At 40.6% G+C, this 57,671-nt stretch carries 58 protein-coding genes and 1 pseudogene (2 of these 59 cut by a window edge); 33 read left to right on the top strand and 26 right to left on the bottom strand.

The annotated features are described in order from the left end of the window. The 6 genes from oapA to E4T92_RS04725 all read left to right on the top strand — a co-directional run. On the top strand, positions 1 to 1,260 hold the 3' portion of the coding sequence (gene oapA / locus E4T92_RS04750) for an opacity-associated protein OapA (RefSeq protein ID WP_135093647.1). It extends 60 nt beyond the left edge of the window; only the last 1,260 of its 1,320 coding nucleotides appear in the window; its start codon lies beyond the left edge, outside the window; its stop codon occupies positions 1,258 to 1,260. Between the two features lie 48 nt (positions 1,261 to 1,308). Further along, the gene (locus tag E4T92_RS04745) at positions 1,309 to 1,713 is read left to right on the top strand and encodes an MliC family protein (protein ID WP_077542536.1); all 405 of its coding nucleotides are present in this window, start codon (positions 1,309 to 1,311) and stop codon (positions 1,711 to 1,713) included. Between the two features lie 3 nt (positions 1,714 to 1,716). Continuing rightward, positions 1,717 to 2,427 carry a DNA repair protein RecO gene (recO, locus tag E4T92_RS04740; RefSeq protein ID WP_135093646.1) on the top strand — a complete coding sequence of 237 codons (711 nt, stop codon included), beginning with the start codon at positions 1,717 to 1,719 and terminating at the stop codon, positions 2,425 to 2,427. Continuing rightward, on the top strand, positions 2,427 to 3,743 hold the full coding sequence (gene rlmD, locus E4T92_RS04735) for a 23S rRNA (uracil(1939)-C(5))-methyltransferase RlmD (RefSeq protein WP_135093645.1): 1,317 nt from the start codon (positions 2,427 to 2,429) through the stop codon (positions 3,741 to 3,743). The genes recO and rlmD overlap by 1 nt, the downstream gene beginning before the upstream one ends. A gap of 79 nt (positions 3,744 to 3,822) precedes the next feature. After that, the gene (gene relA, locus E4T92_RS04730; protein WP_077542533.1) at positions 3,823 to 6,054 is read left to right on the top strand and encodes a GTP diphosphokinase; all 2,232 of its coding nucleotides are present in this window, start codon (positions 3,823 to 3,825) and stop codon (positions 6,052 to 6,054) included. An 8-nt stretch (positions 6,055 to 6,062) separates the two neighbouring features. Then, a complete protein-coding gene (locus E4T92_RS04725; protein WP_077542532.1) occupies positions 6,063 to 6,419 on the top strand; it encodes a diacylglycerol kinase in 357 nt (118 codons plus the stop codon). 90 nt (positions 6,420 to 6,509) lie between these two features. Here the strand turns inward: E4T92_RS04725 and rraA are convergent, their stop codons facing one another. Then, positions 6,510 to 7,010 carry a ribonuclease E activity regulator RraA gene (gene rraA, locus E4T92_RS04720; protein ID WP_135093644.1) on the bottom strand — a complete coding sequence of 167 codons (501 nt, stop codon included), beginning with the start codon at positions 7,008 to 7,010 and terminating at the stop codon, positions 6,510 to 6,512. Positions 7,011 to 7,056: 46 nt separating this feature from the next. Then, positions 7,057 to 7,968 (bottom strand): 1,4-dihydroxy-2-naphthoate polyprenyltransferase, encoded by a 912-nt coding sequence (locus tag E4T92_RS04715; RefSeq protein WP_135093643.1) that lies wholly within the window; start codon positions 7,966 to 7,968, stop codon positions 7,057 to 7,059. A 61-nt stretch (positions 7,969 to 8,029) separates the two neighbouring features. Between E4T92_RS04715 and tsaA the strand changes: the two genes are divergently transcribed. Next, positions 8,030 to 8,773 (top strand): tRNA (N6-threonylcarbamoyladenosine(37)-N6)-methyltransferase TrmO, encoded by a 744-nt coding sequence (gene tsaA / locus E4T92_RS04710; RefSeq protein ID WP_135093642.1) that lies wholly within the window; start codon positions 8,030 to 8,032, stop codon positions 8,771 to 8,773. 192 nt (positions 8,774 to 8,965) lie between these two features. Here tsaA and rpoD read toward each other — a convergent pair whose 3' ends face one another. The 3 genes from rpoD to rpsU form a co-directional block, all read right to left on the bottom strand. Further along, the gene (gene rpoD, locus E4T92_RS04705) at positions 8,966 to 10,852 is read right to left on the bottom strand and encodes an RNA polymerase sigma factor RpoD (RefSeq protein ID WP_135093641.1); all 1,887 of its coding nucleotides are present in this window, start codon (positions 10,850 to 10,852) and stop codon (positions 8,966 to 8,968) included. Between the two features lie 67 nt (positions 10,853 to 10,919). Continuing rightward, positions 10,920 to 12,704: a DNA primase gene (gene dnaG / locus E4T92_RS04700; RefSeq protein ID WP_135093640.1), complete on the bottom strand. Its 1,785-nt coding sequence runs from the start codon at positions 12,702 to 12,704 to the stop codon at positions 10,920 to 10,922. Positions 12,705 to 12,829: 125 nt separating this feature from the next. After that, positions 12,830 to 13,045, bottom strand: a complete 216-nt coding sequence (gene rpsU / locus E4T92_RS04695) for a 30S ribosomal protein S21 (RefSeq protein ID WP_018356521.1) — start codon at positions 13,043 to 13,045, stop codon at positions 12,830 to 12,832. Between the two features lie 217 nt (positions 13,046 to 13,262). On the opposite strand from rpsU, the gene tsaD reads away from it, so the two are divergent. From tsaD to E4T92_RS04675, 4 genes are read left to right on the top strand one after another with little or no spacing between them, the layout of a single operon-like run. After that, complete coding sequence (gene tsaD, locus E4T92_RS04690) at positions 13,263 to 14,291, top strand: tRNA (adenosine(37)-N6)-threonylcarbamoyltransferase complex transferase subunit TsaD (RefSeq protein WP_135093639.1); 1,029 nt, start codon at positions 13,263 to 13,265, stop codon at positions 14,289 to 14,291. 10 nt (positions 14,292 to 14,301) lie between these two features. Beyond that, a complete protein-coding gene (locus E4T92_RS04685) occupies positions 14,302 to 14,535 on the top strand; it encodes a hypothetical protein (RefSeq protein WP_135093638.1) in 234 nt (77 codons plus the stop codon). Then, positions 14,535 to 15,116 (top strand): thymidine kinase, encoded by a 582-nt coding sequence (locus E4T92_RS04680; protein WP_135093637.1) that lies wholly within the window; start codon positions 14,535 to 14,537, stop codon positions 15,114 to 15,116. The genes E4T92_RS04685 and E4T92_RS04680 overlap by 1 nt, the downstream gene beginning before the upstream one ends. A gap of 57 nt (positions 15,117 to 15,173) precedes the next feature. Further along, positions 15,174 to 16,394, top strand: coding sequence for an aromatic amino acid transport family protein (locus E4T92_RS04675; protein WP_135093636.1), 1,221 nt, complete (start codon positions 15,174 to 15,176; stop codon positions 16,392 to 16,394). Between the two features lie 130 nt (positions 16,395 to 16,524). On the opposite strand, the gene E4T92_RS04670 is transcribed toward E4T92_RS04675, so the two are convergent. Both E4T92_RS04670 and proC read right to left on the bottom strand, forming a co-directional pair. Then, on the bottom strand, positions 16,525 to 17,688 hold the full coding sequence (locus E4T92_RS04670; protein ID WP_135093635.1) for a 3-phenylpropionate MFS transporter: 1,164 nt from the start codon (positions 17,686 to 17,688) through the stop codon (positions 16,525 to 16,527). Beyond that, complete coding sequence (gene proC / locus E4T92_RS04665) at positions 17,688 to 18,503, bottom strand: pyrroline-5-carboxylate reductase (protein WP_135093708.1); 816 nt, start codon at positions 18,501 to 18,503, stop codon at positions 17,688 to 17,690. Before proC ends, E4T92_RS04670 begins: the two co-directional genes overlap by 1 nt. 67 nt (positions 18,504 to 18,570) lie before the next feature. Between proC and rdgC the strand changes: the two genes are divergently transcribed. The 3 genes from rdgC to E4T92_RS04650 all read left to right on the top strand — a co-directional run bounded on the left by rdgC (position 18,571) and on the right by E4T92_RS04650 (position 21,113). Continuing rightward, positions 18,571 to 19,479: a recombination-associated protein RdgC gene (gene rdgC, locus E4T92_RS04660; protein ID WP_135093634.1), complete on the top strand. Its 909-nt coding sequence runs from the start codon at positions 18,571 to 18,573 to the stop codon at positions 19,477 to 19,479. 81 nt (positions 19,480 to 19,560) lie between these two features. Further along, positions 19,561 to 20,631, top strand: coding sequence for an MFS transporter (locus tag E4T92_RS04655; RefSeq protein ID WP_135093633.1), 1,071 nt, complete (start codon positions 19,561 to 19,563; stop codon positions 20,629 to 20,631). Positions 20,632 to 20,636: 5 nt separating this feature from the next. Next, positions 20,637 to 21,113 carry a hypothetical protein gene (locus tag E4T92_RS04650; protein WP_077542518.1) on the top strand — a complete coding sequence of 159 codons (477 nt, stop codon included), beginning with the start codon at positions 20,637 to 20,639 and terminating at the stop codon, positions 21,111 to 21,113. A 173-nt stretch (positions 21,114 to 21,286) separates the two neighbouring features. Here E4T92_RS04650 and E4T92_RS04645 read toward each other — a convergent pair whose 3' ends face one another. Then, positions 21,287 to 21,991, bottom strand: a complete 705-nt coding sequence (locus E4T92_RS04645; protein WP_135093632.1) for a 7-cyano-7-deazaguanine/7-aminomethyl-7-deazaguanine transporter — start codon at positions 21,989 to 21,991, stop codon at positions 21,287 to 21,289. Between the two features lie 250 nt (positions 21,992 to 22,241). Between E4T92_RS04645 and gorA the strand changes: the two genes are divergently transcribed. Then, on the top strand, positions 22,242 to 23,615 hold the full coding sequence (gene gorA, locus E4T92_RS04640) for a glutathione-disulfide reductase (RefSeq protein WP_135093631.1): 1,374 nt from the start codon (positions 22,242 to 22,244) through the stop codon (positions 23,613 to 23,615). A gap of 215 nt (positions 23,616 to 23,830) precedes the next feature. On the opposite strand, the gene E4T92_RS04635 is transcribed toward gorA, so the two are convergent. The 4 genes from E4T92_RS04635 to malQ are packed head-to-tail and all read right to left on the bottom strand — an operon-like array spanning position 23,831 to position 30,082. Continuing rightward, positions 23,831 to 25,495, bottom strand: a complete 1,665-nt coding sequence (locus E4T92_RS04635) for a PTS transporter subunit IIBC (RefSeq protein WP_135093630.1) — start codon at positions 25,493 to 25,495, stop codon at positions 23,831 to 23,833. Between the two features lie 10 nt (positions 25,496 to 25,505). Then, positions 25,506 to 26,297: an endonuclease/exonuclease/phosphatase family protein gene (locus E4T92_RS04630; RefSeq protein ID WP_135093629.1), complete on the bottom strand. Its 792-nt coding sequence runs from the start codon at positions 26,295 to 26,297 to the stop codon at positions 25,506 to 25,508. Positions 26,298 to 26,307: 10 nt separating this feature from the next. Beyond that, positions 26,308 to 28,575: a glycogen/starch/alpha-glucan family phosphorylase gene (gene glgP / locus E4T92_RS04625; RefSeq protein ID WP_228063552.1), complete on the bottom strand. Its 2,268-nt coding sequence runs from the start codon at positions 28,573 to 28,575 to the stop codon at positions 26,308 to 26,310. Further along, positions 28,568 to 30,082, bottom strand: a complete 1,515-nt coding sequence (gene malQ, locus E4T92_RS04620; protein ID WP_135093628.1) for a 4-alpha-glucanotransferase — start codon at positions 30,080 to 30,082, stop codon at positions 28,568 to 28,570. Before malQ ends, glgP begins: the two co-directional genes overlap by 8 nt. 196 nt (positions 30,083 to 30,278) lie before the next feature. Between malQ and E4T92_RS04615 the strand changes: the two genes are divergently transcribed. After that, a complete protein-coding gene (locus E4T92_RS04615) occupies positions 30,279 to 30,989 on the top strand; it encodes a UTRA domain-containing protein (RefSeq protein WP_135093627.1) in 711 nt (236 codons plus the stop codon). Between the two features lie 131 nt (positions 30,990 to 31,120). Beyond that, a complete protein-coding gene (metJ, locus tag E4T92_RS04610; protein ID WP_077542511.1) occupies positions 31,121 to 31,438 on the top strand; it encodes a met regulon transcriptional regulator MetJ in 318 nt (105 codons plus the stop codon). Here metJ and cueR read toward each other — a convergent pair. Further along, positions 31,435 to 31,827: a Cu(I)-responsive transcriptional regulator gene (gene cueR / locus E4T92_RS04605; protein WP_135093626.1), complete on the bottom strand. Its 393-nt coding sequence runs from the start codon at positions 31,825 to 31,827 to the stop codon at positions 31,435 to 31,437. The two genes, metJ and cueR, sit on opposite strands and share 4 nt — an antisense overlap. An 84-nt stretch (positions 31,828 to 31,911) precedes the next feature. On the opposite strand from cueR, the gene E4T92_RS04600 reads away from it, so the two are divergent. Continuing rightward, on the top strand, positions 31,912 to 32,118 hold the full coding sequence (locus tag E4T92_RS04600) for a heavy-metal-associated domain-containing protein (protein ID WP_135093625.1): 207 nt from the start codon (positions 31,912 to 31,914) through the stop codon (positions 32,116 to 32,118). Then, positions 32,105 to 34,270 carry a heavy metal translocating P-type ATPase gene (locus E4T92_RS04595; RefSeq protein WP_135093624.1) on the top strand — a complete coding sequence of 722 codons (2,166 nt, stop codon included), beginning with the start codon at positions 32,105 to 32,107 and terminating at the stop codon, positions 34,268 to 34,270. The genes E4T92_RS04600 and E4T92_RS04595 overlap by 14 nt, the downstream gene beginning before the upstream one ends. Positions 34,271 to 34,447: 177 nt before the next feature. Here E4T92_RS04595 and murQ read toward each other — a convergent pair whose 3' ends face one another. From murQ to E4T92_RS04575, 4 genes are all read right to left on the bottom strand, one after another. Further along, a complete protein-coding gene (gene murQ / locus E4T92_RS04590; protein ID WP_135093623.1) occupies positions 34,448 to 35,371 on the bottom strand; it encodes an N-acetylmuramic acid 6-phosphate etherase in 924 nt (307 codons plus the stop codon). An 84-nt stretch (positions 35,372 to 35,455) separates the two neighbouring features. Further along, positions 35,456 to 36,580, bottom strand: coding sequence for an anhydro-N-acetylmuramic acid kinase (locus E4T92_RS04585; protein WP_135093622.1), 1,125 nt, complete (start codon positions 36,578 to 36,580; stop codon positions 35,456 to 35,458). Position 36,581: 1 nt separating this feature from the next. Then, entirely contained in the window at positions 36,582 to 37,421 is an 840-nt protein-coding gene (locus tag E4T92_RS04580) for a folate-binding protein YgfZ (protein ID WP_135093621.1), read from the bottom strand. Between the two features lie 9 nt (positions 37,422 to 37,430). Next, positions 37,431 to 38,294, bottom strand: a complete 864-nt coding sequence (locus tag E4T92_RS04575) for a YicC/YloC family endoribonuclease (RefSeq protein WP_135093620.1) — start codon at positions 38,292 to 38,294, stop codon at positions 37,431 to 37,433. Between the two features lie 153 nt (positions 38,295 to 38,447). Between E4T92_RS04575 and E4T92_RS04570 the strand changes: the two genes are divergently transcribed. Then, positions 38,448 to 39,650 carry an aromatic amino acid transporter gene (locus tag E4T92_RS04570; protein WP_135093619.1) on the top strand — a complete coding sequence of 401 codons (1,203 nt, stop codon included), beginning with the start codon at positions 38,448 to 38,450 and terminating at the stop codon, positions 39,648 to 39,650. 72 nt (positions 39,651 to 39,722) lie between these two features. On the opposite strand, the gene E4T92_RS04565 is transcribed toward E4T92_RS04570, so the two are convergent. Further along, complete coding sequence (locus tag E4T92_RS04565; RefSeq protein WP_135093706.1) at positions 39,723 to 40,787, bottom strand: AI-2E family transporter; 1,065 nt, start codon at positions 40,785 to 40,787, stop codon at positions 39,723 to 39,725. A gap of 79 nt (positions 40,788 to 40,866) precedes the next feature. On the opposite strand from E4T92_RS04565, the gene arsC reads away from it, so the two are divergent. From arsC to E4T92_RS04550, 3 genes are all read left to right on the top strand, one after another. Next, the gene (gene arsC, locus E4T92_RS04560; protein ID WP_077542502.1) at positions 40,867 to 41,217 is read left to right on the top strand and encodes an arsenate reductase (glutaredoxin); all 351 of its coding nucleotides are present in this window, start codon (positions 40,867 to 40,869) and stop codon (positions 41,215 to 41,217) included. A gap of 68 nt (positions 41,218 to 41,285) precedes the next feature. Beyond that, positions 41,286 to 41,549: an alternative ribosome-rescue factor A gene (locus E4T92_RS04555; RefSeq protein WP_077542501.1), complete on the top strand. Its 264-nt coding sequence runs from the start codon at positions 41,286 to 41,288 to the stop codon at positions 41,547 to 41,549. Positions 41,550 to 41,551: 2 nt separating this feature from the next. Next, entirely contained in the window at positions 41,552 to 41,848 is a 297-nt protein-coding gene (locus tag E4T92_RS04550; RefSeq protein WP_135093618.1) for a DUF5377 family protein, read from the top strand. Between the two features lie 72 nt (positions 41,849 to 41,920). On the opposite strand, the gene E4T92_RS04545 is transcribed toward E4T92_RS04550, so the two are convergent. From E4T92_RS04545 to zipA, 4 genes and pseudogenes are all read right to left on the bottom strand, one after another. Then, a complete protein-coding gene (locus E4T92_RS04545) occupies positions 41,921 to 42,481 on the bottom strand; it encodes an NAD(P)H-dependent oxidoreductase (protein ID WP_135093617.1) in 561 nt (186 codons plus the stop codon). 87 nt (positions 42,482 to 42,568) lie between these two features. Further along, positions 42,569 to 42,748, bottom strand: a pseudogene (locus tag E4T92_RS04540) (dihydrodipicolinate synthase family protein); the annotation flags it as partial. 280 nt (positions 42,749 to 43,028) lie between these two features. Then, positions 43,029 to 45,035 (bottom strand): NAD-dependent DNA ligase LigA, encoded by a 2,007-nt coding sequence (gene ligA / locus E4T92_RS04535; RefSeq protein ID WP_135093616.1) that lies wholly within the window; start codon positions 45,033 to 45,035, stop codon positions 43,029 to 43,031. Between the two features lie 102 nt (positions 45,036 to 45,137). Beyond that, on the bottom strand, positions 45,138 to 46,100 hold the full coding sequence (zipA, locus tag E4T92_RS04530) for a cell division protein ZipA (protein WP_135093615.1): 963 nt from the start codon (positions 46,098 to 46,100) through the stop codon (positions 45,138 to 45,140). Between the two features lie 155 nt (positions 46,101 to 46,255). On the opposite strand from zipA, the gene cysZ reads away from it, so the two are divergent. Together cysZ and cysK are read left to right on the top strand one after the other, a co-directional pair. Further along, entirely contained in the window at positions 46,256 to 47,104 is an 849-nt protein-coding gene (gene cysZ, locus E4T92_RS04525; RefSeq protein ID WP_135093614.1) for a sulfate transporter CysZ, read from the top strand. Positions 47,105 to 47,206: 102 nt separating this feature from the next. Next, positions 47,207 to 48,154 (top strand): cysteine synthase A, encoded by a 948-nt coding sequence (gene cysK / locus E4T92_RS04520; RefSeq protein WP_135093613.1) that lies wholly within the window; start codon positions 47,207 to 47,209, stop codon positions 48,152 to 48,154. Between the two features lie 150 nt (positions 48,155 to 48,304). Here cysK and E4T92_RS04515 read toward each other — a convergent pair whose 3' ends face one another. From E4T92_RS04515 to E4T92_RS04500, 4 genes are all read right to left on the bottom strand, one after another. Beyond that, positions 48,305 to 48,775, bottom strand: coding sequence for a redoxin domain-containing protein (locus E4T92_RS04515; protein ID WP_135093612.1), 471 nt, complete (start codon positions 48,773 to 48,775; stop codon positions 48,305 to 48,307). Positions 48,776 to 48,891: 116 nt separating this feature from the next. Next, entirely contained in the window at positions 48,892 to 49,533 is a 642-nt protein-coding gene (locus E4T92_RS04510) for a cytochrome c biogenesis protein CcdA (protein WP_135093611.1), read from the bottom strand. A gap of 59 nt (positions 49,534 to 49,592) precedes the next feature. Then, positions 49,593 to 50,660, bottom strand: a complete 1,068-nt coding sequence (msrAB, locus tag E4T92_RS04505; RefSeq protein ID WP_135093610.1) for a bifunctional peptide-methionine (S)-S-oxide reductase MsrA/peptide-methionine (R)-S-oxide reductase MsrB — start codon at positions 50,658 to 50,660, stop codon at positions 49,593 to 49,595. A 215-nt stretch (positions 50,661 to 50,875) separates the two neighbouring features. Next, on the bottom strand, positions 50,876 to 51,757 hold the full coding sequence (locus E4T92_RS04500) for a pirin family protein (RefSeq protein WP_077542491.1): 882 nt from the start codon (positions 51,755 to 51,757) through the stop codon (positions 50,876 to 50,878). Between the two features lie 326 nt (positions 51,758 to 52,083). On the opposite strand from E4T92_RS04500, the gene E4T92_RS04495 reads away from it, so the two are divergent. From E4T92_RS04495 to E4T92_RS04460, 8 genes are all read left to right on the top strand, one after another. Then, complete coding sequence (locus E4T92_RS04495) at positions 52,084 to 52,857, top strand: amino acid ABC transporter substrate-binding protein (RefSeq protein WP_135093609.1); 774 nt, start codon at positions 52,084 to 52,086, stop codon at positions 52,855 to 52,857. Further along, complete coding sequence (locus E4T92_RS04490) at positions 52,841 to 53,557, top strand: amino acid ABC transporter permease (protein ID WP_077542489.1); 717 nt, start codon at positions 52,841 to 52,843, stop codon at positions 53,555 to 53,557. Before E4T92_RS04495 ends, E4T92_RS04490 begins: the two co-directional genes overlap by 17 nt. Positions 53,558 to 53,565: 8 nt before the next feature. Then, entirely contained in the window at positions 53,566 to 54,333 is a 768-nt protein-coding gene (locus E4T92_RS04485) for an amino acid ABC transporter ATP-binding protein (protein WP_135093608.1), read from the top strand. Positions 54,334 to 54,407: 74 nt separating this feature from the next. Continuing rightward, on the top strand, positions 54,408 to 55,229 hold the full coding sequence (nudC, locus tag E4T92_RS04480; protein ID WP_135093607.1) for an NAD(+) diphosphatase: 822 nt from the start codon (positions 54,408 to 54,410) through the stop codon (positions 55,227 to 55,229). Beyond that, entirely contained in the window at positions 55,210 to 56,274 is a 1,065-nt protein-coding gene (hemE, locus tag E4T92_RS04475; RefSeq protein WP_135093606.1) for a uroporphyrinogen decarboxylase, read from the top strand. Before nudC ends, hemE begins: the two co-directional genes overlap by 20 nt. A gap of 21 nt (positions 56,275 to 56,295) precedes the next feature. Next, positions 56,296 to 56,886, top strand: a complete 591-nt coding sequence (locus E4T92_RS04470) for a DUF416 family protein (protein WP_135093705.1) — start codon at positions 56,296 to 56,298, stop codon at positions 56,884 to 56,886. 149 nt (positions 56,887 to 57,035) lie between these two features. After that, entirely contained in the window at positions 57,036 to 57,308 is a 273-nt protein-coding gene (locus E4T92_RS04465; protein WP_005641275.1) for an HU family DNA-binding protein, read from the top strand. Between the two features lie 132 nt (positions 57,309 to 57,440). Then, positions 57,441 to 57,671: the beginning of a DeoR family transcriptional regulator gene (locus E4T92_RS04460; RefSeq protein WP_135093605.1), read on the top strand. The gene runs 543 nt beyond the window's last position; 231 of the gene's 774 nt are visible here — the first part of the coding sequence; it begins with the start codon at positions 57,441 to 57,443; the stop codon falls past the right edge of the window.

The following is a 57,671-nucleotide window of genomic DNA, read 5'->3' as shown; positions in this document are numbered from 1 at the left end:
CAAGCAGATTCAATTACACCAAGAAAACCGGTTCATTCAAACGAATCTTTATTTGATAAAGCAAAAGGATTATTTGGGCGTAAAGAGCAGCCTGAAACCAAATTTCATGTGCGTAAAGAACCGACATTTGGTGAAAGCCACACACAGCAAGATCCCCTTCAGCCTAGCCAATCTTCTACGTTGGCAACAGAAGTTGAAACAACGGCTGAAAGTGTTGCAAAAGAGGCTGAATCCACGATTGAACCGGTGATCGAAACGGTTCAAGCGAAAGTGGAAGAAATGGAGGACAGTGTCGTTTCGGTCACCGAACAGGCAAAAGAAAGCTTAGCTGCGGGAACTACGGCGTTAAAGCGCCCTGAAAAATGGAAAATTCTTCAAATTTTACCGGAAAAACACCGTCGTCTCTTTGTTGCGATTCTAGCGCTAGTTTTACTTTTAATCGTGTTTTTTGCGTTAAAACCGAATTCCGATACGGTGGAATCTTTTGAATTACAAAATAACAATGAGATTCCGGTACAATTCCAGTCTTTAGATCAGTCTCAACCGGTAGAAACCACTGTGTTAGACAATATCTCGGCGCTACAAGCAAGCACACCGATTGCAGAGTCACAAATGCAGTCTGAATCTAATACTTCTGAGCCGGGTAAAATGGAATATGTTGGCGATCAAAAAGTGACAACAGACTCGACAAAAGAGACGGGAGTCGTATCATCTGTCAATGAGAGGGTTTCGCAGCCCGTTCCTGTCGCCCCTGTTCGTCCTGAATCGGTTAAACAAGTTGAACGTACCGTTGGCAGCGTCCTTGAAACCATCAAACATGATGGGGTTAAAGCTGTTACTCAAGAACGTAAAATCGTAGAAAAACCAACAGCGAAATCGGTTCAACCTAAAACCGAACCGGCAAGAAAAGCACCTGTTCAAGAAACAAAAGCGACAGTGAAAAATGAACGCAAAGTTCAAATTGTTGAAGCAAAACCTGTGACTAATGCAGAAAAAGTGGCATCAAACGGTGCAAGTAAAACCTTAATCGTACCGAAAGGTGTTTCTCTTATGCAAGTATTCCGTGATCACAATTTGAATATTTCAGACGTGAATGCGATGACAAAAGCAAACGGAGCGGGCAATGCTTTGAGTAGCTTTAAGCCGGGAGATAAAGTCCAAGTTTCCCTGAATGGGCAAGGCCGAGTCAGTGAGTTGCGTTTATCTAATGGCGCTAAGTTTGTACGTCAGGCTGACGGATCATATCAATTCAGAAAATAATTGTAAGGGCGAATCTTCGCCCTTTTTATTTCCTTTTGGTGAAGGATTATGCTAAGAAAAACATTGTTTATTTTGACCGCACTTTTGTTTGGTGGGTGTGCTCATAGTCCATTATTAAGTGAGCAATCTCCACAAAAGATGGCTGTGCAGAAGGTTGATAAAGCCTCACAAATCGGCTCGGCAAAATTGTATTTCTGCAAAGATGATAAGGAAGTTCGTGTCGTATACAGTGCACAGAAACGAAATAAGAAAATGTTGAAACAAGTTTCCATAACCTTTAATCAAGTTACGGAAAAACTCACTCAAATGATTTCAGAACGTGGCAAGAATTACGGAAATATTCGTTGGACATGGTTAGAGCGTAATGATTTTAGTACCCTAAAAAACAGCCTCGGTGACATTTTGGCTGAGCAGTGTGTTTTGAAATCTTCTGCCCCCTCATTGAGTAAATAATACGTGCAAACCGAACTCCAACGTGGTTTTGTATTACATCGCCGACCTTACAGTGAAACCAGCTTATTAGTGGATTTATTCACGGAAGAGAGCGGTCGTCTCACTGTCATCGCAAAAGGGGCGAGAGCGAAACGTTCAACTTGGAAATCTGTCTTGCAACCTTTTACGCCCTTATTATTACGTTGGACGGGAAAAGGTGGTCTGAAAACGCTTATCAAAGCGGAACCTGCTGCGATCACTTTACCTTTACAACAGACCGCACTTTACAGTGGGTTTTATGTGAATGAGCTGCTTACCCGAGTCATTGAGCCGGAAACGGCAAATTCACCTTTATTTCAACATTACTTAAAATGCTTAACGAGTTTGGCAACAGAATCAAATGTCGAACCTTGCTTGCGTTTATTTGAATTTAACTTACTGCAAATTCTCGGCTATGGTGTGGATTTTCTGCATTGTGCTGGCTCGGGTCTGCCGGTGGAACCGGCAATGACTTACCGCTACCGTGAGGAGAAGGGCTTTATCGCCTCATTGGTGAAAGATAATCTCACTTTTTACGGGCGAGATCTGATAGCCTTTGCTGTCCTTGATTTTTCCGATGAAGCTGTACGCCAGGCAGCGAAACGTTTCACTCGCATAGCACTTAAACCTTACCTCGGTGATAAACCTCTAAAAAGCCGGGAATTATTCACTCAAAATATTTTATTTTTAAAATAATGGTACTGCTTTATACGCCACAGAAAAAACTCAATAAGCCAAAAAAGATCACGGCAACAATTATTGAGCTGGATTACCAAGGTCTAGGCGTGGCAAAAATTAATGGTAAAACTTGGTTTATCGAAAATGCCCTACCACAAGAGAAAATGGAATGTACCGTGTTGGAAGAAAAACGCCAATATGGTCGGGCAGTGGTAACAAAATGGCTTGAGAAAAGCTCGCTTCGTGTCTCGCCACAATGTATTTATTTCGGGCGTTGTGGCGGGTGTCAAGCCCAACATATTCCTGTTGAAATGCAGCGTGAAGTTAAACAATCAGCGCTGTTTAAACGCTTGGCAAGGCTTCAGCAAGAATCTATTGATTTTCAACCGATGATTTGTGGTGAACCTTGGCAATATCGCCGTCGGGTACGTTTAAGTTTATGGTTTAATCCTAAAACCAAGCACATTGACATGGGATTTCGCCAGAAAAATTCCCATGATTTGATTGCGGTAGAACACTGTGACGTGATGGAACCTGCCATCAATTATTTACTACCAAAATTGACCGCACTTTTAGGACGTTATTCCAACCAAAAACAACTTGGACATATTGAGTTAGTCGCGGCGGATAATGGGGTAGCAATGCTATTGCGTTATACCGGAAATCTCACCGAAATTGACCGCACTTTATTGTTGAATTTTGCCGAGCAAGAAAATTTAATGCTTTTTCTACAAAGTGATGAGGGCATTGAACAAGTTTGTGAAGACTTACCTTATTATCAATTTTCCGATGGCACGAAATTTCATTTTGATATTCAGGATTTTATTCAGGTTAATCGTACGCTAAATGAAATCATGGTGCAAACAGCACTGGATTGGCTTGATCTTCAACCAGCAGATCGTGTGTTAGATTTATTTTGCGGAATGGGTAATTTTACGCTTCCTTTGGCAAAACGAGTGAAAAGTGCGGTGGGAATTGAAGGCGTTTTTGACATGGCGAAAAAAGCCAAACAAAATGCTGAACGTAATCAGCTCAATAATATTGAATTTTTTCAAGCAAATCTTGACCAATCTTTTATCAATCAGCCTTGGGCAATGCAGTGTTTCAACAAGATCTTGCTTGATCCACCACGGAGCGGCGCGGCATTTGCCCTGAATGCATTGTGTGAGTTAAAAGCAGAAAAAATCCTTTATGTGTCCTGTAACCCGGCTACCTTGGTACGTGATGCAGAAATTCTACGCAGCTTTGGCTATAAAATTGAAAAAAGTGCGGTGATTGATATGTTTCCTCATACGGGGCATTTGGAATCTCTCACGTTATTTTCTACAAAATAAGTAGGTTATTCTGTTACAATGACTGGGCTAAAATGGAGTAACAGGAGGTTGCTCTTTTCTTCATCAACAAGGGGGTATTATGGTTGCTGTTCGTGGTTCTCATTTGTTAAATCCGCAAGATTTTGTGATTGAACAATGGTGTGCAGCATTAAAGCTTGCTGAACAGACGGAAAGAAGTCTGGTTGAGGCGTGGTACTATGTACGTAATTTGATGGAACGCCACCCTGATGAAATGAAAAATGCCACATTGACACTCCAATCCGGTGTGGAAATGGTGGAGATTTTGTACGAACTCAATATGGATACCGAGAGTCTTATCACGGCAATGTTGTTCCCGGCGGTGGCGAATCGTTTGGTGGATTGGGAAGCCTTAAAGGAAGAGTTTGGCACGAAAATCACGAAACTACTTCGAGGCGTGGAAGAGATGGATAATATCCGTCAGCTTAATGCCAGCCATTCAGCCAATGCCTTACAGGTGGATAATGTACGCCGTATGCTGCTTGCGATGGTGGATGATTTCCGTTGCGTCATTATCAAGCTTGCCGAACGCATTACCTTCTTACGTGATGCTGAAAATCGTTGTTCTGAAGAAGAAAAAGTGCTTGCCGCCAAAGAATGTTCTAATATTTATGCCCCATTGGCAAATCGCTTAGGGATTGGGCAGCTTAAATGGGAGCTGGAGGATTATTGTTTCCGTTATTTACACCCGGAACAATATCGTGCTATCGCCAAATTATTACAAGAGCGTCGTCTTGATCGTGAACATTATATTGCGGATTTTGTACAAGAATTAAGTGGTTATCTGCGTGAAAATATTGACTGTGTCGAAGTGTATGGACGCCCAAAACACATTTATAGCATTTGGCGTAAAATGCAGAAAAAACACTTGGAATTTAGTGGGCTATACGATGTAAGAGCGGTGAGAATTATCGTTCAAAAATTACAAGATTGTTATACCGCATTAGGTATTGTTCACACCCATTTTAAACATTTGCCAAAAGAATTTGACGATTACGTTGCTAATCCTAAACCAAATGGGTATCAGTCTATTCATACCGTTGTGCTAGGAAAAGGCGGTAAGCCGATTGAAGTGCAAATTCGCACTCAACAAATGCACGATGATGCGGAGTTAGGTGTGGCAGCACACTGGAAATATAAAGAAGGCACTACCGGCAGTTTATCCGCTTATGAAGAAAAAATTGCATGGTTGCGTAAATTACTCGCATGGCAAGATGATATTACCGACTCCGGCGAAGTGATGGCGGAATTACGAAGCCAAGTATTTGATGATCGTGTCTATGTGTTCACCCCAAAAGGTGAAGTTGTAGATTTGCCTGCCGGTTCAACCCCCCTTGATTTTGCCTATGCGATTCATAGTGAAATTGGCCATCGTTGTATTGGCGCAAAAGTAGGAGGACGCATTGTCCCTTTTACTTACCAGTTACAAATGGGCGATCAAATTGACATCATTACCCAGAAAAATCCGAATCCAAGCCGTGATTGGCTCAATCCTAATTTAGGTTTTACTCATACGGCGAAGTCTCGATCAAAAATTCAGGCATGGTTTAAAAAGCAGGATCGTGATAAAAATGTGCCGGCAGGAAAAGAATTGCTAGATAATGAGTTAGCTCGTTTAAATCTGAGTATCAAGCAAGTAGAACCTTACGCTCTGCCTCGTTATAACTTGAAAAATCTAGAGGATCTTTATGCGGGAATTGGCAGTGGCGATATTCGTCTCAATCATTTGGTGAACTTTTTACAAAGTAAGCTTATCAAAGTCAGCGCCGAGCAAGCCGATCAAGAAATTTTGCGTCATGTCGCAACCAAAAGTGCGGTGAATTCTCAGCAAAAAAATACAGAAAAGAGCGGCTGCGTGATCGTGGAAGGGGTGGGGAATTTAATGCATCATATTGCCCGTTGTTGCCAACCTATTCCGGGCGATGCCATTGTCGGTTATATCACAATGGGGAGGGGGATTTCCATTCACCGCAGTGATTGTGAACAGTTTTTAGAGCTACAAACGGCACACCCGGAACGAGTGGTGGATTCCATTTGGGGGGAAAACTATGCTCGAGGATTCCATATTAATATTCGGATTGTCGCAAGCGATAGAAACGGATTACTACGTGATATCACCACTGTGCTTGCGAATGAAAAAATCAGTGTATTGGGGGTGTCCAGCAGAGCTGATACTAAAAAACAGATAGCAACTATCGATATGGAGATTGAACTTCATAATGTAGAAAGTTTAAGCAAAATCTTAGCAAGATTGGCAAAGTTGGATGACGTGATTGAAGCAAAACGCTTATAGGTAAATTTATGTACAAAACAACCGGGTTAACCCATTTAATCAATTCCACAAAATATTCTCTTCAAGGCTTAAAAAGTGCGTTTAAGAACGAAACCGCTTTTCGCCACGAATGCTTTCTTGCGGTGATTTTAATCCCGCTAGCCTTCTTTTTGGGAGAGACTAAAATCGAAATCGCTTTAATGATTTCATCTGTTTTACTTGTTATGGCTGTGGAATTATTAAACAGCGCCGTTGAAGCAGTGGTCGATCGCATCGGTACCGAACGCCACGAACTTTCCGGTAGAGCCAAAGATCAAGGTTCCGCCGCTGTCTTTATTGCACTTTGCATTGTAGGTGTCGTGTGGGGAAGTATTTTATTTTTTTAAAGTGTGGTTGGTTTTTAAAAGACTTTGGCTTATGCATTGGCATAAGCCGTTTTTTTTTTTGCCTATTTGGTTATCTAGGATAGTCTTTATTTATTCTTCCTCGAAATCATCTAAATTAAGTGCTTCTTGGGAGAGGATGATACCCGTGAGATCCGCATAAATATAATCTTCAGGGAAGAATGTTACGCCTCCGAAATTAACGGGAATATCAATTTCTCCTGTTTGGTTTTCATCTGCACTGACCGGAATTGGCGCAAGGGCGTGGATACCAATATCAATATTTTCTAATTGTTGGATTTGGCGAACGGCTCCGTAAACGATAATTCCTTCCCAACCATTATCTGCAGCAAGTTGTGCGAGCTCGGCATCAACTAAACCACGGCGCACTGCACCACCACCATCTATCACTAATACGCGACCTTCACCATTTTCTTCTAATACCTCAGCAATAAGCCCATTATTTTCAAAGCATTTTACGGTGGTGACTTTACCAAAGAAATGGCTCGCACCACCAAAACTTGAAAAAATTGGCTCTACCACATCGACTTGATCCGCATAGAGATCGCAAAGTTCCGAAGTATCAATAAACATAAATTTCCCCTATTAAATGTTGAGATGCCACTTAGTATATGCTGATTTAGCCGATAAGCAAGCCCAAACTAAAAAGTAGATTGGTAAAGAGTGAAATCATCGACATTTGTGCCAGCATTGGACGTAGCGCTGTGGGTGATTGGCTACGATAAACAAAAACAGCCTGTTTAGTGAGTAATGGAAAAGCAAGTAAGAATGAATAATTGAGCCAAGAGGTGGCGGTTTTGAATGTAAATAGTAAATAACACAGCGTAGCGAAACTTAATAGAATACAGTGGTAAATACGCCCTTTATGTGCCCCTAAACGAACGGCAAGAGTATTTTTACCGGCTTTGGCATCTTGTTCAATATCTCGTAAGTTATTGATATTTAGGACAGCACTGGCAAGTAAACCTGAGCCGATAGCGGGTAGTATAATGTGGTTGTCAATGCTGTGTGTTTGTAAGTAATAAGTGCCCCCCACGCCAAGTATGCCAAAAAACACTAAAACGGAAATATCGCCTAAGCCCATATAGCCGTATGGTTTTGCTCCTACGGTATAAGTAATGGCAGCAATAATTGCTAAAATGCCAAGTAGGGCAAAGGCTAAGAGATCGGTGAGGTTTTCATAAGCGATGCCAATCAAAAAACTGCCGGAAATAAAACTAGCAACAACCATTAAGATTAAGCCCCATTTTAATTCAACGGCTGAAATCCCCCCTTTTTGGATACCTCGTAATGGACCGATACGTTCTTCTGTATCTGAACCTTTTTGGTGATCACCATAGTCATTGGCAAAGTTTGAGAGTACCTGTAATAAGATCGTTGTCAGCAGGCAAAGTACCATTATCGAAACATTAAATGTCTCAGGCTTTGCCCGGTAAGCAAGGGCTGAGCCCGTGAAGATAGAGGCTAATGCGAGCGGTAATGTTTTTGGGCGCGCCGTTTCCCACCACATTTTCAATTTTTCATTTGTCATTTTTTTTGACCGCACTTTTGATTACAATAGGTGGTGTATTCTACATTAATCTCAGGTATTTATGAATGACTTAACCCTCTTTCCCATTGCCATTATTCATACCCCCTATAAGGAAAAATTCTCTGTTCCACGTCAACCTGATTTAGTGCAAGACGGTGTCGGTATTGTCGAGCTACTTCCTCCTTATAATTTACCGGAGGCGGTGCAAGGGCTAGAACAATTTAGCCATCTCTGGTTAATTTTTCAATTTGATCAAATTCAACAAGGAAAATGGCAGCCAAAAGTTCGCCCGCCACGTTTAGGGGGAAATCAGCGGGTAGGGGTATTTGCCTCACGGGCAACGCATCGTCCAAATCCATTGGGATTGTCAAAAGTGGAATTGCGTAAGGTGGAATGTCTAAACGGAAATGTATTTCTACATTTAGGGGCAGTGGATTTGGTGGATGGAACACCGATTTTCGATATCAAACCTTATATTGCCTATGCAGATAGTGAGCCCTATGCAAAATCAGGTTTTGCACAAGAAAAACCACAGTCAAAACTTCATGTGGAATTTACTGAGCACGCTAAAAGTGTGGTGAAAAAACTTGAAGAAAAACGACCGCACTTAGGACGTTTTATTCGTGAGGTCATTGAGCAAGATCCCCGTCCAGCCTACCGGCAGGGTAAGCTAAGTGAACGTATTTACGGAATTAGCCTTTATGAATTTAATATTAAGTGGCGAATTAAATCGGGTTCGTTAGATGTGGTAGAAGTGCTTGATATTGAGAAAAATATCGTCATGAAAGCCAAAAAGCATATTTGAAAATCCGATATGTTGTTATTACACAAATTTGATGTTTGGTTTATCTATAGAAATTTTGTTTTGTGTATTTGCTATATAACACTGAAAAAAATCTGTATCTTAATCGGTTGGTTATGCAACCTTTGGGATACAGATGAGAATGTAGCATGTGTAAAACACTGTTTCACACAAAACGATTTTTATTGAATATAACTATTCATCCAAGAAACTACGCAAAGTTTCTGAACGACTAGGATGACGAAGTTTACGTAAGGCTTTGGCTTCAATTTGGCGAATACGCTCACGGGTCACATCAAATTGTTTGCCCACTTCTTCAAGGGTATGATCCGTATTCATATCAATACCAAAACGCATACGTAATACTTTCGCCTCACGTGGTGTGAGACCTTCTAGCACTTCATGAGTCGCCACTTTTAAACTTTGTGCGGTAGCAGAGTCTAACGGTAATTCAAGAGTGCTATCTTCAATAAAGTCACCTAAATGTGAATCATCGTCATCACCAATAGGGGTTTCCATAGAAATCGGTTCTTTCGCAATTTTTAATACTTTACGAATTTTATCTTCCGGCATACCCATCCGTTCTGCCAATTCTTCCGGCGTGGCTTCACGTCCCATTTCTTGCAACATTTGACGAGAAATACGGTTGAGTTTATTGATCGTTTCAATCATATGAACAGGAATACGAATCGTACGCGCTTGATCGGCAATGGAGCGAGTAATGGCTTGACGAATCCACCAAGTCGCATAAGTGGAGAATTTATAGCCTCGGCGATATTCAAATTTATCAACCGCTTTCATTAAGCCAATATTACCCTCTTGAATTAAATCCAAGAATTGTAAGCCACGGTTCGTATATTTTTTGGCGATAGAAATAACCAAACGTAAGTTGGCTTCTACCATTTCTTTTTTAGCTCGACGGGCTTTTTGTTCACCACGAGACACCGCATCGCAAATGGTGCGCATTTGTTGGACGGTGAGGTTTGAACTTTGTTCAAAAATAGCTAAATTTGCTAAAGCTTGGCGGATGCGCTCCTCATATTTTGGTAAACGTTTTGCCCAAGGTTTAGAAGATTTTAAGGCTTTATCCAGCCATGTATCGCTACTACCAAAAGTGATGATGATTTTTTCAAATTCTTCTTTTGACATACCGGCAATATCAACTAACACTTTTTGTAATTGGCGCTCTTCGGCGCGCACTCGCTTCATCATATTTTTCATAGATAAAACAAGTAAATCGAATTGTTTTGGTACAAGGCGGAATTGTTTGAAAATTTCAGCGAGTAAAACGACTTGTTCCTGTGATTTTTTATGATCACGTCCATGTTTAGCAATTGCAGCTAAGGTTTTAGTATGTTGTGTTTTGAGTTCAGTGAACTTTTCACGTGCAACTTCAGGATCGATACTATTATCGGTATCAGAGCTATCTGTTGCTGAATCGTTATCCTCTTCTTCCTCTTCATTATCGTCAATATTAACGTCCGTTGTGTGGGTGTCTTCATCATCTTCATCAAAAGTATCTGATAATTCAGGTGTTTCTTCGGTGACGACATTAGGATCTACAAAACCCGAAATGAGATCAGCAAGGCGAACATTGCCTTCTTCTACTTTATTGTATTGGTCGAGTAAATCATTGAGGGCTTCAGGATAAGCAGCAATAGAAGTTTGAACTTCATCAATACCTTCTTCAATTCGTTTAGCAATGCTGATTTCATCTTCACGTGTTAATAGGTCAACCGTTCCCATTTCTCGCATATACATACGCACCGGATCGGTTGTGCGACCTATTTCCGATTCGACATTTGAAAGAATTTGTGTCGCTTCTTCTACGGCATCTTCATCTGGAATGGTGTCGTTTAACATCATATCATCGCTTTCCGGTGCTTCATCCAACACAGGAATCCCTGCATCATTTTGCAAGGTTTGGAGTAATTTGTCGTAGTATTCAGGATCGACCACATCTTCAGGCAGTAAATCATTGATTTCTGCATAGGTTAAGTAACCTTGCGTTCGGCCTAATTCCATTAATTGTTCAATTTGTTCTGAATATTGTTCCGCAGTAGATTGTTGATTTTGTTCCATGTTTATACCCATGTCGTCGTGTTTTTATGGATGAAATTTCTCGTTTTAGCGGGAGATTTTACCATTGTTATTGAGGATTAACTAACTGTTTTTTCTGTTCTTCTTTGCCCGTAATAAGTGTAATCAGCACTTGTTTTTCTTGTTCCGTTAATCCCTCGGATCGCTCTTTTGCAATAAGCATTGCAATATCGCGTTCGATAGCTTGAATATTCAAACGGCGATAATTTTGTGAAAAGGCGTTAATGATTTCTTTATCGTCCAGTAAATGCTCCCATGTCGCTAAGATTTCAAGGGGGCGAAAGTATTCCGTATCGCGAAAATGTTCGAGAATTTGCCCCAGTGTGATGCCTTCCCTTGAGCGACAAAGTGCGGTCAATTTTTCCAACAGCTCGTAACCGGCTTCGCCTCTCAATGCGGTGAGTCCGGCTTCAGTAATACGATTAACCAAATGCGTATTTTGTAATAAAAGAGAAATGACAATTCGCATTGGTGTTTGTTTCATTTTAGGTTGGCTATCACCGTTTATGGATACCGGGGAGGTTGCTTGTTTAGGAATTAAACTTTCCAGTTGTGATTCATCAAAAATACCAAGCTTTTGTGCCAATGTATTGCGTAAAGATAACCGTAATGCTTCGCCCGGAATTTGGCGAATTAAAGGGGAAGCGAGGGCGACTAATTTACTGCGTCCCTCTTTCGTAGAAAAATCCACCTGTGGGTTTAAGTGGGCAAAGAGAAAATCGGTGAGCGATTGTGCGCTTTCGATATATTCTTCAAATTTTTCTTTGCCGTATTGGCGAATGTAGGTATCGGGATCTTCACCATCGGGTAGGAAAATAAATTTAATTTGCCGCCCATCTTCTAAATAAGGTAACGCATTTTCCAGCGCCCGCCATGCGGCATCCCGTCCTGCTCGGTCGCCATCATAACAACAAATCACTTGTTCAGTGGCGCGGAAAAGAAGCTGAATTTGCTCTGATGTGGTGGACGTGCCGAGAGACGCAACCGCATAATTTACGCCAAATTGTGCTAATGCCACTACATCCATATAGCCTTCGACCACCAATAATTTTGGTGGCTCATCACTATGTTGTAAGGCTTCATATAAGCCATAGAGTTCTTTGCCTTTGTGGTAGGTAAGGGTTTCCGGTGAGTTTAAATATTTGGGTTTTTCATCACCTAATACCCGACCGCCAAACGCTACGGTACGCCCACGTTTATCTCGAATAGGGAACATAATTCGGTGGCGGAATTTATCGTAAACATGGCCTCGCTCATTCTGCGATAGCATACCCAGATCGCGCAATTTTTGTTGTTCTTCACGATTGAAGCCAAATTTGCGTAATACAGAATCCGGTGTATTCGGCACAAAGCCAATTTGATAGCGGGCAATAATTTCGGGGGATAGACCACGTTGCTGCAAGTAATGCTGCGCAGGAATATTTAAGGGCAGCTGTGTTTGATAAAAACGCGCGATCTCTTGCATCAATTCATATAGATTACGTTTGGTCTGATAACTGATTTGGGGACGTTGATGAGTTGAGTTTGCCCGCTTTTCATAAGGCACTTCTAACCCAGCCATGGCAGCAAGCTCTTCAATGGCCTCAACAAATTCAAGCTTGTCATAATCCATCAAAAAGGAAATTGCGTTACCATGCGCACCACAGCCGAAACAATGATAAAACTGTTTTTTTTCGCTTACCGTGAAAGAAGGCGTTTTTTCATGATGGAAGGGACAGCAGGCTTGATAATCTCGCCCGGCTTTTTTCAGTTTCACACGAGAGTTTATCACATCAACAATATTGGATTTTGTTAACAAATCATCAATAAACGGGCGTGGAATGGTGCCTTTCATGACTTTTGCCTCCTTAAAATATGATGTGAAAAGTGCGGTCGTTTTTGACTGAGTTTTAAAGCAACAAAACCGTGATACCAAAGGAACCACGGTTTGTCTTAACTCGAGTTAGAAAATACTACAAATTAGTATAAACGGGTATTACGCGCATTCTCGCGAGCGTTGCGTTTAGCGTGACGTTTAGCAAGCGTTGCTTTTTCACGTTTACGAACAGTAGTTGGTTTTTCATAGAATTCACGAGCGCGAACTTCAGCCAAGATACCGGCTTTTTCGCAAGAGCGTTTGAAACGACGTAAAGCTACGTCAAATGATTCGTTTTCACGTACTTTAATTACAGGCATAAGCCAATCACCTCAATGAGTTTAATTTAATTGCAATTTAAAAATTTATCTATGCCATAAATGGCAAATTCAATAAAGGTCGCAATTCTAATCTAATTTCAGGGAGAAAGTAAAGGAAAGAATGCGTAATTCGCCTTAATTCATGGTTTCAACTGGTTAAAACCGCTTAAACAAGGTAAAATCGCGCCTTATTTTAGAAACTAAATTGAGAAAATCAATGAAAATCTTAGGAATTGAAACCTCCTGTGATGAAACGGGCGTAGCAATTTATGACGAAGAAAAGGGGTTAATTGCAAATCAGCTTTATACTCAAATTGCACTCCATGCGGATTATGGCGGTGTCGTGCCGGAGCTTGCTTCTCGTGATCATATCCGTAAAACGGCACCTTTGATTCAGGCAGCATTGGCGGAAGCAAACTTAACAGCGGAAGACATTGATGGTGTGGCTTACACCAGTGGTCCCGGGCTTGTAGGAGCTTTGCTTGTTGGGGCGACTATTGCCCGCTCACTGGCCTATGCCTGGAATGTACCGGCAATTGGGGTGCACCATATGGAAGGGCATTTGCTTGCCCCAATGTTAGAGGAAAATCGACCGCACTTTCCTTTTGTGGCTTTGTTGGTTTCGGGCGGACACACACAGTTAGTACAGGTGGATAGCGTAGGCCGTTATAAAGTCATTGGGGAATCCATTGATGATGCTGCAGGCGAAGCTTTTGATAAAACCGCGAAGTTGCTCGGATTGGATTATCCGGGGGGAGCGGCACTTTCCCGTTTAGCGGAACAAGGTACACCGAATCGTTTCATTTTCCCCCGTCCAATGACAGATCGCCCGGGATTAGATTTTAGCTTTTCCGGGTTGAAAACCTTTGCAGCTAACACGGTAAATCAAGCCCTGAAAGAGGAAGGAGAATTAACCGAGAAAACCAAAGCAGATATCGCTTATGCTTTTCAGGAGGCTGTCGTGGATACTTTAGCAATTAAATGCAAACGAGCATTAAAAGAGACGGGGTATAAACGTTTAGTCATTGCGGGGGGCGTGAGTGCAAACAAAAGGTTACGTGAAACGTTGGCGATATTAATGAAAAATTTAAAGGGGGAAGTCTTTTATCCCCAACCTCAATTTTGTACTGACAATGGTGCAATGATCGCCTACACGGGTTTTTTACGTTTAAAACAAGGTCAGCAAAACGGATTATCAATTGATGTCAAACCTCGTTGGCCTATGACTGAACTCTCAGCAATTTAAGGGGAATTGAATGAAAGAAATTAAATTTCGTGCAATGCGCGCGGCAGGAATGGGCTGCTTTATTGTGTTAATTGCTATTGGTGTATGGGTCTTCTCTTCTTCAAGTGATGAGATAGTAAATCTTCTCACTTTGGCAGGACAACAACTGGGTGGGGGGACGACTTATGGTGCATTTTTGCTTGCGGCATTGCCGCCTTTTGCCGGTTTTATCACTTATCACATTTGGAAATGGGTGCTTAAATAATGGCAAAATTGTACTTTTATTATTCCACCATGAATGCCGGAAAATCCACCACGCTATTACAATCTTCTTATAATTACCGTGAACGTAACATGAACACCCTTGTTTATACGGCTGCGATAGATGATCGCTTTGGCGTGGGAAAAGTTACTTCGCGTATCGGCATTTCTCAAGAGGCAAATTTGTTTAATGGCGATACCGATTTGTTTTATGAAATTAGTCAACATTTACAACAGGAAAAAATTCATTGTGTGCTGATTGATGAAGCTCAATTTCTCACCAAACAACAGGTCTATCAGTTGAGTGATGTGGTCGATAAGCTCAAAATCCCCGTACTGTGCTATGGATTACGCACCGATTTCCAAGCGGAGTTATTTGAAGGAAGCAAATATTTGTTGGCTTGGGCAGATCAATTGGAAGAATTAAAAACCATTTGTTATTGCGGGCGCAAAGCAAATTTTGTCCTTCGTCTCACTGAAAATGGTGAAGTCATCAAAGAGGGGGAGCAAATCCAAATTGGCGGAAACGACACCTACCTTTCCGTTTGTCGGTCTCATTACAAAGAAAAGTGCGGTCAAATTTAACTGAGATTTTTTCATATCATTTTCAAACACAACAACTAGAAATATAAGGTTAATATTATGCTAAAAAATAAAACTTTCGGGAGTGCCTTAATTATTGCTGGGACAACCATAGGTGCAGGAATGCTTGCTATGCCATTAACCTCAGCCGGAATGGGATTTGGTTATACGGTTCTGTTATTAGCCGGACTTTGGATTTTGCTCGTTTATAGCGGTTTATTATTTGTTGAAGTGTATCAAACTGCAGATCAACTTGATGACGGTGTTGCCACTCTAGCAGAGAAATACTTTGGTGTACCGGGGCGTATTTTAGCAACATTAAGCCTATTAATTTTACTTTATGCGCTCTCTGCAGCGTATATTACCGGCGGTGGTTCTTTGCTTTCCGGTTTACCTACCGCATTTGGTATGGACGCGATGTCGCCTAACATTGCAATCATTATTTTCACTCTAGTATTGGGTTCTTTTGTGGTGATAGGAACAAAAGGCGTAGATGGTATTACCCGTTTATTGTTTATCGGTAAATTAATTGCTTTCGCTTTCGTATTGTTTATGATGCTGCCTAAAGTGGCAACAGATAACTTGATGGCACTGCCACTTAATTATGCTTTTGTGATCTCTGCCGCACCGATTTTTTTCACCTCTTTTGGCTTTCACGTAATTATGGCAAGTATAAACAGCTATTTAGGAGGGAACGTTACTCAATTCCGCAAAGCCATTCTTATTGGTACAGCAATACCGCTTATTGCCTATTTAGTATGGCAGCTGGCAACGCATGGCGTGTTAAGCCAAAGCGAATTTGTTCGTATTTTGCAGGCAGATCCCACCTTAAATGGTTTAGTCAATGCTGTACGTGAAATTACAGGATCAAATGTAATGGGTGAGGTGGTGCGTATTTTTTCAGCCCTTGCTTTGATTACCTCCTTTCTTGGCGTAATGCTTGGGGTATTTGAAGGTCTAGGCGATTTATTTAAGCGCTATCGTTTGCCTCATAACCGAATTTCACTCACCTTTGCCGCATTTGTCCCCCCTCTCGTATTTGCCCTCTTCTACCCTGAAGGCTTTATCACGGCATTAAGCTATGCCGGATTGCTGTGTGCCTTTTACTGCTTAATTTTACCGATTGGCTTAGCATGGCGTACGCGCCAAAAAAATCCTCATTTACCTTATCGTGTTCTTGGCGGAAATATAGCGCTAGTTCTTTCTTTAGTCATTGGTATCGTGATTATGGTGATTCCATTTCTCATTCAAGCCGGTTATTTACCAACCGTTGCCGGTTAAAGTGCGGTCGGTTTTTATTTGGTTTAGTTTAGTCCTTTGGTGTCCACAACCTATTTTTAGTCGCCGTTTTTTCTGATTGATTAAATGGAATACAGGGAGAGTGATGTTTTTTCACTCTCCTTTCATATAATCAATTAGCTTTCACCAAAAAGGCATCCAATTTGCGTGGAATGATGAAAAATGATGTCGCGGCAATAGCACTCATCAGTAAGAACGTTATTGTTGGTGAAATAGGGTAAATGAGACCTGAAATTGCGGTGAAAAGGGCGATAAGCGCGCCATTTGATAAGCCGTTATACAGACCTTGCAATTTTGCAATATGGTTTTGTGGTTGCGTGGTGATGTAGCGTACAATCGCATAATGGCAAGCGGCATAGGTGAGGCTATGTGCCAGTTGGAGCGGTAAAATTTGCCAGAAGGTGTTTGCGTAAGCCAAACCGGCCCAACGTAAAGTTGCCACGAATCCAGACAAAAAGAAAACTCTGCTCACCGACCAACTTTGGAATAAACGGCGTGAAAAGAAGAATAATAAAATTTCAGCTAATACACCAACGCCCCAAAGTAAACTGGTTTGTGGCACTGAAAGACCGATATTTGTCCAATAGATCGTGCTGTAAACATAATAAGCTGCGTGAGAGCCTTGGATTAGCCCTACGGCAAGCATAATGCGTAATGTAATTGGTTTTTTTAATAACGCTAAAAAACTGATTTGGCTTGATACACCTTCTTCTAAAGGTTCATCTTTCGGGGGAATGCTTGGGGTGAATAATTGAATTAAGGCATAAAATAATAAAAGTGCGGTTAAAATCCAGACGATATTTTGTTCGCCCAACCAACCAATCATTCCGCCAAATACCACGACGCCTAAAATGAAGGCGATAGAACCAATCAACCTCACTTTGCCATAGTCCAAGCCGATTTGGCGTTGCCATGTGGAAGCCAGCGAATCGCCAATGGGCATACCGGCAGAATTGACCATAGCAAAAAGTCCAATTGCAAAAAACAGCAACCAAAAATTATCGGAAACTAAGCTCATGGTCGCCATAATCAGGGCGGAACATAACGCCAATAATCGCAGGGAATTGATAATGTGATCGGCTTTTTTGATTAATGAGGAAAAAAATAATCCGCCAATAAAACGGAAAATATAGGCACTGCCAATGACAAGCCCGATCATTTCTTCGCTGTATTGTTGTGATTTCAACCAAGCGGGAAAGAAGGGCAAAAAGACGCCATAAGCGCAGTAGTAGCCAAGAAAGCTCAGGGAGAGCCAGTAAAAGGGACGAATTTGCATTAGAATAAGGTTTCCATTTCTTGTGAGCGTGCCACACAGGCTTGCATGGCTTCTTCTACAGTTTGATTAAATTGCCGCTTATTAAATACATCTAATGCGGCGGCTGTTGTTCCACCCTTTGAGGTGACATTTTCTCTTAACGTGGCAAGCGTAATGTGTGGGTTTTCCACCACCATTTTAGCCGCACCAAGCATAGATTGTTGCACCAGTTGGCGGGCGGTGTGGGTATCTATATTCATTTCAATCAATGATTGTTGCATCGCTTCTAACATTAAAAAGAAATATGCCGGACTACTACCGGATGCGGCGGTTACGGCGTGCATTTGATTTTCCTCTGTCACCCATAGCGTTTTACCCACCGCATTTAACAAAGATTGGGCAAAAGTGCGGTCGGTTTCTGCTGTATTTTCAGGGGCAAATAATCCTGATATTCCTTCCCCCACCAATGCCGGTGTGTTTGGCATTACCCGCACAATGGATTTTGCACTGGGAATCAGGGCTTGCAAACGGGCAGTGGAAATACCCGCGGCAATAGAAATGAATAATTTATCGGAAAAATCCACCGCACTTAATGGCGCACAGACTTCCGCCATCATTTGCGGTTTCACGGCAAGTAAAACAACTTCCGCACGAGTGACGCTTTCCACATTATTTTCTGCTGTTTGTACACCTAGTTTGGCGAAATATGCCCGTTTTTCTTCATTGGGGTCATTGATAATAATTTGTGCTGCCGGATAACCTTGTTTTAATAAACCCAGCACGATAGCTTGTGCCATATTGCCGCCGCCAATAAAGGCGATTAATTTCTGTTGCATCATTTTTTCCTGTCAGTTTATGGGCTACAATGACGCCTATTTTACCTGATTATGAAGGACGTGTACGATGTGGTTTAAAAATTTAATGAGTTATAGGCTTACCAAACCTTTGGATTGGGAACGTAATCAGCTTCAAACACAGCTTGAAACCTGTCAATTTCATCCTTGTGGGGCTCAAGATCAAAGTAAATTTGGCTGGGGTTATCCGTTGCGGGGCTCGGATTTATTCTACTTTTCCGTGGGCAATCACATTTTATTAGTGGCAAAAAAGGAAGAAAAAATCCTGCCGGCAAACGTGGTAAAACGTGAGTTGGATGAACGTATCGAAAGTTTGGAACAGAAAGAAAACCGCAAATTGAAAAAAGTAGAAAAACAAACCTTAAAAGATGATGTGGTGATGAACCTGTTGCCAAGAGCTTTCAGTAAAAATCAACATACCGCTTTATGGATTGATACGGAAAATCAGCTGATTCATGTGGATGCGGCATCAAGCAAGCGGGCAGAAGACGTTCTAGCTTTATTACGAAAATCTTTGGGTTCTTTACCTGTCGTACCTTTGGCTTTCGCCAATGACCCCAGCACGGTGATGACAGATTGGATCACTCAAGATAGTTTACCGCATTGGCTGATTGCTCTTGAAGAAGCAGAGTTGCGGGGCAGCCAAGAAGACAGTGTGATTCGCTGTAAAAAACAACCCCTTGAAAACGATGAGATTCTAGCGCTTTTACAAGAGGGCAAAAAAGTGGTGAGTAAATTAGCCTTGGAATGGGAAGAGACCCTTACTTTTGTCCTTAATGAGGATTGTACCCTTAAACGCTTAAAATTTGCTGATACGGTACGTGAGAAAAATGACGATATATTAAAAGAAGATTTCGCCCAACGATTTGATGCGGATTTTGTCTTGATGACAGGTATTCTTAGCAAACTCACTGAAAATTTATTAGATGAATTTGGTGGGGAAAAATCAAGATTGTAATGAGAAAGTGCGGTTAAATTTGATGGGTTTTTAATATCACTTTGGTGATCTTTTGATAGTTAGATTCGGAAAGAATGAAATATGAATATTCAAAATGTCATTTTATGGCGACGTTTCTTTTCTGGTGTGGCATACACGGCAATGCAGAGCGTCTTTTTTATTTATTTACAGAACAATAAAGGATTTGAAACCTCACAAATTGCCACAGCATTTTCACTGTTGGTATTTGCAAGCCAAGCTTTTTCTCTCTTTGCCGGGGTATGGGGTGACCAGTTTGGGCGCTCAAAAATGATGCTGATGGGGTGCTTGATGGATGCAGTTGCTTACATTTTGTTGATCACCACCGATTATTATCCGTTTTTGTTATTAGCCACATTCTTTTTTGGTCTTGGTAGTACATTATTTGGCACTAATGCTCGAGCCTTGTTGCTTTCTACTGCGGCTGATAATTATCAGGATAAAGCCAAAGCGCAGGGGAAGTTTTTGCGGATTCAAGGCCTCGCATCAATGTTTGCCCCGTTGCTTGCCCTCCCATTCTTACATTTTCAATTACCTGAAATGTTGATTTGGTTGAGCTGTGCGATTGAAGTGTCGATGTTGATCTTTATGCTGGTCGCCGTTAGAGAAACGCCTTGTAAAGTGAGAAGTACCCCCTTTAGGTTTTATAACATTAAGCAAGTATTAAGTAAGCGGTTTGTGTTTGCACATTTACTTCTTTTTATTCCGTTGGCAATGGGGACTTCTTTTTATATTATTTTCCCCTATATTTTCAGTAACTTATTAGATAGTCCTGAATCTATTCCGGTTGCCTTCTTTGTTAATAATTTAATTGCCGTGTTATTTCAGTCCCGTTTTACACGTAAATTGGATTTTGGCGTAGTAAAACTTACTTATATTGCGCCATTATTAGTGATTACATTGATCGTGCCATGGTTTTATGTCATTGATTTTCTCTCCTTTATGACCGCTTATCTTTATTTGATTATCTTTGCTTTTGTGAGCCTATTTGCGAATACTGCGATGGCGAATATGTTGGTGAAATTGGATAAGGGGGTCAATCAAGGCTTGATGTTTGGGACATCTAAGTTGATTTTGGCAGGAACGACAGCACTTGTGATGAATATTATTCCTCTTGTCTTTTTGATTTGGTAAGCAAAATGAAATTACGTCATGTGTTCTTTTCTCTATTATTATCACTCACTGTCAGTGCGATAGCCATTACACCGGCATTGTACGATATGCGAAATCGTGAGGCAGAACAGATTGAACTCGCCGAATTGTACTCACAACTTGTGATTGCCCTTGAAAACGAAAATTACCTTGAGCTTGATAAGTTATTAGCAGATGGTTTTGTGCTGACAGTGATTCGAGATGCAAAGCGAAATCGTTTTACCAAGGCAGATTGGCTGAATAATTTAAAAGACGGGGTGTTGTATTATGATATGTTGAAAGCCGTCAAAGTGTTACCTATCGGTAAAGATAGGCTGACCGCTACCTATGATTTGAAAGCCTCATTTTTAGGGGAAAGTGTAGAAGCGATGCGTTTAAAGATGTATTTTCGAACCAAAATGAATGAAGGACGACTTCAAATCACTCGTATGTGGATTAATTGGGATAAAAACCAAGGACAGTGATTGACTGAACATAAAGTGCGGTCAATATTTAATGGTTTTTTGGCACTATGTGGCTGCGGCACAAACTTGCTTTCTGGGTTTATTTGTAGTGCTATATGCAGTATATCCTCTACAAAAATCAAATTATTCCAATAGGTTAAAATTCGGACACACTCAGTGTGTCCCTATAAATATCAAACCGATTTTTGGTTACTTAATGTTTGGAGTTTACGCAAAATCACATTCAATACCACGCCATAAGCAGGGATGAATAGCAAAATACCAATAAACAATTTGAATAAATAATCGACAAAGCCAAGTTGTGCCCAGTGTTCAGCCATAAAAGAATCGGCACTTTGGTAGAATGCCACACTGAAAAATACGAAGGTATCTGCCATGGAGCCCAAGGTCATTGAACAGCTTGGGGCTATCCACCAAGTTTTAAGTTGCCGTAATCGGTTGAATACTGTGACATCTAATAATTGCCCTACCACATAAGCTAAAAAACTCGCCAATGCAATGCGGAAAACAAACATATCAAAGCCATTTAATGCTCCGATACCTTGATATTGAGAATCAGAGAACAGCACAGAAATGACATAACTGATAATAAGAGCCGGGATCATCACAATAAAAATAATCCAACGGGCTTCTTTTGCACCAAACACACGTACCGTTAAGTCTGTGGCAAGAAAAATGAAAGGAAAAGTGAGTGTTCCCCAAGTGCTATGGAAGGAAAAATCCTGTGCGGCACCAAGTGCGGTTAATTTTAGGGAAATTTCAAAGGGGATTTGTACTAAATAATTGCTTGCCGCAATGATCAAAATATGGAAAAAACTTAACCAAATGAGGGCGGTACGCTTTTGTTGTGTATTAAAAATAGGATAATTAATATTCATGTTTTACCTTTTTAAATCAATAGAAATCGGGGTGAGGGAACCCGAGTTGAAAATAGGGGTTGGATCATACGCAGATTTATTAGGATTGCAAGAAAAGATAAAGTAGGATAAATCTTAGTTGGCCAGATACAGGTAAAAATGATTACACTTTACTTCTATATAGGCATTCTCAATCATACTAATTTATAGCTTTCTTGGTGAATTTTCGGCAGAATGCGGAAAGTTTCTATATTTAAAAAAGGGTAAAACAATGACTAAACATTATGACTATATTGCCATTGGTGGGGGTAGTGGGGGCATTGCTTCAATTAATCGGGCCGCAAGTTATGGTAAAAAATGTGCGATTATTGAGGCAAAATATTTAGGTGGGACTTGCGTGAATGTAGGCTGTGTGCCGAAAAAGGTGATGTTTTATGGCGCTCAAATTGCGGAGGCGATTCATCACTATGCACCCGACTATGGTTTTGATGTGGATGTGAAAAAGTTTGATTTTGAAAAACTTATTGAGAGTCGTCAGGCCTACATTAGCCGTATTCATACTTCTTATAACAATGTACTTGCTAAAAATAGCGTTGATGTGATTAAGGGATTCGGTAAGTTTATTGATGCTCATACCATTGAGATCACTTTTGCTGATGGCTCAACTGAACAGGTGACTGCAGATCATATTCTAATTGCGACAGGAGGAAGACCGTTTCGTCCTTATTCTGTGAAAGGACAAGAATACGGCATTGATTCTGATGGTTTCTTTGAATTAACTGAATTACCTAAACGTGTCGCGATTATTGGTGCAGGGTATATCGCAGTGGAACTTGCCGGTGTGCTAAATAGCCTTGGTTCTGAAACACACTTGGTTGTACGCCGCCATGCACCAATGCGAAATCAAGATCCATTAATTGTTGAGACCTTACTTGAAGTATTGGAACAAGACGGTATTTTGTTGCACAAACATACGACCATTCAAGAAATCATTAAGAATGAGGATGGTTCTCTCACGGCGAAATTTGACCATGAACGTAGTATTACTGTGGATTGCGTGATTTGGGCGGCAGGTCGTGAGCCGGCTACCGATAAGATTGGCTTAGCGCGTGCGGGTGTGGAAACCAATGAACGTGGTTATATTAAGGTAGATAAGTACCAAAATACCAATGTGAAAGGGGTTTATGCGGTAGGTGATATTATTGAAGGCGGTATTGAATTAACACCGGTTGCTGTTGCAGCAGGTCGACGTTTGTCTGAGCGTCTATTCAATAGTAAACCTAACGAGCATTTAGACTACAATCTCGTTCCAACGGTAGTATTTAGTCACCCTCCTATTGGCACAATTGGTCTGACTGAACCGCAGGCTATTGAGCAATATGGCGAAGAAAACGTGAAAGTGTATAAATCGTCCTTTACTGCAATGTACACCGCAGTCACTCAGCATCGCCAACCTTGCCGAATGAAGTTAGTTTGTGTTGGCAAAGATGAGAAAATTGTCGGCTTGCATGGAATCGGTTTCGGAGTGGATGAAATGATTCAAGGTTTTGCGGTTGCAATTAAAATGGGCGCAACAAAAGCTGATTTTGATAACACCGTAGCGATTCACCCAACGGGTTCAGAAGAATTTGTGACAATGCGCTAATGCTTGGTTGATTTTAGGAAGAAAAAAGTGCGGTCAATTTTGACCGCACTTTTTCAATATTATGTCGCACTTGCACAATATACCCCATATTGAATACGCAGTAGGGACACTATGCCGGTTAATCTTTTAAATAAGGACGCTAGCGTGGCGTCCCTACAATGATATGACTTCTATTTTATGTGTTCGCTATTATAAATATAATACCGGAACTTCATTTAAACTTTTGGAATTTCAGCACCGGAGGCAAGCAGATCTTGAATATCGGATTTAAGCACATCAGCTTTCGGTCCGTAGATAGCTTGAATTCCGGTACCTTTGATAATAACCCCCATTGCACCGGCTTGTTTCCAACCTGACTCATCACCGACCAAATCTGCGTTATGTACAGAAATACGTAAGCGCGTCATACAAGCATCAACATTGGCAATATTATTGCGTCCACCAAGTAAATTCACAATTTGGACAACCTGTGCACTTGCGTTGGCGACTTTAGGTTCACCGGAAGTGTTTTCGTCGGCACTTTTCGCATCATAGTTACCATTGCGCCCTGCGGTTGCTAGGTTGAATTTTTTAATCATAAAATTCGCAATGAGGAACATTCCTACAGCAAAGAGAATGGAAACCCAAATAAAGTTGATGACATCCATACCGATACCAGCTTTAATCGCCATTGGGGTACGGGTTAAAAACTCAATATTACCGAATGAATGCATCCGTAAATTCACAATATCCGCCATGGCAAATGCGGCACCTTGAACCAAAGCATACACGATATAAAGCGGCATGGCGGCGAACATAAACATATATTCAATCGGTTCGGTTACGCCTGTTAGGAATACGGCAAGAGCAGAGGAAAGGAAAATCCCTTTATAGAGTTTTTTCTTATCCGCATCGACATTCACATACATAGCAAGGGTGATCCCCATTAAGATACCACTTGAACCAATCATTTGCCCCACTTTGAAACGAGCCGGCGTTACATTTGAAAGTAAATCATTATATTGTGCTAGATTTCCCGCGTCTTTTAAATTAATTAAGTCGGAGATCCAAGCCAACCATAATGGGTCTTGCCCAAAGACTTGTGCACCCTTTTGAGCCCCGGTTAAGAACTCATAGGTTCCCCCTAATGATGTGTAATTCATCGGGATAGTCAGCATATGATGTAAGCCAAAAGGTAATAAAAGACGCTCTAATGTACCGTAGATAAAAGGGGCAAGGATTGGCGCACTATTTTGTGAACTTGCAATCCATTGACCGAAATGATTGATCCCCGTCTGTACTAAAGGCCAGAACAAGGCAAGGATTAATGCGACCAGTACAGAGCGATAAATGACGACAAAAGGGACAAAGCGTTTACCATTAAAGAAGGTGAGAACCTCAGGTAATTTGCGGAAATTGTAGTAGCGATTGAAGGTCGTTGCACCGACAAAACCTGCGATGATCCCGACGAATACGCCCATATTTAATGCCGGCTGCCCAAGTATATTGACAAAGTAATTTGCTACCGGAATGTCACCGGCAAATAATGTACTGACATGAGCATTAGGATCCGACAACATTTCAATTTTTACACCGAAAAAATGACCGGTGATTAAGTTAATCAAAATAAAGGCTAAACCTGCGGCAAATGCACCGCCTGCCCGTTCATTTGCCCAGCTTCCTCCAATGGCTAAAGCAAATAAAAGATGGAGGTTACCGATAATTCCCCAGCCAATTTGGGCAATAATGTTACCAATGCGTGCGACCCATTCCGCATCGCTAAGTAAAGGTAACGAGTTGCCAATACTGACCATTAATCCGGCAGCGGGCATGACGGCGATGACCACCATCAGGCACTTGCCAAATTTTTGCCAAAATTCAAAACTTAGCAATTTTTTCATTTGTTTTCTCCTACAATATGACATCCACTTCCAAGCCAAAATGGTCAGAAACCACAGGTTTATTTTTGCCGTTAAAAATCACTTGGCTTGATAATACCCTTTTGGCTTGATTTAAAAAAATATAATCCAAACGCTTTTCTTCGCTATGACTGCGCCAGCCATCAATGGCTTTTTCTACCGTAATACCCGAATCCTTTTGCTCGGCAAGTTCGTAAGTATCAAGTAAACCTAATGATTTGATTTGCTGATAGGTTTGTGGATTGCTGATTGCATCAGTATTGAAATCCCCCATGAGGATTTTTAAATTTCCACTCTGACTACGTTTAACGATATTTTGAATATTATCGAGTTGATTTTCGCCTTCGCAGTCAGGCAAATTAATATGACAGGAATAACAATCAATAAGCTGATTTTGGTATTCCACAGTTAATCCTAGTATTTTACGTGAGAGAATGGAATCAAGTCGCTGATGCCGACTACAATAAAAAGGATCGACTTCATAAACCGGCAGGCGGGTTAAAAATGCGATACCTTCATCATATTTGTCATAGCCAATATGTGAATTGCTCCAAAATAATGAATATTTTTGCTCAACTTGCTGGTTAATTTGGCGTAATAATATTACGCCATAATTATCCTGCTTTAAGGTTGGGGCTATAGGCATTGCTGCTATAAGTTGATTGACTTCTTGCAGTGCAACGATGTCGTACCCCTTTTCCACTATCGTTTGAGCAAGAATGGCAATTTTTTCTGCTTGGTTATCTTCTAACCAAGCGTGTACGTTTAGGGTAAGTAGTTTCATTGCCCCTCCTTTAACCCTCACAGTGCCAAATATCCTTGTTATATTGAGCAATCGTTCGGTCTGAGGAAAAGAAGCCCGCTTTGGCGATATTTTGAATGACTTTTTTATTCCAACTGTCTTGATTTTCGTAATCCGCTAAAATTTGCTCTTTAGCTTTTACATAAGCATTAAAGTCAATTAAGGTCATAAACCAGTCTTTATTCAAGAGTTCATGGTAAAGACGTTCTAAACGCTCCGCATTACCAAGTTTTACCAATATCGGATTAACGATGAAGTCTACCGCACGTTTAATCTGCTCGTCACTGTCATAGTAATCTTTTGAAACGTAGCCTGCCGTTTCATAAAGTTTAATAATACTTTGTGAATCTTTACCAAAAGTATAAATATTTTCAGACCCCGCAAGCTCCGCTATCTCAACATTTGCGCCATCCATCGTACCGAGCGTTAATGCGCCATTGAGCATAAATTTCATATTCCCTGTGCCTGAGGCTTCTTTTGAAGCGAGGGAAATTTGCTCGGAAATATCGGTTGCCGGAATTAATTTTTCCGCCACGCTGACATTATAATTTTCCACCAAATAAACGTTTAAGTATTTATTGACTTCCGGATCATTATTAATGAGTTCGGATAAACATAAAATTAAATGAATAATATCTTGCGCAATGATATAAGCAGGGGCTGCTTTTCCACCAAAAATAACGGTGATTTTACGTTGAGGCAATTTACCTGCTTTGATCTCAAGGTATTTATGAATCACATAAAGTGCATTCATTTGTTGACGTTTATATTCATGGAAACGCTTAATTTGCGTATCAATAATTGAATTTTCATCTAACTCAATGCCTTTATTTTCTTTAAGATAGGTTTTTAAGGCTAATTTGTTCTTAAACTTAATTTCCGCCAGTTTTTGATGAACCTGTTTATCATCGGCAAAAGCAAGCAGTTTTTCTAACTGTGTGGCATCTTGCAGATAGTTATCACCAATTAACTGTTTAAGGTAAGCAGCAAGTTCTTGGTTGGAGAATTCTAACCAACGGCGGAAAGTAATCCCATTTGTTTTATTATTAAATTTCTCTGGATAAATCGCATAAAATGCTTTGAGTTCCGAATTTTTTAAAATCTCGGTATGTAATGCTGCCACACCGTTTACCGAATTTGAAAAATGGATGTCCATATGTGCCATATGCACACGGTTGTATTCATCAATAATTTGTACCGCGGGATCTTGATATTCGCTACGTACTAATTCATCTAATTTTTTGATAATCACAACCAAGTGAGGGACAACTTCTTCTAAATAATCAAGCGGCCATTTTTCTAAGGCTTCGGCAAGAATGGTATGGTTGGTATAACCCACCATATTACGCACAATATTGACTGATTCCGTAAATTCCAAATGATGTTTTTCGGTGAGTAAGCGAATGAGCTCCGGAATGACCATTGAAGGGTGGGTATCATTAATTTGTACATAAGCATAATCTGCTAAATCGTGTAAATGACTACCACGCTCAATCGCTTCATCAATTAATAATTGTGCCGCATTGGAGACCATAAAATATTGTTGATAAATACGTAGTAATTCCCCGTTTTTATCAGAATCATCCGGATAAAGAAATAGGGTTAAGTTTTCTTCAATATTGGTTTTGTCGAATTCAATGCCATTTTTAATTAAGTGATAATTCACTGATTTGATATCAAATAAGTTGAGATAGTTTTTAGTCGATTTTTGATAACCTAAAATATCAATACGATCTAATTTTGATGTTAACGTAAAGGCTTTAAATGGCACTTCGTAACTAATCTTTGTCGGGACTAACCAAGAATTGTTTTCGATCCAATAATTGGGTTCTGTTTTTTGTTCATTGTGTTTAAAGACCTGTTTAAACAGACCGCAATGATAATTTAATCCTACCCCTTCTGCATTTAAGCCAAGAGTTGACATTGAATCAATAAAACAAGAGGCTAAACGGCCTAAGCCGCCATTTCCTAAAGAAGGTTCAGGCTCAATATCTTCGATATGGCTTAATGATTTTCCTACACGAGCTAATTCATCTTTAATTTCTTGGTAGATGCCAAGATTAATAAGATTATTAGATAATAATTTACCAATCAAAAATTCAGCCGAAATATAATAAACCTTACGTTTACCGGTATTTTTGGGTTTATCCGCAGAAATTGTTTTTATATAGTTTAATAATTGTACATAAACATCTTGATCATTTAATTCTTCAAGTGTTTTGTTGGTTGTGGTTTGCACAAAAGTACTAAATTTAATCATTATTTTTTTCCTTATTCGCTCTTTGATAAAGTGCGGTTATTTTTGTTAAGAAATCTTTTTTATCTTGCGTGAGATCGGTTTTTTGCATTCTCCATTGCCAGTTTCCACCAATGGTAGAAGGGATATTCATTCTTGAACAGGTTGGCAAATCTAAAATATCTTGCATAGTGGCAATCGCTGTATTACTGACCGTTGCAAATAGTTGACGAATCACTGCCTGACAAACAGATTCATCAGTGCCACGATGTGTATAGTCATTGATATATTGTTGTTGCTCTGGTGTTAAATTGTTATACCAACCATTAATGACATCATTATCGTGCGTCCCTGTGTAAGCAATACAATGAGGAATGCAATGATGAGGGCTATCAAAACTGGCTCCCGTGGTATCTTCAAAACCAAATTGTAAAATTTTCATACCGGGATAACCGCAATCAGCTAACAGTTTTTTCGCTTTATCATCAATATTGCCCAGATCTTCAGCGATAATCGGTAAGTCGCCTAATTGTTGTTTTACGGCTTCAAATAGCTCATAGCCCGGACCAGGTTGCCAGCTTCCAAACTTCGCAATTTCCGCTTTTCCATCAACTTGCCAGTAATCAGAAAACCCTTTGAAATGGTCAATACGAAGCACGTCGTAAATTTTGAAGCTTTCCTTTATACGGTAAATCCACCAAGCATAGCCTTGTTTTTTATGCTCGTTCCAATCATAAAGTGGGTTACCCCAAAGTTGTCCCGTAGCACTGAATTGATCAGCTGGAACACCTGCTACAAATACAGGGTTACGTTCGGCATCTAATTGGAAGAGTTCCGGTTTTGTCCAGACTTCCACACTATCTGCGGAAACATAAATCGGCATATCTCCAATAATTTTGATGCCTTTTTGATTGGCATAATCTTTCAAGGCTTGCCACTGTTGAAAGAAAAAATATTGTGTAACTTTAAAATATTGAATTTGCTGTGCCAGCATTGTGCGATATTTTTCCAAGCTTTCCGGTTCTCGTGCGATAGCTTGTTTATCTTCCCATTCCTGTAAGGCGTGATTACCAAAATGCTCTTTAATTGCCATAAACTCGGCATAATCAGCTAACCAAGTGCGGTTATTTTTTTCAAAGTTTTCAAATTCAGGTTGTAACTTATCATTTGCAACGAAATTTTTTACCGCAATTTCTAAAATCGGGCGTCTGGCATAAAAAATACGCTCATAATCAACCTGTGTTGGATCATCCCCAAAATTGACCGAAAGATAATCAGTTTCTTGCAAAAGCCCCATTTTTTCTAACAATTCAAAATCAATTAAATGAGTATTACCGGCAATGGCAGAAAAAGATTGGTAAGGTGAATCGCCATAGCTTGTGGTTGTGAGCGGAAGGATTTGCCAATAGGTTTGCTTGGTTTCAACCAAAAAATCTACAAAGTCATAAGCGGATTGTCCAAAACTACCGATACCAAATGAGTTTGGGAGTGAGGTGATGTGCATTAAAACACCGCTAGAACGAGTGAGCATAATATATCCCCTAGGAGTAAACGTTGTCGTCAATTTTAACGAAAATCAGACTTGATGCAATATCTTTTACGTAAAAGTTTTATCATTAACGTAAAAATATGATTTTAATCAATGTTTGTACGTATAACTTGGTTTTTTTATGTTATCCTATGAAGAAAAGGGAATGGAATCAAAGATTAGATAGACGGAGTAGAATATGAGCAAATATAAGAAAGTTTATCACGATATAAAAGCGAATATTAGCAATGGTACGTTAGCGGCAAAGCAAGAATTGCCGAGTGAAAGTGAACTAATGCAACATTATGGTTTTTCAAAAGATACTATCCGAAAAGCCCTTTCCCTACTGGAAATAAACGGTTACATTCAAAAGCAACAAGGTAGAAACTCCATTGTTTTAGAACGTCATTTACCAAAACCACAAATACTTTCTGAAATTAAAACCGTTGGGGAATTAAACCCTTCTTCGTCACATCAGGTCAAAACCACATTAAGCAGTTTATATATCGTACAGGGTGAAGAAGAATTAATGAAAATCTTTAACGTCAATGATCAAATTGACTTTTATCGTATCGCTCGAACACGTGAAATTGATGGAGAGCGTGTGGAATATGAGGTTTCCTATTTTGATCGGCGTATTGTGCCTTTTATTAATCGTGATATTGCAGAACAATCAATTTATCAATATTTAGAAAATGAGTTAGGTTTAAACATCAGTCACTCACAACGGGAAATTGTATTCCGTTATGCCGATGAAGAAGAGGAAAATGCACTAGATCTTGGTGAATACAATATGGTTGTGAGTGTTACCAGCACGACTTATTTAGCTGATGGTCGCCCATTTCAGTATGGTTGTATTAGTTATCGCCCTGATAAAATCACCTTCGCTTCGACGGCGACACGGAGATAAAACATTTATCAATTACAATTAACTTTGATGTTGAAAAGTGCGGTCGTTTAGCCGTCTAGATTGTTATTTACTCGTTTTTTCTTTAGAATATCCTCGCTTATTGGGTTTTTAATTATGATAAAAGGTGCGTTATGGCAGATTGGGATGGCAAATATATCAGCCCTTATGCGGAACACGGCAAGAAAAGTGAGCAGGTGAAAAAGATCACAGTGTCAATTCCTATTAAAGTATTGGAAATTTTGACTAATGAACGTACCCGTCGCCAATTAAAAAGTTTACGCCATGCGACCAATAGTGAGTTGCTTTGTGAGGCTTTTCTTCATGCCTTTACCGGTCAGCCTCTGCCAACCGATGCTGATTTACTTAAAGAGCGCCATGATGAAATTCCGGAAGAAGCAAAAGAAATTATGCGTCAATTGGGCATTGATCCGGAAAGTTGGGATTATTAATTTTTCTCTTTTAAGCCGTCCAAAATGGAACATTCGGGACAATCATTCCCCTGACAAGCATCATACCAATGTTGTAACTCTTCAACCATTTCTTCTAATTGAGTAATTTGTTGTCTTAATGCTGCAATGTGCTGTGCGGTTAGGGCTTTCACCTCACGGCTACAACGTGTCGGGTTATCTTGAAGGGCGAGTAATTGTGCAATTTGTTGTAAAGAAAAACCCACATCCCGTGAATGACGGATAAAATGTAACTTATCAATATCTTTTTCTTCATAATGGCGATAACCGGAAACATTGCGCAGCGCCGGTTTAATTAAGCCCAATTTTTCATAATCTCGAATTTGTTTTGTGCTGAGCCCACTTAATTTTGCCGCTTTGCTAATATTCACTAAAAAATACCTTGACCTTCACCTTTAGTTAAGGTTTATAGTAGTTTACATTAATCAATGATTCAATGTCAGTAGGAGAAAATTATGAAAAACGTTCGTTTAACCGTAACAGGTATGCATTGTGGTGGCTGCGTAAAAAGTGTAACCCGTTTATTGGAAGAATTGGAGGGGGTAACACAAGTGAATGTTTCCCTTGAAGGTTATGCCGAAATTCAATTTGATGAGGGAAAAATCACTATTGCACAACTCATTGATGTCATTGAGGATGCCGGTTTTGATGCAGCAGAGTAAGAAAATTATCCTTCAAATTGAGGGGATGACTTGCCAATCTTGCGCGAACAGAATTGAAAAGGTATTGAATAAAAAAAATTTTGTTAAGCAGGCTGGCGTTAATTTTGCTGTGGAAGAAGCCCAAGTAGAATTTGATCCAACATTAGCCAATGAAAAAGATATTCTTGATATTATTCAAAAAACAGGCTTTAAAGGTATTTTAAAGAAAGATACCCCTCTTATTCAAAAGGACGAAAGAAAATCCTATTGGCGACTTTGGCTATTATTGCTGATTAATGTGCCATTTCTCATTGGCATGATCGGTATGCTTACCGGTTATCACAACTTAATGTTGTCACCTATGTGGCAATTTGTGTTGGCGACGATTGTTCAATTTGGCTTAGCCATCCCATTTTACCGTGCGGCGATAGGAAGCATTAGGGGCGGTTTAGCTAATATGGATGTATTAGTCAGCAGTGGGACGCTCACGATTTATTTCTATTCTGCTTTTATGTTGTTTTATCATACGGCGCAAGGGCATAATGCTTTACATGACATCTACTTTGAAGCGGCGGTTATGGTGATAGGGTTTGTCAGTTTAGGCAAATTTTTGGAAGAACGTACAAAAAAACATAGTCTAAATAGCTTAGAGTCATTATTACAGCTTACCCCAAAACAAGTTGGCGTGTTGCGTGACGAAACTTGGCAAACTATTTCGCTTGAGCAAGTAAAAATAGGTGATGTACTACGTGCTAACCAAGGTGAGCGTATCGCGGCTGATGGTGTGGTAGAAATGGGGTATGGTTGGTGTGATGAAAGCCATTTAACCGGAGAAGCGTTACCGGAAATGAAGCAAATAGGAAGCACTGTGCTTGCGGGAGCGATGGTTACGGAAGGCAGTTTGACTTATCGTGCCAATCAACTCGGTAAACAAACATTGTTAGGCGATATGATGAACGCGCTTTCTGAAGCGCAAGGTACAAAAGCACCAATTGCCCGCTTCGCTGATAAAGTTGCCGGAGTGTTTGTTCCAATGGTACTTATGATTGCAGCGGTAACACTTGGGCTAACATGGTGGCTGAGCGCCGATGTTGGCACGGCAATTATTCATGCCGTTGCTGTATTGGTGATTGCTTGCCCTTGTGCGTTAGGGCTTGCTACACCGGCTGCGATTATGGCTGGAATGGGGAAAGCGGTGAGCCACGGTATTTGGTTTAAGGATGCGGCAGCGATGGAACAAGCCGCCCATATTGATACGGTTATTTTAGACAAAACCGGCACATTGACAACGGGGGCGTTAAAAATCGCAGCCGTGTGGCAACCTGAAAGTGCGGTCATTTCTGAAGATGATTTATATCGAATGAGTGCAGCAGTAGAGCAATATGCAACACATCCCCTTGCTCAAGCGATTGTGCGTGAAACATTAGAAAAAAATTTGATCATTCCGACCGCACTTTCGGTGAATACAAAAATCGGTGCAGGAATTTCGGCTGAACTTGAAGGAATAGGGGAAGTGAAAGTGGGTTCACCGGAGTTCTGTGGATTTAATTTACCTATTCAACTTGACCCTGTGTGGGAGATTGCCAGTATCGTGACTGTTTCGATTAATGGCAACATTGTTGGGGCATTTGCTCTCACTGACACATTACGGGAAGAAAGTAAACGTGCTATTGAACGCTTACATCAACAAAATATTGATGTCATGATAATGAGTGGTGATCGTCAATCTGTTGTGGACGATATTGCACAACAGCTTAATATTACAATCGCATTTGGCAAGCTCAGTCCGCGTGATAAAGCCGCGAAAATTCAAGCTTTACAGCAAGAGGGAAAAATTGTTGCGATGGTGGGTGACGGCATTAACGACGCCGCGGCATTGGTGATGGCAAACGTCAGCTTTGCGATGAAATCGGGGGCTGATGTGGCGGAGCAAGTGGCTTCAGCCACTCTTATGCGCCAGTCGGTCAATCAGCTTGTTGATGGCATTTTTATCGCCCAAGCCACATTGAAAAATATCAAACAAAATCTCTTTTTTGCCTTGATTTATAATGTGCTTGGTATTCCGCTTGCCGCCTTAGGTTATCTGAACCCGGTCATTGCTGGGGCAGCGATGGCTTTAAGTTCCCTTTCTGTCTTGATGAATGCCTTAAGATTGAAATATTTAAAACTTTAATATAAATGTTGTTTATAGAATGTCTGTATTATGTCCCAAATGCACAAAACAGACATTTCAACGAGATGTAGGGACACACTGCGTGTGTCCGAATTTTAACCTATTGAAATAATTTGATTTTTGTAACGGATACACGCAGTGTGTCCCTACAAATGCCAAATTATGTTTATTCAATTGCTATAAAATGTCGCCCTGATTTAAGGCGTTTCTCAAATGCCCTTTCTCTTTTTCTAATAATCTTTCCGCTGCCGCTTTGGGTTGTCCACTTAGAATCATCATAATCGCCAATTTAGCATTTTGTTCAGCGAGGATAAGTGTTTGTTCAGCCGTAGTTTCATCACAATCGGTAGCTTGCATAACAATACGAATGGCACGAGCTTTGAGTTTCTCGTTGCTTGCCTGCACATCCACCATAAGATTTTCATAGCATTTACCGAGTAAAATCATTGAGGCAGTTGAAAGCATATTGAGTACCAATTTCTGTGCTGTACCGGATTTTAGTCGGCTTGAACCGGTGAGGACTTCGGCACCGACGAGAGTATTGATGTCAATATCTGTGATTTGGGTCATTGCCGAATTAGGATTACTGGCAACGGAAATTGTTAATGCCCCTAATTGTTTTGCATAGTTTAATGCGCTGAGTACATAGGGCGTTCGTCCGCTAGCAGCAATACCTACCAACACATCCCGAGTAGAAAATTGGATGGCTTGTAGATCTTCGACTGCTGCCGTTTGACTGTCTTCTGCCCCTTCCACTGGATAGCGAATTGCCCGTTCACCGCCGGCAATAATCCCCTTTACCATTTCTCCACTGACGCCAAAAGTGGGGGGACATTCTGACGCATCTAATACCCCTAATCGCCCGCTGGTTCCCGCACCAATATAAACTAATCTTCCCCCTTGTTGAAAGGCATTGACAATCGCTTCCACGGCTTGGGCAATTTGAGGTAACACCCGTTCGATAGCGAGGGGAACCCGTTTATCTTCAGCATTCATTAACGTCACAATGTCTAATGCAGAAAGTTGATCGATGTTCATTGAGTTCGGATTACGCTGTTCTGTTATCAACGTTGAGAGTGTGTTAAGAAGTAGTTTATTCATAATCGCTCTATCTTGAATACTCAGTAGGTATTTTCACCCTGAGGCTTGGTTGTTTATGGGATATATCTTTTAAATATTATGAAGTTAAGGCATTGGAAAAATTGCACCTAAACTGATTTCCCTTTGAGCGCCGGTCACTTCTGGTAAATTTCCCGATTGATTATTTAGCCTACGATAGGCTAACCAAGCAAAAGCCGCTGCTTCGACATAATCAGAATCTATTCCAAAATCATTGGTGGTGTGAACTTCCCATTGTGGGAGCTGTTCTGTCAAGCGCTGCATGATTAAGCTATTCTTTGCTCCCCCGCCACAAACCAGCAAGCGTTTGGGTAAATCCGACTCAAATTTGGCTAGGGCATTAGTAATGCTTGTTGAGGTCAATTCTACCAGTGTCGCCTGCACATCTTGTGGTAAAAGTGCGGTCGAATCTGACGCCAAATGTTGAATTTTTTGTTCCAACCAAACTAAATTAAATTGTTCTCGTCCTGTGCTTTTCGGTGGAGGTTGGTGGAAAAATGGTTCATCTAACAGGGTGCTTAGTAATGTTTCATCGATTTGTCCTGTCGCTGCCCAATCTCCATTTTTATCATAGGTTATGCCTTTGTGTTTTTCGATCCATTGATCAAGCAAAGTATTGCCTGGCCCCGTGTCAAAGCCCACTATCGGCAGCGCCGGAATTAATAAAGAAACATTGCTGATACCACCAATATTTAGTACGACAGTGGCATAGTTGGGAGCGGAAAAGACGGCTTGATGAAATGCCGGCACAAGAGGGGCACCTTGCCCACCGAATGCCATATCTTTGCGTCGAAAATCACCAATGGTTGTTATGCCGGTGTGAGCCGCAAGTAAATTCATATCGCCGATTTGCATCGTAAAGGGATATTGCCCTTTTGGGGAATGCCATACGGTCTGCCCATGACAGCCAATGGCTTGAATTTCTTTCGGAGAAAGGTGGTATTTCTGTAAGAAAGCATTAACGCAATCTGTATACAACCGTCCCAATTGATGATCTAATTCGCCCAGTTGTTGTAAGGATGTTTCGCCCGATTGCACAAGCGTGGTGATTTTTTCACGTAGATACTGGGGCATTGGGGTAAAATCTGTCGCCTCTAATTTAGGTGGCATAGAGGAAAAATCCATCAGTGCCACATCTACGCCGTCTAGGCTTGTACCGGACATTATCCCAATATAATATTGTGCGTCCATTTTACTCTAATACATAAGGTAAGGGTTGAACGGTAAGGGGAATGTTATCTCCTACTAAACGGAATGGTTGGTCGGTTTCCACATCGTTGTTCATCACGACCTGTAACCACAAAGTCCCCCCAAGATTAACCGCACTTGTGATCGTGCCGGTTTTTCTCCAATGATTGTCTATTTGCATTTCAATAGTATCACCGATTTCGGGCTGGGCGGTAGTTTCCCCTTTGAGAATAAACATCGCTCGCTTATTGGCACCACGGTATTTCGCTCGTGCCACAATTTCTTGTCCAAGATAGCAGCCTTTGGTGAAGGAGATCGCCTGTTCAACCGCTTGAAGGTTTAAAGCTTGTGGAATAAATTCATTTTGTGTTTTTGTCGTTAAGTTCGGTAAACCGGCTTGAATATCTGCCACTTCCCACAGTTTTTCCTCAGCATTAAATGTGATCGATAATGGGGTTTCATTGAGTAGGATAGTGCGTTGTTCATCTATTTCCAATGAAAAGTGCGGTTGAATTTTTCCACATTTTTCTCCCATCACGCCCACAATTTGCCAATCCAACAAATCAAAGCTGACTTTGGAAAATACGGCGTATTTTTTTAGTGCTTCTAGCGCACCGGGCAACAAATCTCTTTTCACCAATAAAAAGAATTGTGTTTGGCTCACTTTGAATAAACGAAAGATTGCGTTCATTTTGCCTTTGGGATCACAATGTGCAGTGAGGGTTGTTGCTCCGCTAGCTAATGTAATGACATCGGTGGTGAGTTGCCCTTGCAGATAGATTTCGGCATCAGCGCCCTGTGCTTCAATCAGCTGATATTGATTTAATGGAATAAATTGAGCCATCCTTTTCTCCTATTCTAAATTCTGAATTTGTTCACGCATTTGTTCAATTAACACCTTTAATTCTACTGCTGCTGCAGTGATATCTGCATTGATTGATTTTGAGGCTAAGGTATTGGATTCACGATTGAGCTCCTGCATCATAAAATCTAATTTACGCCCGACGGCCCCCCCTTTTTTCAAAATATTTGTGGTTTCTTTAACGTGCATTTGTAGGCGATCAAGCTCTTCTGCGACATCTACGCGTTGTGCGAGTAAAACCATTTCTTGTTCAAGACGTTGAGGTTCAAGGTTGATTTGGGCGTCTTCAAAACGTTGCAACAAACGTTCACGTTGCCATTGTAAAACAGCAGGCATTTGCGACCGCACTTTATCGGCTTCAATTGTAATGGCGGTTAAGCGTTGTTGAATAATATCTTGTAACTTTTCACCTTCACGGCTACGCATTGCGATAAAGTCGGTGAGTAATTCATCAAAGGCGGTCAATAGATCTTGACTAATGGTATCCAAATCCTGTTCTTGAGTTTCCACTACGCCGGGATAACGCAAAACGTCTGTTAGGTTAATTTCACCTTCACCTGCTTGAGTTTTTATCCATTGTAAAGATTGAATCACTTGGTTTGCCAGTTCTTTATTGAGATTGAGTTCGTCATTGACTTGCTTTTTGGTTTCAATGCGTAACGTACACTCAACTTTACCACGAGTGAGATTTTGGCGGAGTTTTTCACGCAATGTATTTTCCAAACCTCGAAACTGTTCAGGCAGTCGAAAGAAGGTTTCCAAATAGCGTTGGTTAACAGAACGGATTTCCCACACGGCATCGCCCCAATCTTTTTTGACTTCAAGGCGGGCAAAGGCTGTCATACTATAAATCATAAGATCTCCTATTTTTTATGTCTTAGTTGATTTGTTGGCTATTGTAACGAGAAAGCGTAGTGAATTCTAAAGATATTTTTGTGGAGGGTGTTTACAGGGTGTAAATTTTAAAATACAATTTCTGTAAATTTTATCTTACAAAAAGGAAATGTTATGAACAAAACGGTTGGTAGCACATTGCTGGTGTCCGGCACAATGATTGGAGCAGGAATGTTGGCGATGCCATTGACTTCCGCAGGGATCGGATTTGGTTTTACATTAGTTTTATTATTAGGGCTCTGGGCATTACTAACGTTTACCGCACTATTATTTGTGGAACTTTATCAAACTGCAGACAGTGATGCTGGGATCGGGACACTCGCCGAACAATATTTTGGTAAGTTCGGGCGTGTTGTCGCTACCGCTGTTCTTATTATCTTTTTATACGCCTTAATTGCGGCCTACATCAGTGGTGGTGGCTCTTTATTAAACAGTTTATTATCGGAAGGGCTGGGGAACAGTGCCGGCATTATCTTGTTTACCTTGATTTTTGGCGCTTTCATTGTGATTGGTACACATAGTGTGGATCGCATTAACCGTGTTTTATTCTTTGTTATGTTGGCTGCATTTGTCGTGGTATTAGGATTGATGTTACCGGAAATCAAAATGGATAATTTGTTAGCGATGCCGATTGATAGTGCATTGATTATCTCCGCCAGCCCGGTCTTTTTTACCGCTTTTGGTTTCCATGGTTCTATTCCAAGTTTGAATAAATATTTAGACGGAAATGTTAAGGCGCTACGAATTTCTATTTTAGTGGGATCAGCGATTACGCTTGGTGCTTATATTTTATGGCAGCTTTCTACCCATGGTTTGCTCACCCAAAATGAGTTTCTACAAATTCTAAAAGAGGACGCCACTTTAAATGGTTTAGTTAAGGCAACCCTTGCTATTACGGGCAGTTCGGTGATTGCCAGTGCGGTAAAATTATTTTCTACCTTAGCCTTAGTGACCTCTTTCTTAGGCGTAGGATTGGGCTTGTTGGAATGTATTGAGGATTTGTTAAAACGTTCGTTTAACATTTCTGCAGGGCGTATTTCTCTCGGTTTACTGACATTTATTCCGCCGTTAGCTTTCGCTTTGTTTTATCCGGAAGGATTTATCTTAGCGTTAGGTTATGCGGGGCAAATGTTTGCTTTCTATGCGGTGGTATTGCCGGTCAGTCTTGTCTGGAAAGCGCGCAACCTTCATCCTAATCTTCCATACCGAGTATGGGGAGGCAATGTAACCTTGCTTATCGTATTGATATTAGGTGTGGTGATTACCTCTATCCCATTTGCCATCCGAGCCGGCTACCTCCCATTTGTCGTGGGTTAAAAAGACGTTGAATATGACCGCACTTTAAAAGTGCGGTTATTTTTTTGTGTGTTTTAAGAGGAACACAGTGAGCTAGCCCTTTTCTATTTCATCTTCCGGTAAGGCATTTATCACGGCTTTCACGAGAGTCGCAAGTGGGATTGCAAAAAATACCCCCCAGAATCCCCATAATCCACCGAAAATGAGGACAGCAATAATAATGATGAGTGGGTGTAGATTGACGACTTCAGAAAACAGATAAGGTACGAGTAAATTTCCGTCTAAAAGTTGGCTCACGGCAAAAGCGATGATGATATACCAAAAGGTCGGGCTAATGCCGAATTGGAACAAGGCAACAAGCGCAACAGGAATGGTCACAAGCACCGCACCAATGTAAGGAACGAGGACTGAAAGCCCAACCGCAACGGACAGCAAGAGTGGATAATTTAATCCGAAGATTAAGAAAATTACGTAAGTGACCAAGGTGACAATTAAAATTTCTAAGAGTTTTCCATGAATGTAATTAGCAATTTGTTGTTGCATTTCTGTCCATACTTTGAAAGCAAGATGGCGGTTGCGGGGTAAAAAACGGCTCACGCCTTGTAAAAGCTCACCTTTATCCTTCAACATAAAAAACATCATTAATGGAACAAGGAAAGCGTAAATGCCAAGTGAGACGAGGTTCATAATCGAAGCGAGAGAAAGTTTGACTGCGGATTCCCCAAAGCCGAGAATTTTTTCCCGTACAGAATTAAAAATCGCATCCACCATGGAGTAATCAATGAGTTCAGGATAATCTTCCGGTAAGCTAAGTAGCCATTCATTAAGTTTATTAAACATAGCCGGTAAATCACTCAGTAGGGAAATCGTTTGATTCCAAAGCATCGGGACAAGAACCAAGAAGAACACCGTTGCTAAACCAATAAACCCACCAAAAATAACAATCGTGGCTAACATACGTGGCAGTTTTAGATTGCTTGTCAGAAAATGGATTGGCATTTCTAATAAATAAGCAAGCACAATAGCGATAAGCAAAGGGGCGATTAAATCACCGAAAAAATAAATAGCAATAAAACCAAAAAGTAAAATTGCCAATAATCCCATCGCCTGTGGATCGCCTAAACGACGCGCATACCAACTTTTCAACATTTCTAACATAATCGCAACATCCCCGAGAGCATTTTTCGCCATTATAAGTTAAAATTTCCTCCAGTTATAGCTAGCTAAAGGAAATTCTATGTCTGTTATTATTTATCATAATCCTCGTTGCTCCAAAAGCCGAGAAACCTTGGCGTTACTAGAGGAAAAAGGTATTCATCCGAACATTGAGCTTTATTTGCAAAAACAATATACCGTTACAGAATTACAACAACTTGCAGAAAAATTAGCTATCACGGATATTCGCTTGATGATGAGAGTGAAAGATGAACTTTATCGTTCGCTAAATCTTGCGGATTCGGCATTGACGAATGAAGAACTATTGAATGCAATCAGTGAGCATTCCGCTTTACTTGAACGGCCTATTGTGGTGAATGGCGACAAAGCAAAAATTGGACGGCCACCTGAGAGTGTGCTTGAAATTTTGTAATTTTAAGGTTTATCCGTATAATACCACCGCCGTGGAAATGTCTTCACGGCTTTTTTAAGGAAAAAATTATGGCAAAAAAACAAAAAAGTGCGGTTGAAAATCAAACCGTTTATCAGCACATGAGAGGCTCGGTAAGGGATAATGCGATCATGGCATTATTACATGACAAATTATTCCGCCAGCGTATTGAGAAAAAACGTAAAGGAAAAGGCAGTTACCAACGAAAAGCAAAACACGTAGGGACATTTTTTGAAAAGCCCGATTATAAATTTTTTGATTTCAGAAACTTTATAATCGGGTTTTTCTTAAGTAAAAAATGCAATGTGAGGTAAAAATGTCAAATAAAATAGAAACATTATTCAATACAACATGGAACGTACGTATTAGTGATCCGGGTGAAGAAGGCGCACATAGCCATTTTTTTGAAACCGTTTATTTAACCCTTACTGCGCACTTTGAAGAAAATGGGATTCGCTATGAATTTGTGCGAAGAGTTGAAGACCAAGTTAAAATCCAACGCTCATTCACCGAATTAAATGAACTATTTAAGTTTTTGGGAGATTATTTAGATGCCGTCTCCCTTGGTGTACTTGGCGTAAAAATTGGTAATCTTGGTGTGAAAGCGGAATAGTGTGATACTCGGAAAGCAAAATGCGGTCAAAAATGACCGCACTTTTTCAGATAAACATTCATTAAAAATTAATTATAGTAACTTTTCAATTTTAGCAATCACTTTGACTGCATGTTCACGAGCATTATTTTGAACACGGGCTAAATCTTCTTCACCGTGTAAACCCGGAATATAAAGTTGACCATATAAGGCTTCTACACCGTGCCATTCAAAACCTGAATAAAGGGCAGAGGCTTCAACCGGTTTTACCAAATCCTCAATTAATGGTTCAATTTTACCGTCATAGGTTTGAGCCGGAGAGCCTGTTGATGTGGAAACGAAAAGTTTTTTGCCGTGTAATTTATCACCACCGGTACCGTAAGCGAACCCATAAGTCCACACATCATCTAGCCATTTTTTCAAAATAGCTGGAGTATTGAACCAAAAAGTTGGGTATTGGAATACAACAATATCAGCTTCCACTAAGGCAGCTTGCTCTGTGGTAATATCAATATTGAAATCAGGGTAGAGGCTAGATAGACGGCGAACGCTAATTTTATCGCCAAAATGTTGTTCTAAGGCACTTAAAATGAGGCTATTACTGACAGATTGTTCAAGATTTTGGTGTGCAGAAATCACGAGAATTTTTGCCATAATGTTTCCTTAATATTAACGCGGCTAAATAAATTTGGGCGCACAGTCTATCACGCCTAACCCTAAAATAAAACCAATATTCAGGTGTACTCCGCTATCACGTAATAATTTCATCATCACAATGGCTTCACCGGTGGCATTAGTACCTGTTTCGGCAATAACAGGAATACGACCGTTTGCCGGTTCCACGGTCTTCTCAATCACTTTTACATTTTCTTCAGTACTGAGTGTCGCAGATTCACCGGTTATACCGACTGAAACGATCGCTCCGTCCCAGCCTTAGGAGATTGTCGATATAAAAATGTTGAAACCCTTAAAAGGGATAGTAAGTAATTAGTTTGCCGTGCAAACTTAGTAACTGATAAAGGTTATCGACCTTATACAATTACGTTCAGTAAAAATTCAGTTGGGAAAATTATTGTCAGTTATAATATGCAACTCTTTTATGACCCTAATTAGACGAAGTAAGAAAAAACACCGTACTTTACCTATGTAAAGTGCGGTATTTTTTGAGTAAATTTTAGTGCTAAATATATTCAGCTAAACATTAAATCTGTGCCAAAAACGCCTCCTCCGAAAGCACCTCCACGCCCAGTTCCTGTGCCTTAGTCAGTTTAGATCCTGCGGCTTCGCCGGCGATGACGAAATCCGTTTTGGCGGAGACCGATCCGCTGACTTTTGCGCCCATTTCTTGTAGTAAGGCTTTGGCTTCGTTGCGTCCCATTTGGGTGAGCGTGCCGGTGAGGACGATGGTTTTGCCTTTGAATGGATTGTCTTGGACTTCTTTAATTTCCACGGTGTCCCAATGTACCCCTTGTGCAAGTAGATCGTTCACCACTTCTACATTATGAGGTTCACGCCAGAATGCCAAAATGCGGTTCGCCACCACATCCCCCACATCCGGCACTTGTTGGAGTTGTTCAAAATCAGCATGTTGTAACGCCTCAAGGGTTTTAAAATGATTGGCTAAATTTAATGCTGTGGCTTCACCCACTTCACGCATCCCTAAAGCAAAAATAAAGCGGGCGAGAGTAGTATGTTTGGCTCTTTCAAGGCTGTTTAAGGCATTTTCCGCTGATTTTTTACCCATACGTTCTAAGCGGGTTAATGTGGTGAGCTCAAGTTTGAACAAATCCGCCGGTGTGTGGATTAATTCACGATCGACCAGCTGTTCTATCAATTTTCCACCTACGCCATCAATATCCATCGCTTTGCGTGAAACAAAATGTTTTAAGGCTTCCTTCCGTTGTGCTTCGCAGAATAATCCGCCGGTACAGCGTGCCACGGCTTCGCCTTCAATACGAATAATCTGCGAATCACACACAGGGCAATGTGTCGGAAAAATAATTGCTTTGGCATTTTCAGGACGGCGTTCACGCAAAACACCAATAATTTGCGGAATCACATCGCCGGCACGGCGAACAACCACGGTATCGCCAATGGCAATATCCAAACGGGCAATTTCATCACCATTGTGTAAGGTGGCATTACTCACAGTAACGCCTGCGACAAATACCGGTTCAAGTTTTGCCACCGGTGTAATGGCCCCCGTACGCCCCACTTGGAATTCCACATCTTTTAATATCGTTAATTCCTCTTGTGCAGGGAATTTATAGGCAATCGCCCAACGGGGGGCTTTGGAAATAAAGCCGAGTTCGTTTTGCAGAGCGATATCATTAATTTTCAATACGGTACCGTCAATATCATAGCCAAGGTTACGACGTTTATTTTGCATAGCGTGATAAAACGCCAACACCTCTTCAACATCATGGCAAAGACGGATTTCCGGATTTACTGGAATACCAATTGATTTCAGCCATTGTAAACGTTCATAATGGGTGGCCGGTAAATCCACACCTTCGGCAATGCCAACACTATAAGCATTCAATACAAGCGGGCGTTTACTGGTGATTTTCGGATCAAGCTGACGTAGCGAGCCTGCCGCTGCATTACGTGGGTTGGCAAAGGTTTTCTCACCATGGGCTAGTGCCTGTTCATTCAGACGTTCAAACCCTGTGTGGGGCATAAAAACTTCACCCCGAATTTCTAAGCGGGTCGGTGGATTATCCATTAATAATTGCAACGGAATATTGCGAATGGTACGAATATTCACCGTAATATCCTCGCCGGTTGTGCCATCGCCACGGGTTGCAGCTTGAGTTAATACGCCATTTACATACAAAATACTCACCGCAAGCCCGTCCAGTTTAGGTTCACAACAAAAAGTGAGGGGGTTAGGCAAAACAGTTAAACGATCTTCAATACGCTTAACAAAAGCATTAAATTCTTCATCAGAAAAGGCATTATCAAGAGAAAGCATGGGAATCTCATGACGGATTTGGCTGAAGCCAGATAGTGGCTTTGCGCCTACTCGTTGGGTCGGGGAATCTGATGTGACAAATTCAGGATGTTCCAACTCTAGAGCTTTGAGCTGGTGGAAAAGACGATCATACTCACTATCCGGTACACTGGGATTATCTAAAACATGGTATTCATACTCGTATTGACGGAGTGTTTTACGTAAGATTTGAAGTTGAGTTTGGATGTCAGTCATAAAATTCTCGATAAAAAATGACCGCACTTTTAAATCTATTGAACAATAAAGGCGAACTCAGTGTTCGCCAGAAACTAAAGTGCGGTTGAATATTAATGGGTTTTATACTCGTGCAAGATAATGTTGCTCTTGGTCATCATCAAAGATGTGTTCATCTTCGGTAAGCACCGAACCGCCTAAATCTTCTGCAAGAGTTTTAGCCGCACGAATCATCAATTTAAGATTGGCAAGATTATTACCGGGGGAAGGTAATTTCATAAACAATGTTACGCCAATAGTTCGAAAATCCCCACTATATGGATCAAATCCGCCTTCATCTTGTACATTAGCAACACTAAATAGGATAGGGCTTGCTACGCTTAAATCAAAATGGCGGTGATACATATTATGCTTACCAAAAATAAAGCCTAGGTTTTCAAGAGATTGAATTAAACGTGAACCGTGAAATTCACGATGTTGTGGCGAAATAACATAAAGTTGAATATAGCCCGAGGTTTGTTTTTTCACCTCTGCTTCAGGTTGGCGTACTTCATTAAAATGTACGGTTGGTTTTATTTCATCTAATTCCCCCCGTGACATTTGTGAAAGTTGTTCACGTAATTCAGGCGAGGAGGAATTAATTCCCTCAAGTTCACTGTTTTGTGATTCCAATTGTTCAAGTGTCATCGTGGCAGGATTGGGGGGAGTTTGTGTCTGTGTCGGTTTCATATTGTATTCCATACGAACCGGCTCACGTTCCTGTGTGACGGTATGAGGAATAGATATTTTTATATCATCTACCGTGCGTTCGGTTTCACGATAATCTACTTGCGACACGGGTTGATGATAATCAAAAGATGATTGTGTCGATGTCACAGAGGTGGGCGGGTTGGAATCTGAAACCGATACGGATTCAGAAGTGCTTTGTTCCGACTGCGTTTGTTGATCTTGCGAGAAAGTGCGGTTAAAAGTGGCTGCGTTTTTAAAATACTTTGATTTCTCACGGCGATTTGACCATAATCCGTGTGCGATAAGGGCAATAAGTGCCACGACACCTAAAATAATCAAGATTGTATTAAGATCCATTTTTGCTCCTTACAGGCAATAAAATTGCACTAATGCTACCATATTTTAAAAGCTGAAAAAACAGGGCATTCGGGGGGAATTTCATAGCAAAAATATAGTCCAACTTGACCGCACTTATCAACTATTATGAATATAGTTTCAAAGAAGGAAAAAGAATGATTAATCAACAAGAAATTAAATCCGGCTTTCATTATTTTGTGATGGGCTGGCATTTTATTACTCAAAAAGGGCTACGCCGTTTTGTCATCATGCCTATTCTATTGAATGTGGTTTTACTCACGGGGTTATTTTGGCTGTTTATTTCACAAATTAGTACCATGATTGATTGGTTGATGAGTTTTGTTCCGGACTGGCTCGGCTTTTTGAGTATCATTTTGCTGGTGCTTTCTATTGGAATGATTCTGTTATTGTTTTATTTCACTTTCACGACTTTATCCGGATTTATCGCCGCGCCTTTTAACGGGTTATTGTCAGAAAAATTGGAAAAAATGCTAACCGGTGAACCAATTAACGATGATAATTGGCTGGATGTCATGAAAGATGTACCACGAATGCTACACCGAGAATGGCAAAAATTGTGGTATAGCTTGCCCAAAATTGTCGGCTTGTTTTTATTGGGGTTTATTCCCATTGTCGGACAAACTATTGTGCCGGTTTTAACGTTTTTATTCACAGCTTGGATGATGGCAATTCAATATTGTGACTATCCTTTTGATAACCATAAGATTTCATTTAATGTGATGAAAAACGCCTTGGGGGAACAACGCTCACAAAATCTCACCTTTGGGAGCTTAATTACTTGTTGTACGTTTTTACCTGTTGTGAATTTAGTGATTATTCCTGTTGCAGTATGTGGTGCGACGGTAATGTGGGTTGAAAATTATCGCGATCGTTTACGCTTTGATATGAATTTTGATTATCGCCGAGGCAATCCTTCGACAGAGGTAACGACCCGTACTAAGGGAACGGATGTTCGTACAAACAATAACCAAATTGTGAAATAGCATTTAGTTATAAAATAGATCAAATAACTATTTTTGCCGTGTCAATATCAGTGTTATAACTGCGTTATCGGTAATATTCAATCATCTTCATAGGGGAGAAATATGACAATTCATGCAGATAATTCTTATAGTATTGGTAACACACCGTTGGTACGCTTAAAAAATTTTGGTCACGGCAATGTGGTCGCAAAAATTGAGGGGAGAAACCCGAGTTTCAGCGTGAAATGTCGCATTGGGGCGAATATGGTATGGCAGGCGGAAAAAGATGGTATTCTGACTAAAAACAAAGAAATTGTGGATGCCACCAGCGGTAATACCGGTATTGCACTTGCTTATGTCGCTGCAGCAAGAGGGTATAAAATCACCCTCACTATGCCGGAAACCATGAGTTTAGAGCGTAAACGTTTGTTGCGTGGTTTGGGCGTGAACCTTGTGCTGACCGAAGGCGCAAAAGGAATGAAAGGTGCCATTGCCAAAGCCGAAGAAATTGTCGCTTCTGATCCGAATCTCTATGTGATGTTGAAACAATTTGAAAATCCGGCTAACCCACAAATTCACCGTGAAACAACCGGTAAGGAAATTTGGAATGATACGGAAGGCAAAGTGGATGTGGTCGTTGCCGGAGCCGGCACAGGAGGGACAATTACAGGTATTTCTCGTGCAATTAAACTGGATTTTGGTAAGACGATTACCTCTGTGGTGGTTGAGCCAAGTGAATCCCCTGTTATCACTCAAACCTTAGCCGGTGAAGAAGTCAAACCGGGTCCACATAAAATTCAAGGTATCGGTGCCGGATTTGTACCGAAAAATTTAGATTTGTCCTTAATTGATCGTGTCGAAACGGTGGATAGTGAAACGGCTATCGCGACTGCCCGCCGTTTGATGGCAGAAGAAGGCATTTTAGCGGGAATATCTTCCGGTGCGGCAGTTGCTGTTGCTGACCGTATTGCAAGGTTATCGGAATTTAAGGACAAACTGATTGTGGTTATTCTTCCCTCTGCTTCAGAACGCTACCTTAGCACGGCATTGTTTGAAGGCGTTGAAGTCTAATTTGGGAAGGCTCGCGCATCCCACAAATAAACCTGAAGTCAGGTTTATAACTGAGCCATAATATTAGTATATTAAGGAGAAAATGCGGCTAGAAATAAGCCGCATTTTTTATGACGGAAAACGACTATAAAAATGACCGCACTTTTAAGATTATTGTTCGACAAATTGGTGAATTTTCTCTGCATTTAGATGCCCCGGTATGGTTTTTTTGACATTTAAATCCGCCTCTAAAAACACATTAAAGGGGTAACCACGCACCCGAACACGATCAATCATTTCCCCTTTTTCATCAAGTAGCACCGTAATATTTTTGTATTCTAAACCTTTGTACCATTCAATGAAATCTGCCGTTGCTTTCTCGCCTTTATGAGAGGGGGAAACGATCGTAATGATTTCAAAATTTTGATGTTGATCCGCACTAACATCGTCAATTTCGGCTAAACCGGCTAAACAGATAGGACACCATGATGCCCACATTTTGATATACACCGGTTTACCTTTGTATTGCTCAAGCGTAATAGGTTGATTGTTTAAATCCTTGAGGGGAATGTCCGCCAAGTTGGTTGTTGCAAAAGCTTGAAAGCTAAACACCATTAATAAGATTGAGAGTAATTTTTTCATTTATTTTTTCCTTTTTGTTTTGTTATGCCAAGTGGATCGGGTTATTCAATTCAAGTCATATTGATGGTTTTCTAAAACTACGATATGGCTTAGTTTAAGAACCTGCATAGCAAATGCTAGGCTAAGTTATTAGTGATGAGTAAACATCCCATCACAATAATTAAAATTCCACCACCGATTTTGAACTTATCTAGGTGCTTATTTAAACTTTTAGTTCGTTTAAGCAAAGTATCGGAAAAGAATGAAAACAGCATAAAAGGGGTTGCCAAACCGAGCACATAAACAAACATCATAGAGGCACCGTAAATTGCCGAACCTTCATCACCAGAAAGCGCAAGAACAGAGGTGAGTATTGGGCCAATACAGGGCGTCCAGCCAAGACTAAAGGTTAAACCAAGCACAAAGGCTTCAAGTGCGGTAGATTTTCCCGATGTTTTGATTTCCAGTAATTTAGTGCGTTCAAGCAAGTCGATTTTAACGATACCAAGTTGATGAATTCCGAGAATAATCACGATAATACCAGCAATCACACGGGTCGTGTCACTGAATAAAATATTCCCTAAAAAACCAAAGCTAAAGCCGAGGCTCACAAAGGTAAGTGAAAGCCCGAAGATAAATAAAAAGGTGTTGAGGACTTTTTTTCCTCCCTTACTGAGAATACCAAAATAAATCGGGATAATCGGAAAAATACAAGGGGAAAGAAAAGAGGCGATTCCCGCTACAAATACTGTACCGATAAGAAGTTGTTGGTCTAACATTATTTTATTTCCTTATATTTTGTAAGGTGTGCAAACGGCGTGCACACCTCTTACCCACATTATTTTTTGATGGTTTTCACTAAATATCCATATCCGGCTTTTTCCATCTCAGCCAAAAGTATAAATTTGATGGAGGCACTGTTGATGCAATAACGTAAACCGCCTCTATCTTTCGGACCGTCATCAAAAACATGCCCTAGATGAGCGTTACCACTGCGACTTAGCACTTCAGTGCGTTGCATATTAAAGCTGTTGTCCGTTTGATAATGCACCACCTCTTTGGCGATCGGGTGAGTGAAACTCGGCCAGCCACAGCCTGATTCAAATTTATCATTAGATGAAAACAGAGGCTCACCGGTAGTGACATCAACATAAATGCCCGGTTGGAAGTTATCCCAATATTCATTGCTGAAAGAACGCTCCGTGTGCTTATTCTGTGTCACGGAATATTGCAATGGCGTTAATGTGGCTTTGAGTGTTTCATCACTTGGTTTGGGGTAATCTTTTTCATTAATCATCGGTTCATCTGCCTGTGTAATGTCGATATGGCAATAGCCATTGGGATTTTTTTTCAAATAATCTTGATGATATTCTTCCGCTTCCGTGTAGTTTTTCAGCGGTTCTACCTCAATTTGAATTTTATTTTTATACTTCGTTTGAAGTGTGGCAATCGCTCGGTCGATTACGGTTTTGTCTGCGTTATCTTGATAGTAAATCCCCGTACGATATTGTCGTCCACGGTCATTGCCTTGTTTATTCACACTGGTTGGATCGATCACTTTGAAATAATATTGCAGCAATTTATCCAGTGAAATTTGGTTTGCATCGTAAGTGACTTTGACCGCCTCAGCGTGGTCTGTAACAGCTAAAAGCGTATAGCTGGTTTTATCGGTATTACCATTGGCATAGCCTGAAACCGCCTCTTTCACGCCGTAAATGCGTTCCATATACGCCTCTACACCCCAAAAACAGCCACCGGCTAAATAAATTTCGCGAATATTTTGTTGATTTTCAGTCATGGTTTTTTGCTCCGTATTTTGCGTTGGTATGGTTTTTTCTCCTGCCAAAACTGATTGGCTTGTCACATAAAGTGCGGTTAAAAATAGAAAGATTTTTGAAAATTTCATTATAGATTCCTCCTTTAATATTGAAGCGATATTGTTTTAGACGAGGAATGGTTTCATTTCTTACAAATTTTTTTGAATTTATGATGATTGAGTCACTCATTTATTTTTGAGGGGATTGTAATAAATCCCTCCTATAGAGGGGAAAATAAACGTGAGGTGCAAAGTAAGCTGTGTGCATACTCAACAAAAAACCACCCTTTCAGGTGGCTTTTTGTTTAGTCTAATCGACCAAATTTACCGGCACGCACATCATTAAATGCTTCAATAATTTGCTCACGGGTATTCATCACAAACGGGCCATAACCCACAATTGGCTCATTAAGTGGCTCACCGGTCAAAATTAACAATTTGGCATCATTGTTAGCTTCGATCAGGACATTGCTGCCACCACGCTCGAATGTGACTAACTCACCACGGCGAGCGATAGCCTCCCCTCCAACTTGAATAGTCCCCTCTAATACGAGAATGACGACGTTATGGCTTGCTGGCACGCTAAAAGCGTGTGTAGCATTCGCATTCATTGTGGTATCCCACATATTAATTGGGCTGAATGTGCTTGCCGAACCTTTTTTACCAAGCAATTCTCCGGCAATAACCCGAACAGAACCTGCCTCATTCGGCAAGCTAACAATCGGAATATCCGCTGATTTAATGGCTTGATATTTTGGTGTTGTCATTTTATCTTTTGCTGGCAAATTTACCCAAAGTTGCACCATTTCAAATAATCCGCCTTCTTTTGCGAATCTTTCTGAGTGCATTTCTTCGTGCATCACACCTGAACCAGCCGTCATCCATTGAACATCGCCTGTACCTATGGTTCCACCACCGCCGTGAGAATCTCGGTGAGACACTTCACCTTGATAAGCAATGGTAACGGTTTCAAAGCCACGATGAGGATGTTCTTCCACGCCACGTAAATCAAATTCTGAATTATCACGACGGCCACCTTGGAAAAATTTTGGTGGGTTGTAATCCATTAAAAGAAACGGATCAAGATTTTTATCTTTGTCATTATAACTAAACATAGATGCCACATGGAAACCATTACCCACCCAGTGTTTTTCCGGTGCGGTGAAAACATTCGCTACTTTTTTCATATCAATCTCCTTAAGTTTGTTGATAGAACTTATCGTTCTGTTGATGGCGTGTATTATACGATTACGGAAAAGTGAATAAATACTGGATTTATTGAAAGATATTTTACTAAAAGGAAATAATATATGAGATTTGCTCAAGAAGACTAATACCTAACTTCACACCATTTTTTGCTAAAGTGCGGTTTGTTTTTTTAGAATGAATCAAGAGGTAAATTTTGTGTTATAACTAAAACATCTAACTCATAAATAAATCGTCTTGTTTTTTATTAAATGGGGCTTTTATAATCCAAATCATTGCAAAACATATAACCTAAGAGGAACTTATGATGAAAAAATCTTTTTTTTCTACCGCACTTTTAGCGGTGAGTCTTACTTTTTCAACCTTGACCCATGCGGGGGAAATTGCCGATCGTGTTGAAAAAAACAAAACGTTGTTAGTTGGCACGGAGGGAACTTATGCTCCTTTTACATTCCACGATAAAGACGGAAAACTCACGGGCTTTGATGTGGAGATTATTGAGCGAATTGCCCAAAAATTAGGTTGGAAAGTTGAATTTAAAGAAACGGCGTGGGATGGAATGTATGCAGGTTTAAATGCCAAACGGTTTGATGTGATTGCCAATCAAACTAATCCTAGCCCTGAACGGTTAAAGAAATATGATTATTCCGCACCTTATAATTATTCTGCCGGCGTGATTGTTACTCGAGCCGATAACGATAGCATTAAAACCTTTTCAGATTTAAAAGGGAAAAAATCAGCACAATCTGCGACAAGTAATTGGAGTAAGGATGCCCGTGAGCAAGGGGCGATTATTATTACGGTCGATAGCTTGGCACAAAATCTTGAGGCGGTAAAACAAGGGCGGGTGGACGCCACGGTAAATGATAAATTAGCTGTGCTGGATTATCTCAAAAAACAACCCAATGCGGGGTTAAAAATTGCGGTGGAAAGTGATAAAAAAATTCCAACGGGTTTTGCTTTCCTAAAAGGCGAAGAAGAACTTATCGCTAAAGTGAATAACGCTCTTGAAGAGCTTCGCCAAGACGGGACATTAAAACAACTTTCAATGAAATGGTTTGGTGATGACATTACTCAATAATTTGTTAGCAAGCTTGCCATTTATGACAGCAGAACGGGCTGATTATGTGATCAGTTCGTTTTTGCCTATGTTGGAAGCTGCGATTGTATATACGATTCCCCTCGCGGTCATTTCCTTTGTTTGCGGACTATTCATTGCTGTTATTGTGGCGGTAATTTGCACACTTCCGCACCCAAGTTTTCCCACTAAAATTTTACAAGCCATTTGTCGGGTGTATATTTCGATGATTCGTGGTACACCAATGTTAGTGCAAATATTTATTATCTTTTATGGTTTGCCGGAAGTCGGGATTACGCTTGACCCCTTCCCAACAGCCATTATTGCCTTTTCTATTAATATTGGTGCTTATGCCGCAGAAACAGTGAGAGCCTCTGTTTTAGCCATTCCCAAAGGACAGTGGGAAGCCTCTTATGCGATTGGCATGAATTATTCACAAGCCTTTATTCGCACTATTATGCCACAGGCATTACGTATTTCTGTGCCCTCCTTATCTAACACCTTTATCAGTACAGTAAAAGATACCTCCCTTGCCTCGTTGGTTTGGATTGCCGAGTTATTTCGGGTGGCACAAAATATCACGGCTGAAAACTATGAATTTATTCTTATTTACAGTGAAGCAGCCTTGATCTATTGGATTTTTTGTTTTCTCCTGTCTATGGGGCAAATGCGTTTGGAAAAGCACCTATCACGTCATTTATAGGGAATGCTATGTTAAAAGTCACAAATATTCATAAAAATTTCAATGGCCATCAAGTATTAAAGGGCATTGATTTTGACATTAAAAAAGGCGAAGTGGTGGCAATCCTTGGCCCATCAGGTTCAGGCAAGACCACTTTTTTACGCTGTTTAAATTTATTGGAACGGCCGGAACAAGGGAAATTGACATTTACGGACGGTAGCTTAAACATTGATTTCAGCCAAAAAATCACTAGATCGGATGAATTGAAATTACGTCGCCGTTCTTCAATGGTCTTTCAGCAATATAATCTTTTCCCCCACCGAACAGCACTTGAAAATGTGATGGAGGGAATGGTTGTTGTTCAAAAACAAACAAAAGAACAAGCTCGAGAAAAAGCTCTTGTCTTGTTAGACAAGGTGGGACTTAAAGACAAAGCAACATTATTCCCCTCACAACTTTCCGGTGGTCAGCAACAGCGGGTTGGGATTGCACGAGCTCTTGCGGTTGAACCCGATCTTATTTTGTTGGATGAGCCGACTTCTGCACTTGACCCCGAGTTGGTGGGTGAAGTATTACAAGCGCTAAAATTACTGGCACAGGAAGGTTGGACGATGATTATTGTGACGCATGAATTGAATTTTGCCAAAGAGGTGGCAGATCGTGTGATTTTAATGGCAGAAGGCAATATTGTGGAACAAAATAGTGCCGAGTTATTTTTTACTTGCCCTCAGAAAGCGAGAACCAAGCAATTTTTATTACAAGCGAAAATGAGCGTGGATTTAGATTATTATATTTAGAGAAAATCGAGTGGTTTTCAGCTACTATATGGCGTATTATCATTCAAAGTGCGGTCGTTTTTACAGAGGATTTTATGCGTCATATTGAGTCAAATGATTCGGGTTATTGGCTCCTCACACAGGGGAGCCATTTATATTTAATTCATGGTGAATTGCCTTATGGAACAGCCTCATCACTTGGATTTGTCGGTTTAAAGGGAATGATAATAGGCGAGTGGAATGAATCACCACTATGGCTTATTGAAGAACAGAATGATGAACAACGTGAGTATGTGAATTTACGCACTCAGCTTTTTTTGCCGGAAGAAAAATTTTATTTGTTAAGTCGTGGGGTAGAAATTAATCATTTTCTGAAAACCCATCAATTTTGTGGCAAGTGTGGTCATTTGAATCAACAAACGGAAGATGAACTCGCCATGCAATGCAGTCATTGTAGCTATCGCACTTATCCTGTCATTCACCCTTCTATTATTGTCGCAGTACGCCATGATACTCAGATTTTACTTGCTAATCACAAGCGTCATTATCAGCCCAGTGGTGGAATATATACAACACTTGCCGGTTTTGTCGAAGTAGGCGAAACCTTTGAACAAGCGGTTCGCCGTGAAGTGTTTGAGGAAACGGGAATTGAGGTAAATAATATTCGTTATTTTGGTAGTCAACCTTGGGCGTTTCCTAACTCACAAATGGTGGGATTTTTGGCTGATTATGAAGGTGGCGAGATTCAATTACAGGAAACTGAAATTCACGATGCACAATGGTTTTCTTATCATCAACCCTTGCCAGAATTACCACCAACAGGTACTATCGCACGCAAATTAATTCATGCTACGCTTGAGCTTTGTGAAGCAGCAGATAACAATAAAGGAAATTTAAATGTCAGCACTAAAAAATGATCGTTACTTGAAAGCCCTATTGCGCCAACCCGTGGATTGCACGCCGGTGTGGATGATGCGCCAAGCCGGACGTTATTTACCTGAGTATAAAGCTACGCGTGCCCAAGCTGGGGATTTTATGTCTCTCTGTCGTAATGCAGATTTAGCCTGTGAAGTGACCTTGCAACCGCTTCGCCGTTATGATTTAGATGCGGCCATTTTATTCTCTGATATTTTAACTATTCCGGATGCAATGGGCCTAGGATTAAGCTTTGGCGCTGGCGAAGGTCCGAAATTTGCCAGACCGATTGAAAGTAAAAGTGCGGTGGAAAATCTTCCTATTCCCGATCCGGAGCAAGAACTACAATATGTGATGAATGCGGTACGTACCATTCGCCGAGAACTCAAAGGCGAAGTTCCGCTCATCGGCTTTTCCGGTAGCCCGTGGACACTTGCTACTTATATGGTAGAAGGCGGGGGGAGCAAAACCTTCACTAAAATTAAAAAAATGATGTATGCGGAGCCACAAACATTGCATTTATTATTGGATAAATTGGCGGATGCAGTGATTCTTTACCTTAATGCTCAAATTAAAGCCGGAGCGCAATCGGTGATGGTTTTTGATACCTGGGGCGGCGTATTGGGTCATCGTGAATATTTGGATTTTTCTCTCCAATATATGCATAAAATCGTTGCTGGTTTGATTCGTGAAAATGAAAGACAGGCTGTGCCGGTCACACTCTTTACCAAAGGTGGCGGATTATGGCTTGAAGCGATAGCGGATACAGGTTGTGATGCTATCGGTTTAGATTGGACAGTAAACCTCGCAGAAGCAAAAGCCCGTGTCGGACATCAAGTCGCCCTGCAAGGCAATATGGATCCAAGTGTACTTTATGCACCGGCAGAGCGTATCGAACAAGAAGTGCGGTCAATTTTAGCTGATTTTGGCGAAGGAAGTGGCCATGTGTTTAATTTAGGGCATGGTATCCATCAAGATGTGCCGGAAAACGCACCAAAAGTATTTGTGGATGCTGTTCACGATTATTCCAAAGCCTACCATAAATAAGGAACAGTGATGCAAAGATCTCTGCGAAATCCTATTCATAAACGTTTAGAAAACCTTGAAAGTTGGCAACATTTAACCTTTATGGTTGCCTTGTGTGAACGTATGGCTCCAAATTTCAAGTTGTTCTGCAAAATGAATGATCAAGAAAGGGAAGCAAAAATTTATCAAAATATTCTCAACCTTGTTTGGGAATATTTAACGATAAAAGAGGCAAAAATCAATTTTGAAAATCAGCTTGAAAAGCTAGAAAACATTATTCCTGATGTGAACAATTATGACAATTTTGGCGTAGTCGCCGCATTGGACGCAGCAGAGGCACTCGCCGAAATTTTACATGCGATTATTGCGGGTGAAACCTTAGAAAAAGCGATTGAAATTAGCCAAATTTCCTTAGGTACGATCAGGTCATTATTGGAAACAGAAAATAGTCGTGATTTTTCTGAACATGAGCTAAAAGAGAATGAGGATATTCAACGAGAATTGGATATTCAGTGGCAGATTTATCGCTTGTTAAGAGCTTGTGAAAAGCGGGATGTCGCCCTGATTTTGGATCTAAAGAATGAGATTCGGGCTGAATGTATATCCAACATTGGCGTAGAATTTAATCAATAACGTGAGATTTATCACAAATTTTAAAAATCTTACTTTTATTTCCTTAAAACTTAGATTATCCTTTCGCTCAGCTGTTGTTGCCTAGACAGAGTGCTTGGTAGCGCGCTTTATATTAGAGAAACAAATTAAATTAACAAAAGGTACAAGTTATGAACAAAACAGATTTAATTGATGCAATTGCAAGTGCTGCAGAGCTAAATAAAAAACAAGCTAAAGCTGCATTAGAAGCAACCTTAGATGCGATCACTGCAAGCCTTAAAAAAGGTGAGCCGGTACAATTAATCGGTTTCGGTACATTCAAAGTAAACGAGCGCGCTGCACGTACCGGTCGTAATCCACAAACCGGTGCGGAAATTCAAATTGCTGCGTCTAAAGTGCCGGCATTCGTATCCGGTAAAGCATTAAAAGATGCAATTAAATAATTGATATAAGAATGATGATAAACCCTGTTTTTTAACAGGGTTTTTTGTTACCTAAAATAGCTTTACAAAGACATTGCTCTTCTATAAACTTCCGAACCGAAATTTATCTTGCAAAATCCTAATCATCAGCAAATGAAACGAAACAGCCAGCCACGTAATACACAGCAACGCCGACATGCGATCATGCAACTGTTACAACAGCAGGGTGAAGTGGCAGTGGAACAACTGGTTCAGTTGTTTGACACTTCAGAAGTGACTATCCGTAAGGATTTAACCGCGTTGGAAAGTAGTGGTTTTTTACTGCGTAAATATGGCGGGGCAATCCTAATGCCGAAAGAAATAATTGATGAAAGTGAAAATGAG

The organism is Pasteurella sp. WM03, assembly GCF_004570945.1.
Classification (GTDB): domain Bacteria; phylum Pseudomonadota; class Gammaproteobacteria; order Enterobacterales; family Pasteurellaceae; genus Rodentibacter.
Note: the sequence above shows the minus strand (reverse complement) of the source record. Positions and strands in the feature narration are given on the sequence as shown.

Coding starts and splice junctions, on each gene's coding strand:
- rpoD (WP_135093641.1), bottom strand. CDS start 10,852: ATGGAACAAAATCAACAATCTACTGCGGAACAATATTCAGAACAAATT.
- nudC (WP_135093607.1), top strand. CDS start 54,408: ATGCGTCATATTGAGTCAAATGATTCGGGTTATTGGCTCCTCACACAG.
- E4T92_RS04515 (WP_135093612.1), bottom strand. CDS start 48,775: ATGAAAAAATTACTCTCAATCTTATTAATGGTGTTTAGCTTTCAAGCT.
- E4T92_RS04680 (WP_135093637.1), top strand. CDS start 14,535: ATGGCAAAATTGTACTTTTATTATTCCACCATGAATGCCGGAAAATCC.
- metJ (WP_077542511.1), top strand. CDS start 31,121: ATGGCAGATTGGGATGGCAAATATATCAGCCCTTATGCGGAACACGGC.
- E4T92_RS04585 (WP_135093622.1), bottom strand. CDS start 36,580: ATGGACGCACAATATTATATTGGGATAATGTCCGGTACAAGCCTAGAC.
- rlmD (WP_135093645.1), top strand. CDS start 2,427: ATGGTACTGCTTTATACGCCACAGAAAAAACTCAATAAGCCAAAAAAG.
- hemE (WP_135093606.1), top strand. CDS start 55,210: ATGTCAGCACTAAAAAATGATCGTTACTTGAAAGCCCTATTGCGCCAA.
- zipA (WP_135093615.1), bottom strand. CDS start 46,100: ATGGATCTTAATACAATCTTGATTATTTTAGGTGTCGTGGCACTTATT.
- E4T92_RS04645 (WP_135093632.1), bottom strand. CDS start 21,991: ATGAATATTAATTATCCTATTTTTAATACACAACAAAAGCGTACCGCC.
- E4T92_RS04670 (WP_135093635.1), bottom strand. CDS start 17,688: ATGCAAATTCGTCCCTTTTACTGGCTCTCCCTGAGCTTTCTTGGCTAC.
- E4T92_RS04570 (WP_135093619.1), top strand. CDS start 38,448: ATGAACAAAACGGTTGGTAGCACATTGCTGGTGTCCGGCACAATGATT.
- E4T92_RS04510 (WP_135093611.1), bottom strand. CDS start 49,533: ATGTTAGACCAACAACTTCTTATCGGTACAGTATTTGTAGCGGGAATC.
- E4T92_RS04550 (WP_135093618.1), top strand. CDS start 41,552: ATGTCAAATAAAATAGAAACATTATTCAATACAACATGGAACGTACGT.
- E4T92_RS04745 (WP_077542536.1), top strand. CDS start 1,309: ATGCTAAGAAAAACATTGTTTATTTTGACCGCACTTTTGTTTGGTGGG.
- E4T92_RS04725 (WP_077542532.1), top strand. CDS start 6,063: ATGTACAAAACAACCGGGTTAACCCATTTAATCAATTCCACAAAATAT.
- gorA (WP_135093631.1), top strand. CDS start 22,242: ATGACTAAACATTATGACTATATTGCCATTGGTGGGGGTAGTGGGGGC.
- E4T92_RS04555 (WP_077542501.1), top strand. CDS start 41,286: ATGGCAAAAAAACAAAAAAGTGCGGTTGAAAATCAAACCGTTTATCAG.
- E4T92_RS04685 (WP_135093638.1), top strand. CDS start 14,302: ATGAAAGAAATTAAATTTCGTGCAATGCGCGCGGCAGGAATGGGCTGC.
- E4T92_RS04650 (WP_077542518.1), top strand. CDS start 20,637: ATGAAATTACGTCATGTGTTCTTTTCTCTATTATTATCACTCACTGTC.
- E4T92_RS04490 (WP_077542489.1), top strand. CDS start 52,841: ATGACATTACTCAATAATTTGTTAGCAAGCTTGCCATTTATGACAGCA.
- E4T92_RS04500 (WP_077542491.1), bottom strand. CDS start 51,757: ATGAAAAAAGTAGCGAATGTTTTCACCGCACCGGAAAAACACTGGGTG.
- E4T92_RS04715 (WP_135093643.1), bottom strand. CDS start 7,968: ATGACAAATGAAAAATTGAAAATGTGGTGGGAAACGGCGCGCCCAAAA.
- tsaD (WP_135093639.1), top strand. CDS start 13,263: ATGAAAATCTTAGGAATTGAAACCTCCTGTGATGAAACGGGCGTAGCA.
- relA (WP_077542533.1), top strand. CDS start 3,823: ATGGTTGCTGTTCGTGGTTCTCATTTGTTAAATCCGCAAGATTTTGTG.
- tsaA (WP_135093642.1), top strand. CDS start 8,030: ATGAATGACTTAACCCTCTTTCCCATTGCCATTATTCATACCCCCTAT.
- E4T92_RS04575 (WP_135093620.1), bottom strand. CDS start 38,294: ATGATTTATAGTATGACAGCCTTTGCCCGCCTTGAAGTCAAAAAAGAT.
- E4T92_RS04495 (WP_135093609.1), top strand. CDS start 52,084: ATGAAAAAATCTTTTTTTTCTACCGCACTTTTAGCGGTGAGTCTTACT.
- E4T92_RS04615 (WP_135093627.1), top strand. CDS start 30,279: ATGAGCAAATATAAGAAAGTTTATCACGATATAAAAGCGAATATTAGC.
- E4T92_RS04465 (WP_005641275.1), top strand. CDS start 57,036: ATGAACAAAACAGATTTAATTGATGCAATTGCAAGTGCTGCAGAGCTA.
- arsC (WP_077542502.1), top strand. CDS start 40,867: ATGTCTGTTATTATTTATCATAATCCTCGTTGCTCCAAAAGCCGAGAA.
- cysZ (WP_135093614.1), top strand. CDS start 46,256: ATGATTAATCAACAAGAAATTAAATCCGGCTTTCATTATTTTGTGATG.
- ligA (WP_135093616.1), bottom strand. CDS start 45,035: ATGACTGACATCCAAACTCAACTTCAAATCTTACGTAAAACACTCCGT.
- glgP (WP_228063552.1), bottom strand. CDS start 28,575: ATGATTAAATTTAGTACTTTTGTGCAAACCACAACCAACAAAACACTT.
- E4T92_RS04635 (WP_135093630.1), bottom strand. CDS start 25,495: ATGAAAAAATTGCTAAGTTTTGAATTTTGGCAAAAATTTGGCAAGTGC.
- rpsU (WP_018356521.1), bottom strand. CDS start 13,045: ATGCCTGTAATTAAAGTACGTGAAAACGAATCATTTGACGTAGCTTTA.
- E4T92_RS04485 (WP_135093608.1), top strand. CDS start 53,566: ATGTTAAAAGTCACAAATATTCATAAAAATTTCAATGGCCATCAAGTA.
- E4T92_RS04655 (WP_135093633.1), top strand. CDS start 19,561: ATGAATATTCAAAATGTCATTTTATGGCGACGTTTCTTTTCTGGTGTG.
- E4T92_RS04595 (WP_135093624.1), top strand. CDS start 32,105: ATGCAGCAGAGTAAGAAAATTATCCTTCAAATTGAGGGGATGACTTGC.
- murQ (WP_135093623.1), bottom strand. CDS start 35,371: ATGAATAAACTACTTCTTAACACACTCTCAACGTTGATAACAGAACAG.
- E4T92_RS04580 (WP_135093621.1), bottom strand. CDS start 37,421: ATGGCTCAATTTATTCCATTAAATCAATATCAGCTGATTGAAGCACAG.
- E4T92_RS04600 (WP_135093625.1), top strand. CDS start 31,912: ATGAAAAACGTTCGTTTAACCGTAACAGGTATGCATTGTGGTGGCTGC.
- rdgC (WP_135093634.1), top strand. CDS start 18,571: ATGTGGTTTAAAAATTTAATGAGTTATAGGCTTACCAAACCTTTGGAT.
- E4T92_RS04630 (WP_135093629.1), bottom strand. CDS start 26,297: ATGAAACTACTTACCCTAAACGTACACGCTTGGTTAGAAGATAACCAA.
- dnaG (WP_135093640.1), bottom strand. CDS start 12,704: ATGAAAGGCACCATTCCACGCCCGTTTATTGATGATTTGTTAACAAAA.
- rraA (WP_135093644.1), bottom strand. CDS start 7,010: ATGTTTATTGATACTTCGGAACTTTGCGATCTCTATGCGGATCAAGTC.
- msrAB (WP_135093610.1), bottom strand. CDS start 50,660: ATGAAATTTTCAAAAATCTTTCTATTTTTAACCGCACTTTATGTGACA.
- E4T92_RS04545 (WP_135093617.1), bottom strand. CDS start 42,481: ATGGCAAAAATTCTCGTGATTTCTGCACACCAAAATCTTGAACAATCT.
- E4T92_RS04675 (WP_135093636.1), top strand. CDS start 15,174: ATGCTAAAAAATAAAACTTTCGGGAGTGCCTTAATTATTGCTGGGACA.
- cysK (WP_135093613.1), top strand. CDS start 47,207: ATGACAATTCATGCAGATAATTCTTATAGTATTGGTAACACACCGTTG.
- proC (WP_135093708.1), bottom strand. CDS start 18,503: ATGCAACAGAAATTAATCGCCTTTATTGGCGGCGGCAATATGGCACAA.
- E4T92_RS04565 (WP_135093706.1), bottom strand. CDS start 40,787: ATGTTAGAAATGTTGAAAAGTTGGTATGCGCGTCGTTTAGGCGATCCA.
- malQ (WP_135093628.1), bottom strand. CDS start 30,082: ATGCTCACTCGTTCTAGCGGTGTTTTAATGCACATCACCTCACTCCCA.